The organism is Mesosutterella multiformis (assembly GCF_003402575.1).
Classification (GTDB): Bacteria; Pseudomonadota; Gammaproteobacteria; order Burkholderiales; family Burkholderiaceae_F; genus Mesosutterella; species Mesosutterella multiformis.
The window spans coordinates 230,687-287,701 of record NZ_BGZJ01000001.1 but is presented as its reverse complement, the minus strand read 5'-3'; the positions used below and the strand labels follow the sequence as shown (position 1 = coordinate 287,701).

At 60.6% G+C, this 57,015-nt stretch carries 51 protein-coding genes, 1 tRNA gene and 3 pseudogenes (2 of these 55 only partly in view); 44 read left to right on the top strand and 11 right to left on the bottom strand.

The genetic code is table 11. From position 1 onward, the window contains the following. The 22 genes from rpmF to M4NBBH2_RS01195 form a co-directional block, all read left to right on the top strand. Positions 1-156 carry the 3' portion of a 50S ribosomal protein L32 gene (gene rpmF, locus M4NBBH2_RS01300; RefSeq protein ID WP_022444179.1) on the top strand. Its footprint begins 30 nt before the window's first position, so 156 of the gene's 186 nt are visible here — the last part of the coding sequence; the start codon falls outside the window, past its left edge; it ends in the stop codon at positions 154-156. A gap of 323 nt (positions 157-479) precedes the next feature. After that, positions 480-1,463: a beta-ketoacyl-ACP synthase III gene (locus M4NBBH2_RS01295; protein WP_116269395.1), complete on the top strand. Its 984-nt coding sequence runs from the start codon at positions 480-482 to the stop codon at positions 1,461-1,463. Positions 1,464-1,543: 80 nt separating this feature from the next. After that, positions 1,544-2,482 (top strand): ACP S-malonyltransferase, encoded by a 939-nt coding sequence (fabD, locus tag M4NBBH2_RS01290; RefSeq protein WP_116269394.1) that lies wholly within the window; start codon positions 1,544-1,546, stop codon positions 2,480-2,482. Positions 2,483-2,512: 30 nt separating this feature from the next. Beyond that, on the top strand, positions 2,513-3,277 hold the full coding sequence (fabG, locus tag M4NBBH2_RS01285) for a 3-oxoacyl-ACP reductase FabG (protein ID WP_116269393.1): 765 nt from the start codon (positions 2,513-2,515) through the stop codon (positions 3,275-3,277). A gap of 152 nt (positions 3,278-3,429) precedes the next feature. Then, positions 3,430-3,672: an acyl carrier protein gene (gene acpP / locus M4NBBH2_RS01280; RefSeq protein WP_116269392.1), complete on the top strand. Its 243-nt coding sequence runs from the start codon at positions 3,430-3,432 to the stop codon at positions 3,670-3,672. Positions 3,673-3,816: 144 nt separating this feature from the next. Next, complete coding sequence (fabF, locus tag M4NBBH2_RS01275) at positions 3,817-5,046, top strand: beta-ketoacyl-ACP synthase II (RefSeq protein WP_116269391.1); 1,230 nt, start codon at positions 3,817-3,819, stop codon at positions 5,044-5,046. A 243-nt stretch (positions 5,047-5,289) separates the two neighbouring features. Beyond that, positions 5,290-7,092 carry a translation elongation factor 4 gene (lepA, locus tag M4NBBH2_RS01270; RefSeq protein WP_116269390.1) on the top strand — a complete coding sequence of 601 codons (1,803 nt, stop codon included), beginning with the start codon at positions 5,290-5,292 and terminating at the stop codon, positions 7,090-7,092. A gap of 33 nt (positions 7,093-7,125) precedes the next feature. Continuing rightward, positions 7,126-7,938: a signal peptidase I gene (lepB, locus tag M4NBBH2_RS01265; protein WP_116269389.1), complete on the top strand. Its 813-nt coding sequence runs from the start codon at positions 7,126-7,128 to the stop codon at positions 7,936-7,938. Positions 7,939-8,008: 70 nt separating this feature from the next. Further along, positions 8,009-8,896 (top strand): signal peptidase I, encoded by an 888-nt coding sequence (gene lepB / locus M4NBBH2_RS01260; protein WP_116269388.1) that lies wholly within the window; start codon positions 8,009-8,011, stop codon positions 8,894-8,896. A gap of 25 nt (positions 8,897-8,921) precedes the next feature. Beyond that, positions 8,922-9,626 carry a ribonuclease III gene (rnc, locus tag M4NBBH2_RS01255; RefSeq protein WP_116269387.1) on the top strand — a complete coding sequence of 235 codons (705 nt, stop codon included), beginning with the start codon at positions 8,922-8,924 and terminating at the stop codon, positions 9,624-9,626. A gap of 45 nt (positions 9,627-9,671) precedes the next feature. Continuing rightward, positions 9,672-10,622 (top strand): GTPase Era, encoded by a 951-nt coding sequence (gene era, locus M4NBBH2_RS01250; RefSeq protein WP_116269386.1) that lies wholly within the window; start codon positions 9,672-9,674, stop codon positions 10,620-10,622. 9 nt (positions 10,623-10,631) lie between these two features. Beyond that, the gene (gene recO / locus M4NBBH2_RS01245) at positions 10,632-11,384 is read left to right on the top strand and encodes a DNA repair protein RecO (protein WP_116269385.1); all 753 of its coding nucleotides are present in this window, start codon (positions 10,632-10,634) and stop codon (positions 11,382-11,384) included. Positions 11,385-11,460: 76 nt separating this feature from the next. Then, complete coding sequence (gene nagZ / locus M4NBBH2_RS01240; protein WP_116269384.1) at positions 11,461-12,525, top strand: beta-N-acetylhexosaminidase; 1,065 nt, start codon at positions 11,461-11,463, stop codon at positions 12,523-12,525. Between the two features lie 186 nt (positions 12,526-12,711). After that, on the top strand, positions 12,712-13,914 hold the full coding sequence (gene pncB, locus M4NBBH2_RS01235) for a nicotinate phosphoribosyltransferase (protein ID WP_116269383.1): 1,203 nt from the start codon (positions 12,712-12,714) through the stop codon (positions 13,912-13,914). Positions 13,915-14,187: 273 nt separating this feature from the next. After that, positions 14,188-15,615, top strand: a complete 1,428-nt coding sequence (locus M4NBBH2_RS01230) for a sodium:proton antiporter (RefSeq protein WP_116269382.1) — start codon at positions 14,188-14,190, stop codon at positions 15,613-15,615. 159 nt (positions 15,616-15,774) lie between these two features. Further along, positions 15,775-17,202, top strand: a complete 1,428-nt coding sequence (locus tag M4NBBH2_RS01225; RefSeq protein ID WP_116269381.1) for a sodium:proton antiporter — start codon at positions 15,775-15,777, stop codon at positions 17,200-17,202. Positions 17,203-17,415: 213 nt separating this feature from the next. Beyond that, complete coding sequence (locus tag M4NBBH2_RS01220; protein ID WP_116269380.1) at positions 17,416-18,966, top strand: 2-isopropylmalate synthase; 1,551 nt, start codon at positions 17,416-17,418, stop codon at positions 18,964-18,966. A 159-nt stretch (positions 18,967-19,125) separates the two neighbouring features. Next, positions 19,126-19,389, top strand: a complete 264-nt coding sequence (rpsO, locus tag M4NBBH2_RS01215) for a 30S ribosomal protein S15 (protein WP_116269379.1) — start codon at positions 19,126-19,128, stop codon at positions 19,387-19,389. 275 nt (positions 19,390-19,664) lie between these two features. After that, complete coding sequence (gene pnp / locus M4NBBH2_RS01210) at positions 19,665-21,818, top strand: polyribonucleotide nucleotidyltransferase (protein ID WP_116269378.1); 2,154 nt, start codon at positions 19,665-19,667, stop codon at positions 21,816-21,818. A 219-nt stretch (positions 21,819-22,037) separates the two neighbouring features. Further along, a complete protein-coding gene (gene tpiA / locus M4NBBH2_RS01205; RefSeq protein ID WP_116269377.1) occupies positions 22,038-22,811 on the top strand; it encodes a triose-phosphate isomerase in 774 nt (257 codons plus the stop codon). Positions 22,812-22,834: 23 nt separating this feature from the next. Continuing rightward, entirely contained in the window at positions 22,835-23,299 is a 465-nt protein-coding gene (gene secG, locus M4NBBH2_RS01200; RefSeq protein WP_082164565.1) for a preprotein translocase subunit SecG, read from the top strand. A gap of 59 nt (positions 23,300-23,358) precedes the next feature. Further along, positions 23,359-23,443, top strand: a tRNA-Leu gene (locus M4NBBH2_RS01195). A 421-nt stretch (positions 23,444-23,864) separates the two neighbouring features. Here the strand turns inward: M4NBBH2_RS01195 and M4NBBH2_RS01185 are convergent. The 6 genes and pseudogenes from M4NBBH2_RS01185 to M4NBBH2_RS12310 all read right to left on the bottom strand — a co-directional run. Beyond that, positions 23,865-25,169 carry a TolC family protein gene (locus M4NBBH2_RS01185; RefSeq protein ID WP_116269376.1) on the bottom strand — a complete coding sequence of 435 codons (1,305 nt, stop codon included), beginning with the start codon at positions 25,167-25,169 and terminating at the stop codon, positions 23,865-23,867. Further along, positions 25,159-28,437 carry an efflux RND transporter permease subunit gene (locus M4NBBH2_RS01180; RefSeq protein ID WP_116269375.1) on the bottom strand — a complete coding sequence of 1,093 codons (3,279 nt, stop codon included), beginning with the start codon at positions 28,435-28,437 and terminating at the stop codon, positions 25,159-25,161. The genes M4NBBH2_RS01185 and M4NBBH2_RS01180 overlap by 11 nt, the downstream gene beginning before the upstream one ends. Next, positions 28,434-29,534, bottom strand: a complete 1,101-nt coding sequence (locus M4NBBH2_RS01175) for an efflux RND transporter periplasmic adaptor subunit (protein ID WP_116269374.1) — start codon at positions 29,532-29,534, stop codon at positions 28,434-28,436. The genes M4NBBH2_RS01180 and M4NBBH2_RS01175 overlap by 4 nt, the downstream gene beginning before the upstream one ends. Further along, the gene (locus M4NBBH2_RS01170; protein WP_170135092.1) at positions 29,531-29,881 is read right to left on the bottom strand and encodes a hypothetical protein; all 351 of its coding nucleotides are present in this window, start codon (positions 29,879-29,881) and stop codon (positions 29,531-29,533) included. The genes M4NBBH2_RS01175 and M4NBBH2_RS01170 overlap by 4 nt, the downstream gene beginning before the upstream one ends. A 72-nt stretch (positions 29,882-29,953) precedes the next feature. After that, positions 29,954-30,010: pseudogene (locus M4NBBH2_RS12315) on the bottom strand (TetR family transcriptional regulator); the annotation flags it as partial. A gap of 23 nt (positions 30,011-30,033) precedes the next feature. After that, positions 30,034-30,126, bottom strand: a pseudogene (locus M4NBBH2_RS12310) (hypothetical protein); the annotation flags it as partial. 321 nt (positions 30,127-30,447) lie between these two features. Between M4NBBH2_RS12310 and M4NBBH2_RS01160 the strand changes: the two are divergent. Next, positions 30,448-31,671, top strand: coding sequence for an LL-diaminopimelate aminotransferase (locus M4NBBH2_RS01160; RefSeq protein WP_022444026.1), 1,224 nt, complete (start codon positions 30,448-30,450; stop codon positions 31,669-31,671). A gap of 103 nt (positions 31,672-31,774) precedes the next feature. On the opposite strand, the gene M4NBBH2_RS01155 is transcribed toward M4NBBH2_RS01160, so the two are convergent. The 3 genes from M4NBBH2_RS01155 to earP all read right to left on the bottom strand — a co-directional run bounded on the left by M4NBBH2_RS01155 (position 31,775) and on the right by earP (position 34,425). After that, positions 31,775-32,524, bottom strand: coding sequence for a nitroreductase family protein (locus M4NBBH2_RS01155; RefSeq protein WP_116269372.1), 750 nt, complete (start codon positions 32,522-32,524; stop codon positions 31,775-31,777). 97 nt (positions 32,525-32,621) lie between these two features. Continuing rightward, on the bottom strand, positions 32,622-33,182 hold the full coding sequence (gene efp, locus M4NBBH2_RS01150) for an elongation factor P (RefSeq protein WP_022444028.1): 561 nt from the start codon (positions 33,180-33,182) through the stop codon (positions 32,622-32,624). Between the two features lie 91 nt (positions 33,183-33,273). After that, positions 33,274-34,425 carry an elongation factor P maturation arginine rhamnosyltransferase EarP gene (earP, locus tag M4NBBH2_RS01145; RefSeq protein WP_116269371.1) on the bottom strand — a complete coding sequence of 384 codons (1,152 nt, stop codon included), beginning with the start codon at positions 34,423-34,425 and terminating at the stop codon, positions 33,274-33,276. Positions 34,426-34,530: 105 nt separating this feature from the next. Here earP and uvrC point away from each other — a divergent pair, with 105 nt between their 5' ends. Both uvrC and pgsA read left to right on the top strand, forming a co-directional pair. Next, entirely contained in the window at positions 34,531-36,402 is a 1,872-nt protein-coding gene (gene uvrC / locus M4NBBH2_RS01140; protein ID WP_116270556.1) for an excinuclease ABC subunit UvrC, read from the top strand. A 97-nt stretch (positions 36,403-36,499) separates the two neighbouring features. Continuing rightward, complete coding sequence (gene pgsA, locus M4NBBH2_RS01135; protein WP_116269370.1) at positions 36,500-37,126, top strand: CDP-diacylglycerol--glycerol-3-phosphate 3-phosphatidyltransferase; 627 nt, start codon at positions 36,500-36,502, stop codon at positions 37,124-37,126. A 118-nt stretch (positions 37,127-37,244) separates the two neighbouring features. On the opposite strand, the gene M4NBBH2_RS01130 is transcribed toward pgsA, so the two are convergent. Then, positions 37,245-38,891 (bottom strand): formate--tetrahydrofolate ligase, encoded by a 1,647-nt coding sequence (locus tag M4NBBH2_RS01130; protein ID WP_116269369.1) that lies wholly within the window; start codon positions 38,889-38,891, stop codon positions 37,245-37,247. A gap of 404 nt (positions 38,892-39,295) precedes the next feature. Between M4NBBH2_RS01130 and M4NBBH2_RS01125 the strand changes: the two genes are divergently transcribed. The 16 genes and pseudogenes from M4NBBH2_RS01125 (at position 39,296) to M4NBBH2_RS01050 (ending at position 53,863) form a co-directional block, all read left to right on the top strand. Beyond that, complete coding sequence (locus tag M4NBBH2_RS01125; protein ID WP_116269368.1) at positions 39,296-40,054, top strand: electron transfer flavoprotein subunit beta/FixA family protein; 759 nt, start codon at positions 39,296-39,298, stop codon at positions 40,052-40,054. A gap of 25 nt (positions 40,055-40,079) precedes the next feature. Further along, on the top strand, positions 40,080-41,009 hold the full coding sequence (locus M4NBBH2_RS01120; RefSeq protein ID WP_116269367.1) for an electron transfer flavoprotein subunit alpha/FixB family protein: 930 nt from the start codon (positions 40,080-40,082) through the stop codon (positions 41,007-41,009). 2 nt (positions 41,010-41,011) lie between these two features. After that, positions 41,012-41,410: a PaaI family thioesterase gene (locus M4NBBH2_RS01115; protein WP_160117842.1), complete on the top strand. Its 399-nt coding sequence runs from the start codon at positions 41,012-41,014 to the stop codon at positions 41,408-41,410. 115 nt (positions 41,411-41,525) lie between these two features. Further along, positions 41,526-42,344: a 1,4-dihydroxy-2-naphthoyl-CoA synthase gene (menB, locus tag M4NBBH2_RS01110; RefSeq protein ID WP_022444035.1), complete on the top strand. Its 819-nt coding sequence runs from the start codon at positions 41,526-41,528 to the stop codon at positions 42,342-42,344. Positions 42,345-42,361: 17 nt separating this feature from the next. Next, on the top strand, positions 42,362-43,462 hold the full coding sequence (locus M4NBBH2_RS01105) for an AMP-binding protein (protein ID WP_116269365.1): 1,101 nt from the start codon (positions 42,362-42,364) through the stop codon (positions 43,460-43,462). Positions 43,463-43,664: 202 nt separating this feature from the next. Beyond that, positions 43,665-43,907 (top strand): annotated as a pseudogene (gene rpsP, locus M4NBBH2_RS01100) (30S ribosomal protein S16); the annotation flags it as partial. A gap of 327 nt (positions 43,908-44,234) precedes the next feature. Next, positions 44,235-44,735 (top strand): ribosome maturation factor RimM, encoded by a 501-nt coding sequence (gene rimM / locus M4NBBH2_RS01095; RefSeq protein WP_022443991.1) that lies wholly within the window; start codon positions 44,235-44,237, stop codon positions 44,733-44,735. Positions 44,736-44,759: 24 nt separating this feature from the next. Beyond that, positions 44,760-45,533, top strand: a complete 774-nt coding sequence (gene trmD, locus M4NBBH2_RS01090; RefSeq protein WP_116270555.1) for a tRNA (guanosine(37)-N1)-methyltransferase TrmD — start codon at positions 44,760-44,762, stop codon at positions 45,531-45,533. Positions 45,534-45,615: 82 nt separating this feature from the next. Continuing rightward, positions 45,616-45,999, top strand: coding sequence for a 50S ribosomal protein L19 (gene rplS, locus M4NBBH2_RS01085; RefSeq protein ID WP_049687259.1), 384 nt, complete (start codon positions 45,616-45,618; stop codon positions 45,997-45,999). Between the two features lie 161 nt (positions 46,000-46,160). Continuing rightward, positions 46,161-46,742: an NUDIX domain-containing protein gene (locus M4NBBH2_RS01080; RefSeq protein ID WP_116269363.1), complete on the top strand. Its 582-nt coding sequence runs from the start codon at positions 46,161-46,163 to the stop codon at positions 46,740-46,742. Between the two features lie 164 nt (positions 46,743-46,906). Beyond that, the gene (gene argG / locus M4NBBH2_RS01075) at positions 46,907-48,262 is read left to right on the top strand and encodes an argininosuccinate synthase (RefSeq protein ID WP_116269362.1); all 1,356 of its coding nucleotides are present in this window, start codon (positions 46,907-46,909) and stop codon (positions 48,260-48,262) included. Positions 48,263-48,386: 124 nt separating this feature from the next. After that, positions 48,387-49,340 (top strand): cation diffusion facilitator family transporter, encoded by a 954-nt coding sequence (locus tag M4NBBH2_RS01070; RefSeq protein WP_116269361.1) that lies wholly within the window; start codon positions 48,387-48,389, stop codon positions 49,338-49,340. 128 nt (positions 49,341-49,468) lie between these two features. Next, positions 49,469-51,136: a CTP synthase gene (pyrG, locus tag M4NBBH2_RS01065; RefSeq protein ID WP_116269360.1), complete on the top strand. Its 1,668-nt coding sequence runs from the start codon at positions 49,469-49,471 to the stop codon at positions 51,134-51,136. Further along, positions 51,133-51,990: a 3-deoxy-8-phosphooctulonate synthase gene (gene kdsA, locus M4NBBH2_RS01060; RefSeq protein WP_116269359.1), complete on the top strand. Its 858-nt coding sequence runs from the start codon at positions 51,133-51,135 to the stop codon at positions 51,988-51,990. Before pyrG ends, kdsA begins: the two co-directional genes overlap by 4 nt. Before the next feature lie 72 nt (positions 51,991-52,062). Continuing rightward, positions 52,063-53,346 (top strand): phosphopyruvate hydratase, encoded by a 1,284-nt coding sequence (gene eno / locus M4NBBH2_RS01055; protein ID WP_116269358.1) that lies wholly within the window; start codon positions 52,063-52,065, stop codon positions 53,344-53,346. A gap of 31 nt (positions 53,347-53,377) precedes the next feature. Beyond that, the gene (locus M4NBBH2_RS01050; RefSeq protein WP_116269357.1) at positions 53,378-53,863 is read left to right on the top strand and encodes a septum formation initiator family protein; all 486 of its coding nucleotides are present in this window, start codon (positions 53,378-53,380) and stop codon (positions 53,861-53,863) included. Positions 53,864-53,957: 94 nt separating this feature from the next. Here M4NBBH2_RS01050 and hslO read toward each other — a convergent pair whose 3' ends face one another. Beyond that, on the bottom strand, positions 53,958-54,878 hold the full coding sequence (hslO, locus tag M4NBBH2_RS01045) for an Hsp33 family molecular chaperone HslO (RefSeq protein WP_116269356.1): 921 nt from the start codon (positions 54,876-54,878) through the stop codon (positions 53,958-53,960). A gap of 220 nt (positions 54,879-55,098) precedes the next feature. Between hslO and M4NBBH2_RS01040 the strand changes: the two genes are divergently transcribed. The 3 genes from M4NBBH2_RS01040 to M4NBBH2_RS01030 form a co-directional block, all read left to right on the top strand. Then, positions 55,099-55,950 (top strand): PHP domain-containing protein, encoded by an 852-nt coding sequence (locus M4NBBH2_RS01040; RefSeq protein ID WP_116269355.1) that lies wholly within the window; start codon positions 55,099-55,101, stop codon positions 55,948-55,950. 105 nt (positions 55,951-56,055) lie between these two features. Beyond that, the gene (locus tag M4NBBH2_RS01035; protein ID WP_049687254.1) at positions 56,056-56,709 is read left to right on the top strand and encodes a site-2 protease family protein; all 654 of its coding nucleotides are present in this window, start codon (positions 56,056-56,058) and stop codon (positions 56,707-56,709) included. A 31-nt stretch (positions 56,710-56,740) separates the two neighbouring features. Next, positions 56,741-57,015, top strand: the 5' portion of a protein-coding gene (locus M4NBBH2_RS01030; RefSeq protein ID WP_116269354.1) for a class I SAM-dependent methyltransferase. Its footprint extends 295 nt past the window's final position; the window shows 275 of its 570 coding nt (coding positions 1-275); its start codon is at positions 56,741-56,743; its stop codon lies beyond the right edge, outside the window.

Below are 57,015 nucleotides of genomic sequence, written 5' to 3'. Positions count from 1 at the left end.
GCCCGCCGTGGCAATCGTCGCGCTCATGATTTCCTTTCCAATCCGGCACTCGCCGTCGAACCGACGACTGGTGAAGTGACTCGCCGTCACCACATCAGCCCGAACGGTTTCTACCGCGGCAAGAAAGTGATTGAGACGAAGAAGGACGAAGAGTAATTCATATTCTTCGGGGAAGCCGGTTCCGCCGGTATGGACTTGCGGCCTGACGCAGCGTTAACTGCATGGGCCCCACGGCCAATGCGGAGCAATAAGCCCGTGGCTTAGTCTGCAAAGCATCAGCCTTCTCAATAGCGGGAAGGGCTGCCACAGGGTCCGGGTGTACGTCCGGCAGAAAAGAGCTTCCCTCAGACGCATCACGAAAAGGAGAAAATCGGAATTTACCTTCCGGTCTTCTCCTTTTTTTATTTTCCGAAAAACATCAGGGGATCCCTTCGCCCGAAGTCCCCGTCATACGCCAAACTTGAGGAGGATGCATCAGCATGCCGCTTTCCCAATTTTCCCGCCTGATATCCACGGGGAGCGCGCTTCCGTCGCGCTGTGTCACGAATGATGAGCTCGCGCGCGAGCTCGCGTCGCTCGGAGTGGAAACTTCTGATGAATGGATCCGGTCCCGCACCGGGATCGAGACCCGGTACCTTGTGAGCGGTGAGGAGGGGACGCTGTCGCTTGCTGTCAGCGCCTCACGCGCGGCGCTGGAAGGCGGCGCGATTGACCCCGCGACGATTGACCTCGTGATCGTCGCGACGACGACGCCTGACGAAGTCTTCCCGGCGGTTGCCTGCAGGCTGCAGAGCGCGCTCGGGATTCCGCCCTGCGCGGCGTTTGATATCCAGGCGGTCTGCTCCGGGTTCGCTTACGCGGTCTCGGTCGCGGACTCGATGATCCGTTCAGGCGCGGCCCGCCGGGCTTTGGTGGTCGGAGCTGAATCCTTTTCCCGTCTTCTTGACTGGCGTGACCGCACGACCTGCGTGCTCTTTGGGGACGGGGCGGGAGCCGCGGTGCTTGAGGCGTCCGATAAGCCTGGCATTCTCATGACGCGCCTCACGGCGGACGGCGGGAAGGGTGACTACCTCGCGGTGCCGGGGAGGCTTGAGGGCGGCAAGGCGCTGGGGTCCCCCTTCCTTAAGATGGATGGACGGGCCGTGTTCCGCGAAGCCGTGGAGTCGCTCTCATCCCAGGCAGAAGCCGTGCTCCGGGAAGCCGGGGTCGCGGCCTCTGACATCGATCTCTACGTGCCGCACCAGGCAAACGTCCGCATCATGGACGCCGTGGCTTCACGTATTGGCGTTAATCCGGCCTCTGTCGTGAAGACCGTCTTCCAGCACGGGAACACCTGCGCCGCCTCCGTCCCCTTAGCCCTCGATTATGCTGTAAAAAACGGGATGGCCCGCCGGGGTGACACGGTGCTCCTCCAGGGGGTCGGAGCCGGGATGACCTGCGGCACCGCGCTTCTCATCCTGTAAAGGCGCCCGGTTCAATCCGCGGCGCTACGCTGTTATTATTTCGTCACTGCCCGATAACCGGGCTTAACAGGATTTTTTCCATGCGTTTGGCAATTTTGTTCCCGGGACAGGGTTCGCAGAGCGTCGGCATGCTTTCAGGCTTTGCCGGCAACGACGCCGTCGCCCGGGTGATGGCTCGTTCGAGCGAGGCCCTTGGTGAGGACCTCGAGAAGCTGATTTCTGAAGGTCCCGCGGAGAAGCTGGGGCTGACCGTGAATACCCAGCCCGTGATGCTTGCCTGCTCGGTCGCTTTCTATGAAGCGGCGCGCGAGGCCGGTATCCCGGAACCCGCCGTGATGGCGGGCCACAGCCTCGGCGAATACTCGGCGCTCACTGCGGCCGGCGCTTTCAGGCTTGAAGACGCGGTGCCGCTCGTGCGGTTCCGCGCCCAGGCGATGCAGGAAGCGGTGCCGGTGGGTCTTGGCGGCATGGCCGCGATCATCGGTCTCGCGGACGACGCGGTCGAAGCCGTGTGCCGTGAGGCGTCAGAGGCTGGTGTCGTCGAACCCGTGAATTTCAACAGCCCCGGTCAGGTCGTGATCGCGGGCGTGAAGGCCGCGGTGGAGCGTGCCTGCGAACTCGCCCGCGCGGCTGGCGCGAAGCGCGCGCTGCCGCTCGCCGTGTCCGCTCCGTTCCACAGCTCGCTTCTCGCGCCGGCCCGTGACCGGCTCGCGGCGCGGCTGGCTGAAGTGGCGATCGCTGAACCCCGCGTCCCCGTGATCGCGAATGTGGACGCCGCGCAGCACGGATCCGCGGACTCGATCCGCGACGCGCTCGCCCGTCAGGCCTGCAGCCCCGTGCAGTGGGTGAAGACGATGCATGAGATGGAGAAGCTCGGTGTCACGCATATGATTGAGTGCGGTCCCGGCAAGGTCCTCACGGGTCTCGCCCGCCGCTGCGTGCCCTCGATTCCGTGCTACCCCGTGCACAGCGCTGAGACGCTCGAAGCCGCGCTTCAGAGCCTCAGTGCCGCGGGCTGATCATCGGTAAAAGTTATAAAGGAAGGAAAGATGGAAAATCAGGTTTTTGCTTCGAACGCGCTGGAAGGCCGCATTGCCCTCGTAACGGGCGCGAGCCGCGGTATCGGTGACGCGATCGCGCAGTCGTTCGCGCGCATGGGTGCCTTTGTGATCGGTACGGCGACGAGTGAGTCAGGCGCTGCCGGGATCACGGAGCGCCTCGCCGCTGCCGGAAAGGGGCGCGGTGTCGTGCTGAATGTCACGAACTACGCTGAAGCTGAAGAGCTCGTTTCTTCGATCGTGAAGGAATTCGGTAAGCTCGATATCCTCGTGAATAACGCCGGCATCACGCGCGACGGCCTCCTCATGCGCATGAAGGACGCCGACTGGGATGACGTGATCGCGACCGACCTCACCTCGGTTTTCCACCTCTGCCGCGCGGCCTGCCGCCCGATGCTGAAGGCGCGCTACGGCCGCATCATCAATCTGTCCTCTGTTGTGGCTTCGAGCGGCAACGGCGGCCAGACGAACTACTCCGCCGCGAAGGCTGGCCTGATCGGCTTCACGCGCTCCATCGCCCGCGAGCTTGGCAGCCGCGGCGTGACGGCGAACTGCATCACCCCGGGGTTCATCGATACCGATATGACGAAGAACCTCCCCGAAGAGCACCGCGCCGCCATGACCGCCCAGATTCCGCTTGGCCGACTGGGTCAAACGGATGATGTCGCGAATGCCGCCTGCTTCCTCGCAAGTCCCGCCGCCGCTTATGTTACGGGCGCTGTGCTGCCGGTGAACGGTGGCATGTACATGGGATAGCCGCCTCATCCCCTCTGGAAATTTTTTCCAGAGGTCTTATATAATTCTGCGATAATCAAAATTATTGATCCTGCATGGAACCGGGTATCGATAAGAAATGTTCCGAACCGTTCCACGTCGCAGAAGTTTTTTATTTGATCCCGGAGATTTAAATGGAAGAAAATATCGAAGCCCGTGTCAAGAAGGTTGTTGCTGAACAGCTGAGCATCAATGAAGCCGACATCAAGAATGAGTCCGCCTTCATCGAAGATCTGGGCGCTGACAGCCTTGACACCGTTGAACTCGTGATGGCCCTTGAAGATGCCTTCGGCATCGAGATCCCGGACAGCGAACAGGAAAAGCTGCGCACCGTCCAGCAGGCGATCGATTACATCAAGGAACATCAGAAGGCCTGATGTCCGCTGGCTTTTCGCTTTTCGCTTTCTGTCGGGAACCCCGGCTGAAAGACTATCCGGAGAAGCGGCTGGCCTGAGGAATGGGAAGCCGGGAACGAGCCTGGTTTCCCTTTTTTTTGCGTTGAATTTTTGGAGTTTGTCGTTATGCGTCGTGTGGTCGTGACGGGGCTTGGCATTGTGTGCCCCCTTGGTAACAGCGTTGAAGAAGCCTGGAAGAACGCGCTTGCCGGTAAGTCCGGTGTCCGGAAGATTCAGAGTTTTGATGCTTCTGAGTACTCCTGCCAGATCGCGGGTGAAATCCGTGATTTCGATTCGAGCGCCTACGTTCCCGCGAAGGAAGCCCGCCGCTTCGATAAGTTCGTGCTGTACGGCGCTGTGGCCGGTTCCCAGGCGCTCGAGGACAGCGGTCTCGTGGTGACGGAAGAAAACGCTCACCGTATCGGTGTCGCGATCGGTTCCGGCATCGGCGGCCTCGTGACGATCTGCGAAAACGCGAACACCCTGAAGGAAAAGGGACCGCGCCGCGTGTCTCCGTTCCTGATCCCGGGCTGCATCATCAACATGGCGTCCGGCGAATTCTCGATCCTGAAGGGTCTGAAGGGCCCGAACGTCGCTTACGCCACTGCCTGCTCCACCGGTCTTCACGCGATCGGCGAGGCGGCCTGCATCATTGCCCGCGGTGACGCGGACGCGATGGTGGCGGGCGGCGCTGAAGCCCCGATCTGCCCGGTCGGCATTTCCGGTTTCGATAACATGCACGCCCTGTCCCGCCGCAACGACGAGCCCGAGAAGGCCTCCCGTCCGTTCGACAAGGACCGCAACGGTTTTGTGATGGGCGAAGGCAGCGGCATCGTGGTGCTTGAGGAGTACGAGCACGCGAAGGCCCGCGGCGCCCACATCTACTGTGAAGTGAAGGGTTACGGCCTTTCCGGCGACGCCTACAACATCACGACCCCGTCCGTTGACGGTCCGACCCGCTGCATGCAGATGGCGCTCGACCACGCCGGTCTCAAGCCCTCTGACATTCAGTACCTGAATGCCCACGGCACGTCGACCTCGATCGGCGACGCGAACGAAAGCAAGGCCGTGATGCAGGTGTTCGGTGACGACGTGAAGAATCTCGTCATGAGCTCCACGAAGTCGATGACGGGGCATCTCCTCGGCGGTGCCGGCGGCATCGAGTCCGTCTTCACGATCCTCGCGCTCCGCGATCAGATTGTTCCTCCGACGATCAACGTCGAGAACCAGGACCCGGCCTGCCCGGTTGACTGCTGCCCGAACACCGCGCGCAAGATGCCGGTGAAGAACGCGATGAAGAATTCGTTTGGCTTCGGCGGCACGAATTCCACGATCATTTACGGTCTCGTGGACTGATTCGCGTAACGACGGAAGGGCGCCCGCGGAGTTTTCTCAGGGAGGCCCTTTCCGCGAGCAATAAAGGCGCCTCTCGCGGCGCCTTTATTTTTCAGGGCCTTGCGCCCCTCATGTTAGAATCACGCATTCACCCTACACGAGCGGCAGGGCGGCCTCTGAGACCCGGATCCGGGTCCGCTGCCGCGCGGCCGGATGAAGCTGGATGCGGCTTCCCGACCCTTGAGGGCGGTTTACGATACACACATGCAGAATATCCGTAATTTTTCCATTATTGCCCACATCGACCACGGCAAATCGACGCTGGCCGACCGTCTGATCGAACGCTGCGGCGGCCTCTCGAACCGTGAGATGGAGAGCCAGGTGCTCGACTCGATGGATCTCGAGCGTGAGCGCGGCATCACGATCAAAGCCCAGACGGCGTCGCTGCGCTACAAGGCGCAGGACGGACAGGTCTATGAACTGAACCTGATCGATACTCCCGGGCACGTCGACTTTTCGTATGAAGTTTCGCGTTCGCTTTCCGCCTGCGAAGGAGCGCTGCTCGTCGTTGACGCGACGCAGGGCGTTGAGGCGCAGACTGTCGCGAACTGCTACACCGCGATTGACCTCGGGGTCACCGTGGTACCGGTGCTGAATAAGATGGACCTGCCGTCCGCGCAGCCGGATGCCGCGCGTGAGGAAATCGAGGACGTGATCGGTATTGAGGCCGATGACGCGGTCCTCTGCTCCGCGAAGACCGGCATGGGCGTGGACGACATTCTGGAAGCCGTCGTGAAGCGGATTCCGCCTCCCACGGGTGACCGCAACGGGAAACTGAAGGCCCTCGTGATCGACTCCTGGTACGACAGCTATGTGGGCGTTGTGATGCTGGTCCGCGTGAAGGAAGGAACGCTTCACGTGAAGGATAAGATCCAGCTGATGGCGACCGGCGCGACGCATCTCGTGGAGCAGCTCGGTGTCTTTTCGCCGCGATCCACGCCGCGCGAGATGCTTCAGGCGGGCGAAGTGGGCTTCATCATCGCGGGCATCAAGGAAATCCGTGACGCCCGTGTCGGTGACACGGTGACGCTCGCGCAGAACCCGGCGACCGATCCGCTCCCCGGCTTCAAGCAGGTGAAGCCTCAGGTGTTCGCGGGTCTCTACCCGGTTGAAGCCTCTGAATACGATTCGCTCCGCGACGCGCTGGAGAAGCTCCAGCTGAATGACGCGTCGCTGCACTTTGAGCCTGAAGTCTCCCAGGCGCTCGGCTTCGGTTTCCGCGCCGGGTTCCTTGGCCTCCTTCACATGGATATCGTGCAGGAGCGCCTGGAGCGTGAATACAACCAGGACCTCATCACGACGGCACCGTCCGTGGTGTATGAAGTGAAGCTCACCGATGGCTCCGTCGTCCAGATCGAGAACCCGTCGAAACTCCCGCCGGTTGACCGCATTGAGGAAATCCGTGAGCCGATCGACACGGTGACGATCTTCGTGCCGCCGGAATTTGTCGGCACGGTGATCAAGCTCTGCCAGGAGAAGCGCGGTATCCAGAAGAACCTCGCTTATCACGGCCGTCAGGTGGTATTGACGTACGAGCTGCCGCTCGCCGAAATCGTGCTCGACTTCTTCGACACGCTGAAGTCGCTTACCCGCGGCTACGCCTCGATGGATTACGACTTCCTCGAGTTCCGCGCGAGTGACGTGGTGAAGGTCGACATGCTGATCAACGGCGACAAGGTTGATCCGCTCTCCTCGATCATTCACCGCTCAAGCGCCCGACGCCGCGGCCGCGAGATCGCGGCGAAGCTCCGCGAACTGATTCCGCGTCAGATGTATGACGTCGCGATTCAGGCCGCGATCGGCGCTGAGATCATCGCGCGAGAGAACGTGAAGGCGCTCCGTAAGAACGTGCTCGCGAAGTGCTACGGCGGCGATATCACGCGTAAGCGGAAGCTGCTCGAAAAGCAGAAGGCCGGTAAGAAGCGCATGAAGCAGGTGGGTCACGTGACGATTCCGCAGGAAGCGTTCCTCGCCGTGCTGCAGATGGGGACGGATAAGAACGGCTGATCAAGCCGCGACGCGAAACCGGAAGCCATCGCCATGGACTACACGCTGCCAATCGCTCTGATCACCGCGGTGTCAGGCATCCTCTGGGTGCTTGACCGCTGGGTGTGGGCGCCCGCGCGCCATCTTTCATCCGGCGGCACGGCGCGGCAGCCGAAGTGGCTTGAGTACTCGGCGGGGCTTTTTCCGATCCTCTTCGTGATCTTTATCTTCCGGAGCTTTGTCGTGGAACCCTTCCGGATCCCCTCAGGCTCCATGGAGCCGACGCTGATCCCGGGGGACTTCGTCCTCGTGAATAAGTTCTCGTACGGGATCCGGCTTCCGCTCTCGCACCTCAAAGTGATCGACGCATCGTCGCCTGAACGCGGCGACGTGATCGTGTTCCGCTATCCGCCGAACCCGAAACTCGACTACATTAAGCGCGTGGTGGGGCTCCCGGGGGATGAGGTGGTGTATCTCGATAAGAAGCTCGTGGTGAACGGAGAACCCGCGCCGCTCACGCGTCCGCCCCGGAAAGCGGTTGAGGCCGCGAAGGGCTATAAACACAACTGGCAGATTCTCCGGATCGAGAAGCTCGGCGGGAAAAAGCACGCGATCGTGCTAAATCCCAATATCTCGTCCGAAGTGCAGCCCGTCGCCGGCATGAGCCCAACTGACAGCTGCCGCTACAGCCGCCGGGGCGTGGTCTGCCGGATTCCCGAAGGCCAGTACTTCGTGATGGGCGATAATCGGGACAATTCCGAAGACAGCCGCTACTGGGGGTTCGTCCCGGAAAAGAATATTATTGGCCGGGCGTTTTTCATCTGGGCCAATTTCCACAATATGAGACGGTTCGGCCGCATTCACTGAGAAATGTGCGGCTGCGGGCTTTCCGCCCGGCTCATCGAAGCAAGAATAAGAAAACTCTTAGGAGCAAGGAATGGATTTTCCTCTGATACTGCTGATCCTCACGGTCGTGACGGGCGTCTTCTGGTTCGGCGACATTTTCGTCTGGAAGAAGAAGCGCGCGGAAGCCGCGCGAGCTGCGGTGGCGGAGTTTGATGCCGCGCACCCCGGGATGGATCCGGCGGATCCGGTGCTCTCCGACGAACGGAAGGTGGTGGAGTACAAAGCGAAGCGTCAGCCGGTGTGGCTCGAGTGGACAGCGGGTCTCTTCCCCGTGATTCTGCTTGTCTTCGTGGTGCGCAGTTTCGTTGTGGAGCCGTTCCGGATTCCGTCCGGCTCAATGCTCCCGACGCTTCAGTCCGGTGACTTCATCGCCGTAAATAAGTACGAGTACGGTATCCGGTTCCCGGTGCTCAATACCAAGCTCACCGAAGGGACGAAGCCGAAGGCGGGCGACGTGATCGTGTTTGATCACCCGATGCAGCCGGGCACCGACCTCATCAAGCGTATCGTCGGGGTCCCGGGCGACAAGGTGGTGTACCGCGACAAGATCCTCTATATCAATGGCGTTGAGCAGCCGCAGAAACCGATCGGCGACTACGTGGATCAGGAATTCATGGTGACGCTTAACGAACGCCAGGAAACGCTTCAGGGCCACGTCCACCGCATGCTAGTGGATCCGCGGGCTCCGGACGCGACAACGCCGATGGAAGCGCAGACCCACCCGGGCCGTATTCACTATACGGATGCCGGTTTTGAGACCACGGTGCCTGCCGGCCACTACTTCGTGATGGGCGACAACCGCGACAACTCCGACGACAGCCGTTACTGGGGCTTTGTTCCGGAAGAAAATATTGTCGGCCGGGCGTTCTTCATCTGGCTGAACATCTTCCACATGTCCCGCGTCGGACACTTTGAATAAGCAGGAATACGAGGCAACAAAGACTATGCTAGAACTGCAGGAGCTGGAGAAACGGATCGGCTATCAGTTTAAAAACAGAGCTTTGCTGCGGCGCGCGACGACGCACCGCAGCTTCAGCGCGGATCATAACGAGCGGCTCGAGTTCCTCGGGGACTCGGTGCTCGGCTGCACGATCGGCTACGAGCTCTTCAAACTCGATTCGCACTTCAGCGAAGGGCGCCTGTCGCGCGTCCGGAGCAATCTCGTCTGCGAAAAGGCGCTCGACGAAATCGCGGCCGATGTCGGTATCAGCGATTTCCTCCTGATGGGCGAGGGTGAGGTGAAGTCAGGCGGCCGCACCCGCCCCTCGATCCTCGCGGACGCCATGGAAGCGGTCTTCGGCGCGGTGTTTCTGGACGGCGGTTTTGAGCAGGCTCAGACCGTCATCCTGAGGCTCTACGCGAAGATCCTCGCGGACCTCCCCGAACGCATGGGAAAAGACCCGAAGACGAAGCTGCAGGAGGTCCTTCAGGGGAATCACCTGCCGCTGCCGGCCTATCGGGTTGTGAGCTGCACGGGGCAGGCCAATTCGCAGACCTTTGTCTGCGAATGCGCGGTGGAGCATTTCGGCATTCGGACCGAAGGCACCGGCACGAACCGGCGTGACGCGGAGCAGCATGCCGCGGCGGCCGCTCTGAAGGCCCTTCAGGAGAAGCCTGAAGCGGCGAAACTGAAGCCGGCGTCTGCCTGATGGCGGAGCTCCGAGCCCTGAACCGTATTTCTGGAGAATATTGAGATGGCGAATGAAGAAAAGCAGGAAGACGCGGCACCGTCTGTCGTGATTCCTGAGGAAAGGCCTTACCCGAAGGGGTTCCGCTGCGGCTACATCGCCGTCGTGGGGCGCCCGAATGTGGGGAAGAGCACTCTGATCAACTACCTCGTGGGCGAGAAAGTCTCGATCACGAGCCACAAGCCGCAGACGACGCGTGACCGCGTGCTCGGCGTCCTGACGCGCGACAACGCGCAGTTCGTGTTTGTCGATACCCCGGGCTTTCAGAGCAAATATAAGGGCGGCCTGATTCACCACATGAATAATGTGGTGCGCGGCGTGCTCTCTGAAGTGGACGTCGTGTTCTTCGTGATCGACGCGATCGGCTGGAAGAAGGCGGATGAGGAAGTGCTCCGACTGATCCCGCGCGAAAGCACGGTGATCCTGGTGCTGAATAAGACCGACGAACTGAAGAACCGCGAGGCGCTCCTCCCGCTCATGGCGGAATCGATGCAGAAGTTCCCGTTCGCCGCGATCATTCCGACGTCGGCCAAGAAGGGCAAGCAGTGCGAAGAGCTTCTCGAAGAAGCGAAGAAGTATCTGCCGGAAGACGCTCCGTATTACGACCCCGATCTCTACACCGATAAGAGCCCGCGGTTCCTCGTCGCGGAAACGGTGCGCGAAAAGGCGTTCCGTCTTCTTGGCGACGAGCTCCCGTACGGGATCGCCGTGACGATCGATAAGTGGGATGAAACGGATAAGTCCGCGGAAATCATCGCGACGCTTCTCGTCGATAACGAACGGCACCGCCCGATCGTGATCGGCGAAAAGGGCGCGAAGCTTCGCGAAATCTCGCGTCTCGCGCGCGCCGACGTTGAAAAGATGCTCGGCAAACCCGTTCACCTCGAAGTCTGGGTCCGCGTCCGCCGCGGCTGGAGCGACGATATCCGCGCTCTGAAGACCCTGGGGTACGAGTAAACCGGAATCATGGCGGGAAACACGAATCCCCAGACGCTGCTAGGCGGGTACATCAACCGGAGGGGCGGTGACCGGGTAACCGGTGAACCCGCCTTTGTCCTCCGGATGGAGCCCTGGTCCGAAACGAGTCTTCTCGTCGACTTCTATACGCGGCACCATGGGCGGATCCTCGCCCGGGCCCGCGGGGCGAAACGTCCGACAAGCCCCATGCGGGGAATCCTCTCGGAATTTTCCCCGCTCCTCATCAGCTGGAACGGGAGCGGCGCGACAAAGACTCTCATGAAGGTGGAATGGATGGGAGGCTTTGCCCCGGTAGAGGGGGACTCACTTCTCTCCGCTTTCTACCTGAATGAGCTCCTTCTTCGGCTCACCCCGCGTGAGGATCCCGAGGAACGGCTTTTTGTCGCGTATTGGGACGCGCTTAAGGTGCTTGCGACCGAATCCGCGCCCCCCGCGATTGAAGCCGCGCTCCGCACGTTTGAGTTCCGGCTCCTTCGCTACGCGGGGTACGGTTTCCCTGCGGAGTTCCGCGACGGCTTCTATGTACTCCGGGGCGAAGAGCTCGTGTACGCCGGAGCGTCGGCGCCGGAGAGCGGTCCTTATTACGCGTCGGACACGCTGAAGTCCGTCGTAAAATTGGATTTCTCGAACCCCCTCTCGGCCTGGGCCGCGAAAAGCCTCTTCCGGGGCGTGATCGCGAGCCTCCTCGGAGACCGGCCGCTGAATACCCGCCGCATTCTCTCGGAACTGAAGAGACTCTGAGAGCCTGAGGGGACTCTCCCCGACGCGCGCCATCCGGAGGCGCGCATAGGGATTTAAAAACCGACTCATTGATTGACTGACTGAAAAGAATAGGAATAAAGGAATGCTGGGACCCGTAGTGATGGATGTGAGCGGCACGACGCTCACGGAAGACGACCGCCGCAGAATCGCGTCGCCGCTCGTTGGCATGGTGATTCTCTTCACGCGGAATTTTGAGAACCCGGAGCAGCTCCGGGCGCTCTGCCGCGAGATTCATGAGGCGAAACCCGGCGTTCTGATTTCGGTGGACCACGAAGGGGGCCGCGTGCAGCGGTTCCGCGACGGGTTCACGCGTCTTCCGGCGCTCGCCCAGTACGGCAGGATGTATGAGCATGACGCGGGGGAAGCGATCCGCGCCTCCTGGTCTCACGGCTACGTGCTCGCGGCGGAGCTCCTCGCGCACGGCGTTGATTTCTCCTTCGCACCGGACCTCGACCTCGACTGGGGTCACTCCTGCGTGATCGGTCACCGCTCTTTCTCCCGCAGCCCCAAAGTGGTCGCGGAACTCGCGCTCGCGATGATTGACGGTATGCACGCGGCCGGCATGGCGACCTGCGGGAAACACTTCCCGGGGCACGGCTGGGCGAACGCTGACAGCCATAAGGAGCTGCCGGAAGATACCCGGTTCCAGGCGGAAATCATTGGCCAGGACGCGAAGCCTTACGCGTGGCTTGGCTCTGCGCTCGACTCCGTGATGACCGCTCACGTGATGTATCCGGACGTGGATGCGATTCCGGCGACTTTCTCCAGCCGCTGGCTTCAGGATGTGCTCCGCGAAAAGTGCGGTTTCCAGGGCGTGATTTTCTCGGACGACCTCGCGATGGGCGGGGCGCTTGGGCTCGGCGGCATTGTGCAGCGGGCTGAGGCCGCGCTGCGCGCCGGGTGCGACGCGCTGATCCTCTGTAACGACGCTGCGCAGACAGACGACCTCCTCTCGGGGCTCGAGTGGAAGGCGACGCCGCAGTTCGCGGCCCGCGCTTCCCGCCTCTCGCCGCGGCGCGCGATCGAGTCGATGGAGTCGCTTCAGAGTGACCCGGTTTACGTTGACGCGAAAAAGCGGGTTCCCGCGACCGACGCGGATCTCGTCGACTGGGAAGAATAAATCCGGCCCCCGGCGCTAGGCAGAATGCCGGACGCCGGAATGGGGGACGGGGTCCGTCCTCCCCGGTCCCGCCCGCTGTGCGACAATGCGTAGGAAAGATAGAAACGCTCCGGAAGTGTCTTCAGCGCGCTGAACTCTTCCGGAGGCTGCCGGATTAATAGCCCCCAGAGCGGGGGAGGAGAAAGGATGATTATCGAGTCGCTCCTTGATACGGACCTCTATAAGTTCACGATGATGCAGTGCGTGCTGCATCAGTTCCCCGGCGCCATTGTGCGCTATCGGTTCAAGTGCCGGAACCACGGAGTGGATCTCCGGCCTTACCTCCGCGAAATCAATGAAGAGATCGATCATCTCTGCAGCCTCAAGTTCCCTGAGAGTGAGCTTGAGTATCTCGCGGGCCTTCGCTATATCCGGCGCGACTTTGTCGATTTTCTGAGCCTCTTCCACCTGAAGCGGAAGTACATCACGGTCACCGCGAGCGATGACTATGAGTGCGGCATCGATATTTCGATCGAGGGCCCCTGGCTCCACACGATTCTCTTTGAGATCCCGGTGCTCGCGATTGTGAGCGAAGTCTATTTCCGGCATCACGACCCGATGGATGGGTTCGCGGAAGGCCGCCGGAGGCTCGAGGAAAAGTGCCGCATGGTGCTTGAGGAACCGGATAACGACGGGCTCTTTATTTCAGACTTCGGGGCCCGGCGCCGCTTCTCCCGCGCGTGGCAGGAGTATGTGATCCGCTACATGTCGGATACGCTCGGTAGCCACTTCGCCGGGACGAGTGATGTGTTCTTCGCGAAGAAGTTCGGCCTCACGCCGATGGGAACGATGGCGCACGAATACCTTCAGGCCTGCCAGGCGCTCGGCCCCCGACTCCGCGACAGCCAGACGTTCGGTTTCGATATGTGGGCGAAGGAGTACCGGGGAGACCTCGGGATCGCGCTGTCGGATGTCTACGGTCTGAAGCCGTTCCTGAAAGACTTCGACATGTATTTCTGCAAGCTTTTCGATGGCGCGAGGAACGATTCCGGCGATCCGTTTGTCTGGGGCGAAGCGATGATCAAGCATTACGCCGCGAATAAGTGCGACCCGAAGAGCAAGACGCTGATCTTCTCAGATTCCCTCAATATCCCGAAGACGCTCGATCTCTACCGTCACTTCAAGCACCGTATCCGCCTTTCCTTTGGGATCGGGACAAACCTCATGAATGACGTGGGTCCGCAGCCGCTCAACATCGTGATCAAGATGATTGAGGCGAACGGTCAGCCTGTCGCGAAGATCTCGGATACGCCTGAAAAGGGCATGTGCGAGGATCCGACGTATCTCGCTTACCTCCGTCAGGTTTTCGGGCTGGATCCGAGAGAACCGGCGTCTCCCGCGTCGAAGTAAGACGCCTGTGGTTTCCGACCAGAAACAGAAGGACCGGCTTTTCAGCCGGTCCTTTTTTGTAGACCCAAAAAACTGGAAAGGTCCTGAATTTCTTTTGCATGAGCCGGAAATTTCATGTAAAACATACTTTCAGTGCGAAAAACTTTCGTTACAATCGAAATGCTGTCTCGCCACTGAAAGTCGCCCGGAGAGGCGTCTGCAAACTGTCCCGGTCACACCCCTGACAGCGCGTGTGGCCCGAGAGAGTTTCAGAACTCACCTGAGGAGCGATTGATGTTGTTACAAAGACTGGCTCGATACGCGCTGCCCCTGATGGCCGCGATCATGCCGGCAGTCTCCCACGCATCTGAGATGCAGGGATCCGATCTGTCCATCGTGTGGGCGATTCCGTTCGCCGGCATTCTTCTTTCCATCGCGCTCGTGCCGCTGATCTTCCCGGATTTCTGGCACAACCACTTCGGCAAGGTCTCGCTTGCCTGGGCCGCAGTGACGATTATTCCGCTCTCGCTCGCTTTCGGGCTTCATAACGGTATCGTCGCCCTGAATGAAGCGCTGGTGGGTGACTTCATTCCGTTTATTCTTTTCGTCGGCACGCTCTTTGTCGTGGCCGGCGGCATTCATATCAGCGGGAACTTCACCGGCCGCCCGGTCGGAAACCTCGCGTTCCTTATCACGGGCGCGGCGCTCGCGAACATCATGGGAACGACGGGTGCCGCGATGCTGATGATCCGTCCGCTTCTCAAGGCGACGGAGCATCGCAAGTATCGGATGCACACGTTCATCTTCTTCATCTTCATGGTGGCGAATATCGGCGGCTCGCTTACGCCGCTGGGCGACCCGCCGCTCTTCATGGGGTTCCTGCGCGGCGTGAGTTTCTTCTGGACAGCGCAGCATACGCTGATCCCGATGCTTACCGCGATCGGCATTCTCTCCGTTGTTTACCTCGTGATCGACAGCATCTGCTGGAAGAAAGAGCATCCGAACGGCGCTCCGATCGTGGATACGAAGCGCGGTGAAAAGGCCGCGATTCAGATCCGCGGCGGCATCAACTTCATGATCCTCGCAGTGGTGATCGGCGCGGTGCTGCTTTCCGGTGTCTGGAAGTCCGGTTTCTCCATCACGTTCTTCGGCGTGACGCTCACCGGTCAGGGGATGGCCCGCGACGCGCTTTTCGTCCTCTGCATCATCGCCTCTCTCATCCTGACCCCGAAAGAGGTCCGCGAGAAGAACCAGTTCTCCTGGGATCCGATTTTTGAAGTGGCGAAGCTTTTCGCCGGCATCTTCGTCTGCATGGGGCCGGTGCTCGCCATGCTGAAGGCAGGGTCCTCGGGCGCTTTCGCGCCGCTCGTCGCGCTCGTCTCGAACTCGGACGGAACGCTTAACAATTCCGCCTTCTTCTGGCTCTCCGGCGCTCTCTCCTCGTTCCTTGACAACACGCCGACCTACCTCGCGTTCTTTAACCTCGCGGGCGGTGATCCGACTGTGCTGATGGGAGCGGACGCGGTGACGCTGCTCGCCATTTCGCTCGGCTCTGTTTTCATGGGCGCGAACACCTATATCGGCAACGCGCCGAACTTCATGGTGCTCTCGATTGCCCAGAGCCGCGGCGTGAAGATGCCGTCGTTCTTTGGCTACATGGCCTGGAGCGTTGGGATCCTGATCCCGACTTTCCTCCTGATCGACTGGCTATACCTCATGTAAAAGTCTGCATGAGGGCTGCATAAACCTGTAGGATACTGAGAAGGCAGCTCAGGCGGTAACCCCGCCAGCCGCCTTCTCATTTTTTTTACCTGTTGGAGTTAATTTTTAGCTTCACTCCCCTAGAAGAAACCCAAATCAGAACCTCTGAGGAGCGATTGAATGACTTACAAGAACTGGACGGGAATTCTCGTCACCCTGGCCTCGGCCCTCGCGCCGGCAGCGGCTTACGCCTCTGAAGGCCATGGCACGGAGTTTTCGCTGATCTGGGCAGTGCCCTTCGCGGGCATTCTGCTCTCGATCGCGATTTTTCCGCTGCTGCTTCCGAATTTCTGGCATCACCACTACGGCAAGGTGTCGCTCGCCTGGGCGGCTCTCGCCATGGTGCCGCTCGCTGCGGTGTTCGGCGTGCATGAAAGCGCGGTGCTTCTGAATGAAGCGATCGTGGGCGACTTTATCCCGTTCATTCTTTTTGTCGGCGTGCTCTTCGTGGTCGCGGGCGGCATTCATATCAAGGGAAGCTTCTCGGGCCGCCCGGTCGGAAACCTCGCGTTCTTTATCGTGGGCGCGGCGCTCGCGAACATCATGGGAACGACGGGCGCCGCGATGCTCCTGATCCGTCCGCTTCTCAAGGCGACCGAGCACCGGAAGTACCGCGTGCATACGTTTGTGTTCTTCATCTTTATCGTCGCGAATATCGGCGGTTCCCTCACGCCGCTCGGCGACCCGCCGCTCTTCATGGGGTTCCTGAGAGGCGTTGATTTCTTCTGGACCGCGGAGCATACGCTCCTCCCGATGGTGACTACGGTCGGGATCCTTTCCGTCCTTTACCTCATCATCGATACGGTCTTCTGGAAGAAAGAGCATCCGAACGGCGCTCCGGCACTGGACACCGTGCACGGCGAAAAAGCATCGATCCAGATCCGGGGCGGCGTGAACTTCATGCTGCTTGCGATTGTGATTCTCGCGGTGCTGATGTCGGGCGTCTGGAAGTCGGGGATTGAAGTGTCGTTCCTCGGCGTGACGCTCACCGGCCAAAGCATTGCGCGCGACACGATCTTCCTTCTCTGCGGGATCGCCTCCATCGTCCTCACGCCGAAAGAAGTGCGGAAGATGAATCAGTTCTCGTGGGAACCGATTTTTGAAGTGGCCAAGCTCTTTGCAGGGATCTTCGTCTGCATGGGGCCGGTGCTCGCGATGCTGAAGGCGGGGGCCGCGGGTCCCTTCGCACCGCTCGTCGCGATGGTGACGAACGCGGACGGCACGATGAATAACTCGGTCTTCTTCTGGATTACCGGCGCGCTCTCGTCCTTCCTCGATAACACGCCGACCTACCTCGCGTTCTTCAACCTCGCGGGGGGTGATGCCGGAGCCCTCATGACGCAGGGCGCTGCGACGCTTCTCGCGATTTCGCTTGGCTCCGTCTTCATGGGCGCGAACACCTATATCGGCAACGCCCCGAACTTCATGGTGGTGTCGATCGCGAAGGACCGCGGTGTCGCAATGCCGTCGTTCTTCGGCTACATGGCCTGGAGCGTGGGAATCCTCGTTCCTACCTTCATCTTTATCGACTGGCTATTCCTAATGTAAGGAGAGGCTCTGCGTCAGTATCGGACGCGGGCGCAGTGTCACACGCCCGCATCCCTCACGAGAAGAGAGCCTCTCACATACGCCTGATTCCCAACCCGGAATTGGGCGTTTTTCATATGTGCGTGATATTGTTATTTTCAATAACCAAACGGAGACGGATCCGGAGCGGGTTCCCGGAGAAAGCTCCTGAAAACACCTGATTGGAGGTTCTGAATGGACCAGCTTGTAATTTTTGACACGACCCTTCGCGACGGCGAGCAGAGCCCTGGCGCAACGATGACCGGGGACGAAAAAGTCCGCATCGCGCAGCAGCTGGAGCGTCTCGGGGTCGACGTGATTGAGGCGGGTTTCGCTGCGGCGTCGGTCGGCGATTTCCTCGCGATCCAGCGGATCAGCTCGCTCGTGAAGGAGTCGACCGTCTGCTCACTCTCCCGCGCGGTTGAGCGCGATATTGAGCGCGCCGGCGAAGCGATCAAGGGCGCTGCGCGGAAGCGTATCCACACGTTCATCGCGACGAGCCCGATTCATATGGAGATGAAGCTTCATATGACGCCGGATCAGGTGGTGGAGCGTGCCGTGAAGGCCGTGAAGCTCGCCCGTGAATACACGGATGATGTGGAGTTCTCGGCTGAGGACGCGTCCCGTAGCGATCCGGCGTTCCTCGCCCGGATCTGCGAAGAGGCGATCAAGGCCGGCGCCACAACGATCAACCTCCCGGACACGGTGGGTTACGCGATCCCTGAGCTCTTCGGGCAGTTCATCCTCGATATCCGCACTCGCGTCCCGAATTCAGATAAGGCGATCTGGTCCGTGCACTGCCACGATGACCTCGGCATGGCGACCGCGAATTCGCTTTCAGGCGTCCTGGTCGGCGGTGCGCGGCAGCTCGAGTGCACGATTAACGGCCTTGGAGAGCGCGCCGGCAACTGCGCGCTTGAGGAAGTCGTGATGGCGGTGAAGACGCGTCCCGATTACTTTAAGCTCGAAACCCGGATCAACACGAAGGAACTCGTGCCGACCTCGAAACTCGTCTCTTCTGTCACCGGTTTCCCGGTGCAGCCGAATAAGGCGATCGTCGGCGCGAACGCTTTCGCCCACGCGTCCGGTATCCATCAGGACGGCGTCATCAAGGCCCGCCAGACGTACGAAATCATGCGGGCTGAAGATGTGGGCTGGTCGAAGGACCGCATCGTGCTCGGGAAGCTCTCCGGCCGCAACGCCTTTAAGCAGCGTATCCAGGAGCTCGGCATTCCGGTGACGAGCGAAGTGGAAATCAATGAGGCGTTCCTCCGCTTCAAGGACCTCGCGGATAAGAAGAGCGAGATTTTTGATGAGGACATCCAGTCGCTCTTCGCGCCGTCAGGCTCCCACCCGATGAATAACTACTACGGCTTTGTGAGCCTCGATCAGAAGTCCGAGACGGGCGAGCGGCCGCACGCGAAAGTGGTGATGACGGAAGGGGGCGGCGAGATCACGACCGAAGCCTACGGCAACGGTCCGATCGACGCGGTCTTCAAGGCGATTGAGGCGCACGTGAAGTCAGGCGCCCGGCTTGATCTCTACTCCGTCAACGCGATCACGGGGACGAGTGAAGCGATCGGCGACGTCGTCGTGCGTCTTTCCTGCGACGGCCGTGTCGTGAACGGTGTCGGAGCCGATCCTGATATTATTGCGGCGAGTGCCAAGGCCTATATCGCGGCGCTCAACAAACTGAAGAAGGCGGATCCGGTGAACGCGCAGATCGGCGCGGTTCCGACTCCGTAAGAGAAGAAGGGTTTCCGCGTCAGCGAGCGGGGAGGGAAGAAGGAGAGAGCCGCCCCGCCGCTCTCTGCGGAAACTTTCTTTTTGCGCTACAATCAGCGCTTTCCACGATGCAGGTTCTAACACCTGTAATCGCTCGTTTTATTTTTTAAGGTTAGACAAATGTCTGAAATCAACAAGCAGGAAATCATCAAGCAGTATCAGCGCGCTGAAGGCGACAGCGGTTCTCCCGAGGTTCAGGTTGCTCTTCTCACGGCCCGTATCAATGGCCTGACCGAGCACTTCAAGACCCACTCGAAGGACTTCCACTCCCGCCGCGGCCTGCTCATGATGGTGTCCCGCCGCCGCAAGCTGCTCGATTACCTGAAGCGTACCAACGTTGAGAGCTATCGCAAGCTGATCGACTCTCTGGGTCTGCGCAAGTAATTTTGCATCTGCAGTATGGTTCGATGGCTGCGGTTCTGCTCAAGTTTTTACCTGAGCGGGCCGCAGTTTTCTTTTAATAAAAGTGTTTTTCTTATCCGGCAGGCGCTGATGGCTTCGCGCGTTGCGACATGGATCCCTTCAGAAAGCGTCTGAAGGACATCCGGGCAGAGGGCCCCGGACCTCTGGCGAAGAGGGAATCCATGCCGCAGCGTGCCGTCACGACATAGGCTGACCTGTCAGGCGAAAGGAAAACTTCTCTAAGGAATACAGTCAATATGACAATGTTCAATAAGGTCTCCCGGACTTTCCGTTTCGGCGACAACGACGTTACGCTCACGACCGGTGAAGTGGCCCGCCAGGCCTCCGGCGCCTGCGTCGTGCAGATGGGCGACACCGTGGTGCTCGCCACTGTTGTCGCGAAGAAGGAAGCGAAGGAAGGCCAGGACTTCTTCCCGCTCACCGTTGACTATGTTGAGAAGGCTTACGCGGCCGGCCGTTTCCCCGGCGGCTTCTTCAAGCGTGAAGGCCGTCCGTCTGAACACGAGACGCTGACCTCGCGCCTCATCGACCGCCCGATCCGCCCGCTTTTCCCGGATGGCTTCTATAACGAAGTGCAGGTGATCTGCACGGTCGTGTCCGCTGACCCCGAAGTGGATCCGGACATCCCCGCCATGCTCGGCGCTTCCGCCGCTCTGCAGATTTCCGGCATCCCCTTCAAGGGCCCGATCGCCGGCTGCCGCGTTGGTTACATCAACGGCCAGTATGTCTGCAACCCGCACGTCTCCCAGATGGCGGATTCCAAGCTCGACCTCGTCGTTGCCGGTACGTCCCGCGCCGTGCTGATGGTGGAGTCTGAAGCCGACCGTCTGCCGGAAGATGTGATGCTCGGCGCTGTGAGCTTTGGCCACCAGCAGATGCAGGTCGCGATCGAAGCGATCAACAGCCTCGTTGAAGAAGCCGGCAAGCCCGCCTGGGATTGGCAGCCGCCCGCGAAGAACGAGGCTCTCATTGCCCGTATCCGCGAACTCGCTTTCGACGGTCTCAAGGCCGCCTACGATATCCGCCAGAAGCAGCCCCGTTCCGAGAAGATCCGCGCCGTGTACGAACTCGTGCATGAGACGCTGAAGAAGGACGCTGAGGCCGCCGGCGCCGAACCCACGTTCGATCAGAACGAAGTGGACGGCATTCTGTTTGAAATGGAAGCGCACCTTGTGCGTGACCGTATTCTCCGCGGCGAGCCCCGTATTGACGGCCGCGACACCCGTACGGTGCGTCCGATCGAAATCCGCATGGGCGTCCTTCCGCGCACCCACGGTTCCGCGCTCTTCACCCGCGGCGAAACGCAGTCTCTCGCCCTCACGACGCTCGGCACGAAGCAGGATGAGCAGATCATCGACGGCCTCACCGCTGAGAGCCGCGACCGCTTCATCTTCCATTACAACATGCCCCCGTTCGCGACCGGCGAAACCGGCCGTATCGGCTCCCCGAAGCGCCGCGAAATCGGCCACGGCCGTCTCGCGAAGCGCGCGCTCGCCGCTGTGCTTCCGGATTACGACGATTTCCAGTACACGATCCGTGTCGTGTCTGAAATCTGCGAATCGAACGGCTCCTCCTCCCAGGCTTCGGTCTGCGGCGGCTGCCTCTCGATGATCGACGCCGGCGTTCCGCTGAAGGGCCTCGTTGCCGGTGTGGCCATGGGCCTCATCAAGGAAGACAACAAGTTCGCCATTCTCACCGACATTCTCGGTGACGAAGACCACCTCGGCGACATGGACTTCAAGGTTGCCGGTACGGAAGACGGCGTGACCGCCCTCCAGATGGATATCAAGATCGACGGCATCACTGAGGACATCATGAAGCTCGCGCTCGCGCAGGCTCACGACGGCCGTATGCACATCCTCGGCCTCATGAAGGAAGCGGTCGGCAGCGAAAAGCGTGAGCTTTCCACCTACGCTCCCCGCATGATCACCGTGAAGATCAATCCGGAGAAGATCCGTGACGTGATCGGCAAGGGCGGCTCCGTGATCCGCGGTCTCGTTGAGGAAACGGGCTGCAAGATCGACGTCGAGGAAGACGGCACCGTGACGATTTCGTCCGCGGATACCGCGAAGGCTGAAGAAGCGAAGCGCCGTATTGAGGAAATCGCGGCGGAAGTCGAAGTGGGCCAGATCTACGAAGGCACGGTCACCCGCATTCTCGACTTCGGCGCTATCGTCCAGCTCCTCCCGGGCAAGGACGGTCTGCTCCACATCTCGCAGATCGCGAATGTCCACGTTGACAAGGTCACCGATTACCTGAAGGAAGGCCAGAAGGTCCGCGTGAAGGTGATCGAGGCTGACGAAAAGGGCCGTGTGCGTCTGTCCATGAAGGCGCTCATCAATGATGAGAAGCGCGCCGCTCAGGAAGGCTCTGACATTCAGCAGGCCTGATGCCCCTGATGTCTGACATCTGACGCCTGAAGAGGAGGGGGCTGAAAAGCCGCCTTCCTCTCCGCTCAGGATCGAAGCCGGTCCGTTATTCCAGAAATGGCGGCAAACGCCCTTCGGAGTGACGGCCGGCTTTTCTCAGCACTTGATCTGCGTCAGTTGTTCGAAAGAACTTTCTTCAAGTAAAATATTTAGTCTTTTCTGAAACAGGATCGGGAGACCATGAGCCGTATTCCGCTCGTTGTTGGAAACTGGAAAATGAACGGCTCCCTCGCGTCGTCAGACGCCTGGCTGAGGGAGTTCCGGGAGCTCTGCCGCAAGGACGCGGTCCGCTGTGAAAGCGGGCTCTGTGTTCCGTCGGCGTACCTTCTCGCGTTCACGCCGAAGCTCGACTCGGAGCCCGTCGCGGGTGAATTCCATGTCGGAGCCGAGGATGTGAGCGACCGGGTTGGCACGGGTGCCTTCACAGGCGAGGTGAGCGGCGATATGCTGCGTGACCTCGGGGCCTGGTGGTGCATTGTCGGGCATTCGGAGCGCCGGACGCTTTACGGCGAAACGGACGAACGCGTGGCAGAGAAAGTGAAGGCGGCGTATGACGCCGGGCTTCATCCGATTCTCTGCGTGGGCGAAACGCTCGAGGAACGGAACGCGGGCCGCACCCGTGAAGTCGTTCTGAGACAGATCGCCGCAGTCCTTTCTGTTGCAGGAATTGAAGCGCTCGAAGCGGGCGCCGTGGCCTATGAGCCCCTCTGGGCGATCGGGACCGGCGTCGCGGCGGGCACTGACCAGATTGAACCCGTGCATGCCGTGATCCGCGGCGCGCTCGAGGAAGCAGACCCTGTGAAGGGCGGAGCGATCCGCATTCTTTACGGCGGGAGCGTGAAGCCCCAAAACGCTGCAGAGATCATCGCTCTGCCTGATGTGGACGGCGCCCTGGTAGGCGGGGCGTCGCTCGACGCAGGGAACTTTTATCGGATTTGCGCCGCAGTGCGGTGATATCGGTTTATAGAGGAAAAAGAATGTCCTTATTAATGAGCATTGGCCTGGTCGTACAGGTGCTTTCCGCCATTGCCCTGATCGTTCTCGTGCTGCTGCAGCACGGCAAGGGCGCTGATCTCGGCGCCGCCTTCGGTTCCGGCGCTTCGGGCTCGATCTTCGGCGCCGCCGGTTCCGGCAGCTTCCTGTCGAAGATGACCTGGATCATCGGCGCGGTGTTCTTCCTGTCCACGATCGCGATCACGATCGGTTCCGGTGCCTTCGCGCATCACAATGCCCGCCAGGCGAGCGATAACGGCGGTGTGCTCGGCACGCTGTCCTCCGTTCCGGCTGACGTGTCTGCTCCGGCCGCGGCTCCGTCTGCCCCCGCTGCTGCCCCGTCCGCTCCGGCGGCTTCGGGCGCTGCTGCCCCGGCTCCGGCTGCCTCCAATACGGCTGATACTAGGAATAACCCTACCACCCCTTCCCAAAACGAAATTCCTAGGTAAAATAACAATCCTACGTGACGCGCAAAACAAAACAGCGCAAAACGTATTAACAATCTAATGCGGTCGTGGCGAAATTGGTAGACGCACCACTTTGAGGGGGTGGCGGAGAAATCCATATGAGTTCGACTCTCATCGACCGCACCAGTTTTAACTGAGTGTTCCGCAAGGAACGCCGGTTAGGGAGTGTCGGAAGCGCGAGCGACCGGTGCTTAAAAAGACAGGGGTGTCGCCAAGTTGGTTAAGGCATCGGATTCTGAATCCGATATCCGTAGGTTCGAGTCCTACCACCCCCGCCAACTGAATACTGCACGGAAACGTGGGAAAGGCCAGAAGATCTGATGATTTTCTGGCTTTTTTGCTGTCCGGAAGAAAAATATCAACCCCTGTCAAGGCTGATCGCCCTGGCAGGGATTTTTTTCGTCTTGACAGCCGGGGATGCCGCTGACCAATGAAAATCAAGCCGGCCATTGCTTTTTCTGCTGACGGGGACAAAAAAACGCCGGGGAAGAACCTCGGCGTTGGTGAGAATAGGCGGATACGGGCTTTAAACGGCCCCAGGAGGCGATCAGACCGAGTGGGTGAGCTTCCTGATGCGAAGCCACGCCCGGACGCGTTCTGAGGCCGCGTGAACGACCCGCGCTTCTGCGGCGGACCGCATGGATTCGGCATCCAGCACTTCGGTGTGCGGCGCGAGCCCCGCGCCATAGCGTTCGGATGTCACACGGAGATTCTCTTCCGCGAACCGGAGAGAGGATTTGGCGGCATTAAGACGCGACTCTGTCTCTTCCCAGGCGAGCCACGCGGTTCTCATGTCAAGTCTTAAGACTGACTCCGCCTCAGCCCTGGCGTCAGTCAGCGCTCCCGCGGTCTTTTCGCTTGCTGCGGCGCGTGATGACCCGATGCCGCCATCGAATATGGTCCAGGAAACCACCACGCCGGCGATCCACCCGGAGCTTCGTTCTTCGGTGAGATAGTGCCCGTTCTGCTTCCCGTAGCCCGCGACAAGCGCGGCCTGCGGGAGATTGCGGGCCCGCGCGGCCCCGGCCGCGGCGTCCGCTGCTTTGACCTGTTCGGAGAGTGAGGCGAGCTCCGTGCTGGAGCGCACAGCGTCGTCTGTCAGTTCCGGAAGCGTTTCAGAGATCAGCGGCTCCGGAATAGGGTCGAGCGTCACGGATTCATCGAGCTCGCGCCCGAGAAGCCGGTTATAGGACGCCTCTGCGGTGGAGAGGGCGGTCTTCGCCGCGATCACCGCGTCATGCGCTGTCGCGAGCGCGGATTCGGCGGCATAGAGTTCGTTCTTCACCGCCATCCCTTTTTTAAGCCTCGCCTCGGTCTGCTTCTTATGCGAAGCCACCGCGGCTTCGTGCTTCTCCGCGGCGCGCAGCAGAGCTTCCGCCTCAGCGACCGCCACATAGTGGAGGGAGGCCTGATAGCGGACTTCGTTTTCTGTCGTCTTTTCGACGTAGGACGCGGAGTCCGCTGCCGCCTCACCCGCTTCAATCAGTTTTGAGATCCGGCCTCCGGTGTAAAGCGGAAGGGCCGCGGAAACCGCATACCCCGTCGTGTGATTCTCGCTCACCGGGACCGACGCCGAGAACCCGAAGAGGTTCACGTTCATTCCGAGACCGCTCTCAAACCGGAAGTGGTTCGCGGAGAGCGTGACGGATGGCATCCGCTCCGCCTTTGCGGCATCGAGATTCTCGCGCGCCGCGGCGCTGAGGCTTCCCGCGGCTTTAAGCGGGCGGGACGCGGCAACAGCGGCGTCTGCCGCGGCGGACATCGATTCCGCGGCCGCAGGGGCGGGCGATAGGGCGGCGAAGACCGCCGCCGCGAGCGGGAGGACGAGTGATACGGTTCTTTTACTCTTCATCCTTCGCCTCCTTATAGGGCCAGCGCGTGTAGTACCAGTAAAGCATCACCGGAGTGAGCGCCATCGTGAACACCGTGGACGCGATCGTTCCGAAGATGAAGGAGCAGCCAAGGCCGCCGAAAATCGGGTCAATCAGCATGATGATGGAACCGAAAATAATGGAGAGCGACGTGAGAAGAATCGGGCGGAGACGGACGGCACCGGCAAGCAGCACCGCTTCCCGCACCGAAATCCCTTCCCGCATGTATTCCGTCACGAAGTCCGCGATAAGAAGCGAATTGCGGACAAGAACGCCCGTCAGTGTCACAAGGCCAATCAGCGATGTGGCGGAGAAGATCTGTCCCGTGAGCCAGTGCCCCGGGAAGAGCCCGATAAAGCAGACCGGAATCGCGGACATCACGGCGGCCGGCAGAATAAACGACCGGTAGTACGCGACGAGAATGAAGAAGATCAGCATGACGGCGGCCGAGAGCGCGATAAAGAGATCGTGGTAGCAGTCAAGCGTCATCCGGATCTCACCATCCCAGAGGAGCTGCACCGGGGCTCGGGAAAGGTCGGCGCGGACCGGCGTCAGGCCGAGGTTTCCGGTCGCGAGACGGTCGCCGTTTCCGACCGGCATCCCGTTAAGCCGGTGGTTCAGATCGAGCACCGCGTAGGCCGGGACCGAGTTTCCGAGTTCACCGCCGACCAGCACCACCCGAGTGCCGTCTTTATTCAGAATCGGACGGGGAGCCGTGGTGTGTGTCACGCGGACGAGTTCTGAGAGCGGTACATCGAGTCCCAGTTTATTCTTCACGGTGAGACCGCCAAGCTCCGCCGGATCCACCTTGTTCCCGTAGTCCGCGCGGAGAATCACGGGCTGCGCAGTCCGTTCGCCCGGCGCGTGGCCGTAGCCCACCGTTTCCCCTGCCGTATAGCGGCGGAGCGCGAGAGCGGCTTCCGCGGGGAAGACACCGGCAAGCGACGCTTTCTCCTGATCCACTTCGAAGCGCGCCTCAGGAATATCGGTCGGTTCCGTTGTCGTCGTCTCCACCATGTCGTACGTGGAGCGGAAGGCGTTTCTCACCTTTTCGCTTGCGGCTCGAAGCTGCTCACCGTCGTTCCCATAGATTTCGGCAAGCACAGTGGCCCTCATCGGGGGTCCCGGCGGATCCTCTACCACCTGGATCGTGGATTCCGGGTACCGGGCGGAGACTTCCTTCAGGTCCTTTCGGAGCTTCGCCGCGATTTCGATCGATGTCCGGTGGCGTTCGCCCTTATCAACGAGATTCACGCGCACCGCGCCGATGTTGCTCCCGGGCTGAGTGCTGCCTCGGAACATGGCGGTGAAGTCGGGGACACCAGGCATCCCGGACCAGGAGAGAACGTCCGTTACCTCCGGAATCTGCTTCACAATCGCCTCAGTATCCCGCACCGCGCGGTCCGTCACTTCAAGCGGCGTGCCGTCCGCGAGTTTGAGAGAAACGTTAAAGGTGTTCTTGTCGTCCTTCGGAAGGAACCCGGTCTCAACGCCAAAGAGTGACACCGGTCCCGAGATCCCCTGCGGCCGGATGAACTGCCAGGCGGGCATCAGGAACGAGAGGATGAGAAGGAGCGTGAGCGCCGCGAGGAAGATTTTGGTTCGCTTCGGGTTTCCGACGAGCCACCCGGCGGTCCGATAGTAGAAGTGACCGAGTTTCCCGAGTTTTGGGCGGCCGTCCGGGCTCGGCTCTTCCTTATGATCCGGAACCTTCAGGATCCGCTTCGCGGTCCACGGGGCGACGGAATACGCGATGATGAGGGAACTGAACACCGCGGTCGGCACCATGAAGCCGATCGGGAAGAAGTACTGCTTCGGCATCCCGGAGAGCGACGGAATCAGCGTGTAGAAAACGAGCATCACAGTGAAGGTCGCAAGGATCGTCGGATAACCGATTTCAGACACCGCGCGGGCGGCGAGTGTCGCCCGGTCCGCGGTGGGATCCGCCGCGTAATGCCGGTCGATATTCTCGATCACCACGATCGAGTCATCGACGAGAAGCCCGAGCGCGATCACAAAGCCGAAAAGCGACACCCGGTTGATCGTGAGTCCCGCCGCTTCGTTGATGAAAAGCGTAAGCGACAGAATGAGCGGGATCGTGATCCCGGTGATGCAGGCCGCGCGGAACCCGAGGAAGATCCAGGTGATCGCGAAGACTGCGGCGATCGACACCGCGATATGACCGATCACAGAGTTCACGGCTTCGTTTGCCTTCGCTCCGTCGTTACGCGTGATGATGAGGTGAACGTCTTTCGGGAGGAACTGCTCCTGCATCCGGTGGATGCGTCCGAGCATCGCTTCGGTCGCCACAACGGCGTTTGTGCCCTTTTTCTTCGCCGCCACAAAGGTGACAGAAGGGGCTTCGCCCGCGGCAGACTTCGCGAGTTTCGACGCCGGCCCCGGGGCCCAGCGGCTGAGTGCGGTGCGTTCGGATGACGGTCCGTCTGTGACGTCTGCCACATCCTGCAGCAGCACTGGCCGCCCCGCGGGAGACGCGATCACGAGGCGCTTCAGGTCAGCGGCCGATGTCACAAAGCCGTCGTAGCGAAGCGTGCGGCCGGTATCCGCGGCGGCTTCTGATCCAAGCGGCGCCGCGATATTCGTGGTTTTGAGGGCGAGCCGCACGGCTTCAGCGGGGATCCCGAAGGACGCGAGTTTCTTCGGATCCATTGTGACCTCAAACTCCCGCGTCCGGCCGTCATAGACGTAAGACGTCGAGACATCCTTGAGGCTCGTCAGCCCCTCCACAAACCGCTCGGCGATCCGCCGCAGCGCGTAGTCGTCGTAGCCGCCACCTGTGAGTGTCACGGCAAGAATCGGCACGTCATCCGCATCCGCGCTGATGATCCGGGCGTCTGACGCCTCTTTCGGGAACTCGTTTCTCGCGCTCCGGAAGCGGTCGTAAAGCTTCACGAGACTCGCTTCCTTGTTTTCGTTTACCTTGTACTGCACGCTGATCACGGCAGCCGAATCCATCGCGGTCGAAAACACGTGATCAACCCCTGGAATCTGGTTGATCACGCGTTCCGCGGGCTTCACGATGAGGTCCTCGATTTCGGCGGGCTTCGCGCCGGGAAGCGTGATGATCACTTCGGCTGCCGGCATCGAGATCTGCGGGTTCTCTTCGCGGGGCGTGGTTAGTACGGCGATGATGCCGGCGGCAAGTGACGCGATGATGATGAGGATCGTGAGTTTTGAGTCCACGAACCATCGCGCGAAGCGCCCCGGGAGATTCAGCGGCTTACTCACGGCGCGGCTCCGGCTGCGGCGGCAGGATCAGGTATCGCTTTCACCGGTGCGCCGTCCGTAAGCGATGAAGGCGGAGACTTCACGAGAATTTCATCCCCTTTCAGCCCGGCATCGGCTTCACGCGATCCGTCGGGGAGCGTGGTGCCAAGCCTCAGCCAGTGGAATTCCGCGTGACCGTCCCGGATTACGAAGCAGCCATCCAGCCCCCCTCGGTTCGTGATCGCGGATTTCGGGATAAAAATGCCTTTTTCAGACGCGTTCCCGGCGATCGCTGCGCGGCCGAAGGTCCCGGTGAGAATCCGGTCTCCCTTCGGGAGCGCGATTTTCACCACCCCAGTGCGGGTCACGGGATCCGCGGAATGTACGGCCTGCGTGACGGTCCCTTTGATGGGATCAGTCCGGCCGTCCAGCGTCACAGCCGCGGGGTCGCCCGGTTTCACAGAGCCGAGAAGCTCGGCCGGCAGATGGATTTCAAACACCTGGCCGTCCAGCGACTCAAGTGTCACGATAGGAAGCCCCGGGACCGCAAGCGTTCCGGGCTGCAGCTGAATCGAAAGGACGCGCGCCGGTTCCGGAGCCCGGATCACGGCGTCGCCGAGCCGCTCATTTGCCTGCGTGAGGCGGGCGCGTGCGGCGCGAAGCGTTTCAGCCGTCTGATCCCGGAGGAGCTTGACCTTCCGGAGCTCGATTTCGCTCGCCGCTTCGTCGCGATACAGCCCCTCAAACTTCTGCACATCGGTTTCCGCGTCGCGGAGCCGGATCGAGGCGGCCTTCACGTCCGCGTAGGCCTGCTCGCGGATCGAGCGGACATCAGAGTCATCGAGCACCGCGACCACATCGCCTCGCTTCACGAGATCCCCTTCCTGATGCGGAACGGATCGGATATAAGCGGGAAGGCGGGACGCCATCGGGAGGAGGCGGGACGCGGCAACGGATCCCGGAAACTCTCTCGGAGCGCTTGTTTCCATCACGGGGCGGATCGTTTCCACCTGGAGCGGCTCAGCCTTTTTATCCGCCGCGGGGCTTCCCGGCTGATCGGAGCATCCGGTGAGGATGAGCGGTATCGCGAGAAGCGCAGCGAGAAAAGCGGATTTCATGACGCGTCCCCAATCTTCAGCACCCGGATGAGGTGATCGGCGTAGTCTTCGGGCGACGGCGTTTCCTTCGCGATCCCCGGAAGGTGAAGCCGCATATCGGAAAGCGTATAGGCATAGGAACAGGAAGCGATGAGAGAGAGCGCGATTTCCCCCGAGTCAAGATCGGGCCAGATCTTTGCGGCCTCCGATTGGAAGAGCCTGAAGCCTTCGCCGAACACCCCTTCACCGAGCACCTTGCCCCGCTCCTTATCCTCATCGATCAGCGACCGGAGAAGGAGGCGGCCTCGGTCCTGATCCTCGTAAAGCGCCTGGCAGAGTTCCGTCAGCAGGGCGCGAAGCCGCGCCACCGGTTTTCGGTGCGATTTCACCGCGGCTTTGAGGTTCGCGATGGTGCCTTCCGCCGTGCGTTCGAGTACTGCGAGATACAGCTCGTCCTTACTCGTGAAGTGGTAATAGAGCGCGGCCTGCGTGAGTCCGAGAGCGTCCGGAGAGCGTCCGCGATGTTTCGCATCGTGACGCCATCAAACCCCCGTGAGGCAAAGAGGCTCTTTGCGGCTGCGATGAAGTCGTCCCGATTTCTGGATCCCGGCATGTCTGCTCCCTTGTTATGCTTATGGTTATGCGCTGAGCCCTTTCGTGTCCCATTCGGACGGAAGGGCTTTTTTACTGATTGATTAGCAAGTAAATTATAGAACAGCTGGAGTTTTCAGGCCGTTATCCCGCGGGACACGAGATATGGCGGAGGATATTGCGGAAAATTCCCGTATTTCGGGGTCCGTTTTGCGCTTCAAGGCACCTCAATTCCGTTAAACTCGAAATTCACCAGAAAAACTTTTATCCCCTGCTCGTCTGAGCACGGTCTTCAATACCGAAGGCGCTGCTCCGGGCTCAAAAAAACAGATAAAGAAACATCATGACAACTGTTAACGGCAATTTTCTCAAGTTCCCTGGCGTCTATCTCTTCCAGGAAATCGCTCATCAGGTCGCGGCCTTTAAGAAGACGGCTCCCGAGAAGCGTGTGATCAGCCTTGGCATCGGCGACGTGACGCAGCCGCTCGCCCCCGCGGTGATCCGCGCGCTGCACTCTGCCGTGGACGAGATGGGGAACGCAGCGACCTTCCGCGGCTACGGTCCCGAGCAGGGCTACGCGTTCCTTCGCGAAGCGATCGCGAAGAATGACTATCAGGACCGCGGGATCAAGGTGGACGCGTCTGAAATCTTTGTGAGCGACGGCGCGAAGTCGGATGTCGGCAGCATCCAGGAGCTCTTCTCAAACGACGCCGTGATTGCCGTGACCGATCCGGTGTACCCGGTTTACGTGGACTCGAACGTGATCGCCGGCCGCGCCGGTGACTACGTGAACGGCAAGTGGTCGAACATCGTTTACCTCCCCTGCACGAAGGCGAACGGTTTTGTGCCGGAGTTCCCGAAGGTCCGTCCGGATGTGATCTACCTCTGCTACCCGAATAACCCGACCGGCACGGTGCTTACGCGCGACGCGCTGAAGGCTTGGGTCGACTATGCCCGCCGCGAAGGCAGCGTGATTCTGTACGACTCCGCCTACGAAGCCTACATCACGGAACCGGGCGTTCCGCACAGCATCTATGAAATCGAGGGTGCCCGCGAAGTGGCGATCGAATTCCGCAGCTTCTCGAAGACCGCCGGTTTCACGGGTCTCCGCTGCGCCTACGTGGTGGTGCCGGAAGAACTGAAGATCTCGGACGGCAAGGGCGGCCAGGTCGCTCTGAAGCCCCTCTGGAGCCGCAGAAACGGTACGAAGTACAACGGCTGCCCCTATATCGTGCAGCGCGCTGCCGAAGCGGTGTATTCCGAAGAAGGCAAGCAGGAAATCCGCCAGACGATCGGGATCTATCAGAAGAACGCCGCGGTGATGCATGAAGGCCTTACCCGCATGGGTCTTGAAGTGATCGGCGGCAAGAACGCTCCGTACCTCTGGGTCGCGACGCCGGAAGGCACGGACTCCTGGGGCTTCTTCCATAAGGTCCTTGAGAACGCAGCCGTGGTCTGCACGCCGGGTGTCGGTTTCGGCGCCGCCGGTGAAGGCTATGTCCGTATGACCGCGTTCGGCTCTCCCGCGGACACCGTTGAAGCGCTGGAGCGTCTCGCGAAGATCTGATGATCTGACGCGGACCGCGCAGGAAATAAAAGCCGCAGGTTTGACGCCTGCGGCTTTTTTGATGCCTGGGGACAGCCAGCAGCTGCTCCGGAGTCTTGGATTTTCAGAGCGTGTGTCCGACGGACTGCGATGCAATCACGATCTGACGGGGTTTAAGCGAAAGCGCCTCGCGCGCCGCGCCCCGGTCAAGCGTAATGCGGCAGACGGTGCCAAGCCCCATCGCGGCGCAGGCGAGGTAACAGGCCTGCACTTTCGCGCCGACATCGATCATCACGGCGTTCCGGACCGAGGTCTGGGTCCAGGTGCCGATACGCTTGAAGCGGTCGCTCCGGATAAAGGAGAGGAATTCACTCGCGGATTCCGTCGCGCGGATCTTCGTACTCTCGAGATTCGCGACATAGACGAGGTGCACCGGGGCGCGGGAGACGAGCGGATCTACAGGGGCGACGGCGGTCCTGAGATCGCCTCCCTTGATGAAGCGGAGACTCGTCCGCTCGGGTTCCCAGAGCCAGACGCCGTTTGACTTCACGACATAGATCTCAATCCCCTGCCAGTTGAAGGGAGAGGGGGTCGTGCGGCGGCCGTCCTTCCGGTTGATGCCGTCTGTCGCCCAGAGGAGGTTTGAGAGCATCTGATCGGAAATCGTCTGCTCGGCGAACTGCCGGTCAGTGTGCCGGTTCATGAGCGCCTCGGTGAGAGACACCGTCATCGGATCCGGAATCGGAAGCGGGCGGAAAATGCCAAGGTCTGCCGCGTTTCGCTTCCGGAGAGGATCCGTTACCGCTTCCGTGAGCTTGATCTGCAGCGCGCGGCTCTTATAGCCAAGCTTCTTCAGTTGTTTCTTGAGCGACATCGCGAAAAATGTCCTGAGGTTAAGAAAAGGGCCTGAAGCGGAACTTCAGGCCCTGTGCAGCAAAGCGGCGCCGGTTTTTCTCCGGCCCGGCGCGGAATTACTTCACGCGGTTGCTGTACTCACCCGTACGGGTGTCGATTTCAATCTTGTCGCCGACGTTGATGAAGGCGGGAACCTGCAGTTCGTAGCCGGTGTCCTTCAGCTTGGCGGGCTTCATCACCTTGCCGGAGGTATCACCCTTGACGGCGGGCTCGGTGTAACCGATTTCACGGACAAGCTTCGTCGGGAGTTCGACGGAGATCGGCTGGCCGTTGTAGAAGGTGAGTTCGCCAGGCATTTCTTCCTGGAGATACTTCTTCGCTTCTTCCATGGCATCCTCGCCGACTTCGTACTGGTTGTAGTCAGCGTCCATCCAGACGTAGGACGGATCAGCGTAGTAGGAGTAGGTCACTTCCTTGCGCTCGAGAACGAGGTCTTCGAACTTGTCGTCAGCGCGGTACACGGTTTCCGTGTTGGCGCCGGTGAGAAGATTGCGCATCTTCATCTTGACGGTAGAGGCGCCACGGCCACCCTTGGAATAGACAGCCTTAACAACGACCATCGGTTCTTTACCGACCATGAAGACGTTGCCGGCGCGGAGTTCCTGTGCGGTTTTCATAGATGTACTTTTACCTTTAATAATGCCTGGCACATGAGGGTTGCATCGAGATCGGCAAACGAAAGCCCGGCATGAAAGAATTTCAAGCTGATTATTTTAGCCCTTTTTTGGCAGCTGTTGCGACCGCGCGGGTGAGGGATCCCAGAGACGCGAGATGGCGTGACCAGAGAAGGCTGCCGCGCGTGAGTTCCGGCGTGAGATCCCGGAACCGGGACCAGAGACCGGGAGTGAGCGATGCCTGATTCCATCCGAGACTCGTTTCCCGCCAGACGCGGGCCGCGTCTTCCCCATACTCCACCGCCATCCGGTCGAGGAACGCGTTCAGTTTCACGATATGCGTGTCCTCTTCCTGCGGGTAGATGGTCCAGAGGAAAGGTTTCCCCGCGAGCTGCGCGCGGACAAACGAATCCTCGCCCCGGATGATCAGCGCGTCGCACGCCCAGAGCACCCGGTCGAACGACTCCTGCGGAACCGCGGGGACGGGAGAAAAGGTGACCTGAGGGGGATTAAGTCGGCCCAGCGCTTCGCCCAGCATCTCTCCCGCGCGGCCTGGTGCCGCGATTACCTGAACGGGGCGGGGGTCAGAAGCGAGCGCCTCGGCGAGCTGCGCGATCGGAGCCGTGGGGTACGAGAAAAAGAAGAGATTAAACGGGGCGTCGGGTTCCCTCGCGCCGAGAGCCTCAAGAAGCGCACGCCGGTCAGAGACGGAAAACCGGTCCCGCGCGTCGAGAAGCCCGTTCTCAATCATCACGCCCCCCGTACGGCGGGTGAATCCCGGGAAGAGGAAGGTCTTCGTGACGGGGAGTCTCGGGTGAGGGGAGGGCAGTCCGTGACACTCTTCCACCCAGTCTTCGGCGGAGAGGTATTCGAGATTCAGCCACGCGACTTTGTGACCGTGGAGCGTTTCCCTCGCGATCGCTTCTTCAAAACTGTCAGGGAGCCGGCAGCCGAAGGTTTCAATCACGACGTCAGAGGGCACCGCGGTTTCCGAGTCTTCCCAGCGTCGGACGAGGATGCCGAGCGATTCAGCGCCGGAGGGCGGGAGTTCTGCCGGGACGCCGGATGTGATTTTGGAAAGTGTCACCGCGTCATCGATATAAAGGGTCACACGGAACCCTTCTTCTTCCGAGAGTCCGCGCGCCAGCCGCCAGCAGACTCCGGCGTCTCCGAAGTTATCGATCACGTGGCAGAATATGTCGCACGTCACCCGGGGCTCAATTGTTTTTCCTGCAGCCTCTATCATTCGTTACCGTCCGGTTGTCTCTTAAGTTTCATGCCGGCCGCGGAGCAAGGCGAAGCGCAAGGCTTCCCGGCCGTTTCCGCGGCCTTCGATCAGGTTAAATACGTCATGCCAAAGGGAACCCCTCCAGCTGATTTTGATTATCAGGCGATCCTGAAGAATCTGCCGCCGCTTCCCGGCGTGTACCGCTATTTTGATGCGGATGACAACTGTCTGTATGTCGGAAAGGCGCGCGATCTGAAGCGCCGGGTCTCAAGCTACTTTCAGAAGAGCGACCTCTCGCCCCGCATCGCGCTGATGGTGTCGCAGATTCATCGGCTGCAGACGACGGTGACGCGGTCGGAGGCCGAGGCGCTGCTTCTCGAGCATAATCTCATCAAGTCGCTTGACCCGAAGTACAACATCGTTTTCCGGGACGACAAAACCTATCCCTACCTGAAGATCGGGAATGAAGAATACCCGAGGATCAGTTTTTACCGCGGCGGCGTCGATAAGAAGAGCTCGTTTTTCGGCCCCTTCCCGAATAGTGCCGCGGTCCGGAATTCCATCTCGATCCTGCAGAAGGTGTTTCTTCTCAGAACCTGCGAGGAGGGCGTCTTCCAGAACCGGTCGCGTCCGTGCCTCCTCGGTCAGATCGGGCGCTGTTCCGCGCCCTGCGTCGGGAATATTTCAGCGGAAGACTACGCGCGGGACGTGAAGCGCGCGAAGCGGTTCCTTGAGGGGAACAGCTCTGAAATTCTGAATGAGCTGCAGAGCCAGATGGCGAAGGAAGCCTCTGAGCTGCGGTTCGAGGCGGCCGCGGCGACGCGGGACAAGATCGCGTCGCTTTCCACGGTCCTTGAGGGGCAGACCGTTGAGACGACAGGAGGCGACACGGACGCCGATATTCTCGCGGTTTATATCAAGTCGGGCGCTGCCTGCGTGAATCTCGCGATGGTGCGGGGTGGCCGGCACCTCGGTGACCGGGCGTTCTTCCCGACACTCGCGCGCGGCACCGCGGCGGAGGACCCGGGAGAAGTGCTCGAAGCCTTTGTGTCGCATCACTATGAGAATCTGCCCGTGCCGACGCTTGTGATTACAGCGGACGCCCGGAATCCGGAAGAGATGTCTTCTCTCCTCACCGAAATCGCCGGACGCCGGGTCCCGGTGATCCATGATCCGCAGGGACCGAGAAAGCGGTGGCTCGAGATGGCGCAGGCGAATGCCCGCATCGCGCTTGAGAGCCGCCTCGCGATCGAGCAGAACGAAACCGCGCGCCTGAAGCAGCTTTCGGACGCCCTCGGCATGATGCCTGAGAGCGGCGATCTCAGGGACTTCCGGATGGAGTGCTTCGATATCAGCCACACGTCAGGCGAAGCAACGATCGCGTCCTGCGTCGTCTTCCGGAATTTCAAAATGGATAGCTCGGAGTACCGGCGATTCAATATCGATGACGTGAAAGCAGGGGACGACTACGCGGCCATGAAGGAAGTGGTGACGCGGCGCTACCTCCCCGTGTCCCGGGGCGAAGCGGTGCTCCCGACCGTGGTGCTGATTGACGGCGGACGCGGTCAGGTCGAGATGGCGCGAGAAGTGTTTGAGGACCTGGGGCTCGATACCTCGCATATCGTCGGCGTCGCTAAGGGTGAAGGCCGCAAGGTGGGGCTTGAAACGCTTGTCTTCCCGAAGGACAGCGGCCGTGCGCCGCTCGTACTCGGAGAGCATTCAGCCGCGCTGATGCTCGTCGCCGAAGTGCGTGACGAAGCCCACCGCTTCGCGATCACCGGGATGCGCGCCCGCCGCGCGAAGACCCGGAACCGGAGCCAGCTCGAGGATATCGAAGGGATCGGCGCGAAGCGCCGCTCGAGGCTTCTCGCCCGTTTCGGCGGCATGAAGGGGCTTAAGAACGCGTCTGTAGAGGAAATCGAAACGGTTGACGGCATTTCGAAAAAGCTCGCCGAGAAGATCTATCTCAGCCTTCACGGCGAGGCGTCCGCCTGACGATCCGCGTGAAAAGGAGAAGTTTCACGTCCTTAAAGCGCTAGAATGTTCCCGCGTGTTGTTATTCAGCTCTTTCGCAAAGGCTCTTGTCGTACCAATGGATTCAAATTCCCCCACCGCTTCCGTCACGAAGGAAAGAAAACGCTTTAACGTGCCCATGGCGCTCACCTGGACCCGTGTCGCGCTCATCCCCTTCGTTGTCGGCGTTTTTTATATTCCGTTCCTCAGCCAGCATGCCCAGAACGTGATCGCGTGCGTGATTTTCTGCGTGGCGGCCATCACTGACGCGCTCGATGGCTATATCGCGCGGAAATACGATCTCACCACGCCGATGGGGGCGTTTCTGGATTCGGTCGCCGATAAGCTCCTTGTCTGCGCGGCGATCATCGCGCTGCTCGCGCTCGACCGCGTCGGGATGCTTGTCGCGCTCATCATTGTCGGTCGCGAAATCGCGGTGACAGGGCTCCGTGAATGGATGGCAAAGATCGGCGCTTCCTCCCACACCAAGGTGAACTGGTACGGGAAAGTGAAGGCGATCGCTCAGATGGTGTCGATTCCGCTGCTCCTCTGGTACGACCCGCTCGGTCCTATCAATATCGGGGAAATCGGCTCCTGGCTGATCTGGATCGCCGTGATCCTGACGCTCTATTCGCTCGTGATCTACACGAAGGCCGCTATTCCCTTCCTTTATCCGGATGAGAAGCTGAAGAATCAGGATCGCTGAGAAAAAGTTTCCGGATACAAAAAACGGACCGCAGTTCAAAAGCTGCGGTCCGTTTTTTTATAGGGTTTTCAGTCCGCCCGGCCTTCCGAAGGCGGGGCGGTCTGAAACGGTTTGACGCTTAGGAAAGGCCCGTGATCTGGCCGTTCTTCACGTCGATCTTGAAGGCGTTCGGAGCCTTCGGGAGGCCCGGCATGCGGAGGATGGAGCCCGTTGTCACGACGACGAACCCAGCGCCCGCGTTGAGGATCAGACGCTCAACCGGAATGCGGAAGCCCTTCGGTGCGCCAAGGCGCTTCGCGTCATGCGTGAGGGAGAGCGGGGTCTTCGCGATGCAGACCGGAAGACGGCCGAAACCCCACTCCTCAATCTGCTTCAGATCCTTCTTCGCCTTTTCGGAGAGATCAAAGCCATCCGCGCCGTAGCAGCGGGTGACGACTGACTGGATCTTGTCGAGAATCGGAGCGTCCGCTTCGTACGCGAAGTTGATCGGCTTCGGGTCACCCTCGCACGCAGCAACCACTTCGCGCGCGAGATCCATCGAGCCTTCGCCGCCCTTCGCGAAACCGTCCGAAATCGCGAACCGCGCGCCGAATTCCTTCACGCGGCTGCGGACGATTTCGACTTCCGCCTCGTCGTCGTTTGCGAAGTGATTCAGGGCGACCACGACGTTCGGGCCGAAGGCCTGCATGTTGCGGATGTGGTGATCGAGGTTGCAGAGGCCCTTCTTCAGCGCCTCGGGATTCGTTTCGCCGATCTCAGCAAGCGGCACGCCGCCGTGCCAGTGGAGAGCGCGGAGGCTCGTGACGAGCACCGTGGCGCTCGGGTGAAGGTCAGCGGAGCGGCACTTGATATCGAAGAACTTCTCAGCACCGAGTTCAGAACCGAAGCCTGCCTCCGTGATCGCGTAGTCGCCGACCGTCAGAGCGGCTTCCGTCGCGGCAACCGAGTTGCAGCCGTGGGCGATGTTCGCGAACGGACCGCCGTGAATGAAAGCGGGGCCGCCTTCGATCGTCTGAACGAGGTTCGGCTTCGTCGCTTCGAGGAGCAGCGCCATCAGAGCGCCCGTGCAGCCCACTTCACCGCAGGTGAGCGGCGTGCCGTCCTTCTTCGTCGCCACGACGAGCTTATTGATGCGGGCGCGGAGGTCGTCCTCATTCTTCGCGAGGCAGAGCACGGCCATCAGTTCAGAGGCCACCGTGATATCGAAACCGGTTTCCGCCGGAATGCCGTTCGCGGAGCCGCCGAGGCCCGTCACGATGAAGCGGAGGTGACGGTCATTCATGTCGAGCACGCGCTTCCAGGTGATTTCCTTGATGTTCAGCTGATCGCGGTAGCGGCAGTTATCAAGGACCGCGGCGAGGAGGTTGTTCGCCGAGGTGATCGCGTGGAAGTCACCCGTGAAGTGGAGGTTGATCGACTCCATCGGGAGAACCTGGGAGTAGCCGCCGCCAGCCGCGCCGCCCTTCATGCCGAAGCACGGGCCGAGAGACGGTTCGCGGAGCGCGAGGCAGGAATTCTTCCCGATCTTGCGGAGGCCCTGGGCGAGGGCGATCGAGGTCGTGGTCTTTCCGGAGCCGGCCGGCATGCCGGAGGTCGCCGTCACGAGGATCAGTTTCCCGTGGGGCTTACGCTCCGGGTTCAGGTGAACCTTTGCCTTGTCGCGGCCGTAGGGTTCGAATTCGGCATCAGTCAGACCGATTTCGTGAGCGAGCTGCTCAATCGGTTTCAGTTTGACGGAATGCGCGATTTCAATATCAGAAAGCATGGATATCTCCTCAAGAGATTACTTGGATAACAAAAAGAGAAAAACACGAATCTGACACGGCCGGCGGCGAGGACCAGCATCCGGAAGGAGGTAAACGCACTCAGAAAAACTTCCGGGAGGAACAGGCAGCGGGCGGGCCGCGGATAGCCGGGAAAGCGCGGAACTTCCGCTCACATCCGGATCACGGCAACATCTTTTTATTTTGACAGATTAAAAAGGCTCTGTGGGCGCGGAACCCTGATATTTGGGACGCCCTGTTACGGATGGTTCTACGCCGAAAGTCGCATTTTTTAATCCGGATCCCGGATTTCTGTCCCTTTATAATTCCTGCCATCTCTTAAACAGAAGGCGCTTCGCGCGGGAACTCCCCGAAGCGCCCTGAAAGCGCAAGGAGTTTTTTCATAATGAAGGTGCTGGTCGCAGTAAAGCGAGTTGTTGACTACAACGTGAAGGTCCACGCTCTGCCTGACGGCAGCGGGCTTGATATTGATAAGAAGCCCATGGTCAAGCGTTCGATGAACCCCTTTGATGAAATCGCGGTTGAGGCGTCCGTGCAGCTGAAGGAAGCCGGCAAGGCGGACGAAGTGGTTGCCGTGACGATCGGTGACGCGAAGGCGGTCGATACGCTTCGCGTCGCGCTTGCGATGGGCGCTGACCGCGGCATTCATGTGAAGACGGACGCGGCGCTTGAGCCGCTCGCCGTGGCCCGCATCCTCGCGGCCGTGATCGGGAAAGAGAATCCGGATGTGATCGCGTTCGGCAAGCAGGCGATCGATGATGACGCCGCGCAGACCGGCGCGATGACGACCGCGCTCCTTGATCTGCCGTTCGGACCGAACGCCGATAAGATCGCGCTTGAAGACGGCGCACTCGTCGTGAGCTCCCAGACGGGTGACGGCACCGAAGTCCGCGCTCTCACGCTTCCGGCCGCGTTCGCGGCAGATCTTCGTCTTGCCGAGCCCCGCTATGTGACGCTTCCGAGCATGATGAAGGCGAGAAAGAAGCCTGTTGAAACGATTGAAGCCGCGTCGCTTGGCACCGATACCGCGCCGAAGCTCACGGTCACCGCGTATGAAGCCCCCGCCGCCCGCAAGGCCGGCGTCAAGGTTTCCAGCGTCGCGGAACTCGTTGACAAGCTCCGCAACGAAGCGAAGGTCCTCTAACCCCATTCGGAACTATTGAATAGAAATGTCGATTCTTGTTGTCAGTGATTTTTCTGAGGGAAGCTTCCGCGCTTCTTCGACCCGTGCCGCCGTCGCGGCGGCAAACCGTATCGACGGAAACGTCGATCTTCTGATTGCCGGAAAGGGAGCCCGCGCGGCTTCTGACGCAGCAGCCAAACTCCACGGCGTTACCCGCGTTCTTGCGGCGGATTCGGATTCGCTCGACCATCTGTCCCCTGAGACCCTTGCCTCCCAGGTGCTCGCGGTCGCGTCCAATTACACCCATATCTTCTTCGCACTCGGGTTCCTGAACCGCGCCGCGATGCCGCGCGTCGCGGCGAAGCTCGGCGTTTCGCCGCTTACCGAAATCTCGGACGTGATCGATGCCTCGACCTTCAAGCGCGCGATCTACGCGGGCGGTGTGATCACCACGGTGAAGACCTCCGGCGCCCCGGTTGTCGCCTCGGTCCGTACGACGTCCTTTGAAGCCGCGGCGGATGACGGCGCGGCCTCTGTCGAAGACCTCGCTCCGGTTGAAGCGTTTGCGAAGAACACGTTCCGTTCCGCTGAGATCATGAAGAGTGACCATCCTGACCTCCTCACCGCGAAGCGCGTGGTGGCGGGCGGCCAGGGTCTTGACGGTGAAGCCGGTTTCAAGGCGCTTGAGGCGCTCGCCGATAAGCTCGGCGCCGCGATCGGCGCGACCCGTGTCGTGGTTGATAACGGCCTCTGCCCGAACGAGTGGCAGGTGGGTCAGACCGGAAAGATCGTGGCTCCGGATCTCTACATCGCTTTCGGTATCTCGGGCGCTCTGCAGCACCTCGCCGGCATGATGGGGTCGAAAGTCATCGTCGCGGTGAATAAGGATCCTGAGGCTCCGATTTTCGACGTAGCGGATTACGGTCTCGTCGCGGATGCCGCCTCGGCCGTTGAAGAACTCACGAAGGCGCTCTGAGCGTGGCAGCCGTGGGACTTCAGAAGACGCTCGGGTTTGAGATCCTGCCGGAAGTGAAGCCGGGTGAGGTTGAGGCCCGCTTCACGGTGACGGAAGCGGTGGCGCAGCCTTACGGCTACTGCTCCGGCGGCACGATGCTCGCGCTTGAGGAAACGATGGCTGGCGCGGGCTCCCGCCGTATCGCGGGAGAGGACGCGATGCCGCTCGGCATCAATGTGAGCGCGAACCACGTGAAGGCGGTGCCGGTCGGAGGGCTTGTGACCGCCCGGGCGACAGCGCTCCGCACGGGGTACCGGCTGCATGTCTGGAACGTGGATCTCTTCGATGAAGCGGGAGACCTCGTTTCCACAGCCCGTGTGACGAACGTTATCAAGCGGCGGAAAACCGCTGAGGAACACTAGCGCGCCGCCTGGTTTTTCCCGGACGGCGCGGAAAGGGGAGTGCTGAGCTTATTTTTTACCTGAGCTCAGCCTCCCCTTCCGATTTTTTGCATGACATTTTTTTGAGGAACTGAAGATGACTTTTGCCTGGAAACCGATCAAGGAATATTCCGACATCCGGTTCGAACTCTTTGAAGGCATCGCGAAGATCACGATTAACCGCCCTGAAGTGCGTAACGCCTTCTCGCCCGTGACGGTCGCCCAGATGGGAGAGGCGTTCGCGATCTGCCGCGAGCGTGAGGATATTTCAGTCGTGGTGCTGACCGGTGAAGGCGACAAGGCTTTCTGCTCGGGCGGCGACATGCATTTCAAGGGCCGCGGCGGCTATGTGGGCCCGGACGGCGTGCCGCGTCTCAACGTGCTCGATGTTCAGAAGCAGATCCGGTCGCTTCCGAAGCCCGTGATCGCGATGGTGAATGGCTACGCGATCGGAGGAGGCAACGTCCTCGCCACGGTCTGCGACCTCACGATTGCGTCTGAAAACGCGATTTTCGGTCAGACCGGCCCCAAGGTCGGAAGCTTTGATGCGGGGCTCGGCGCGTCCTACCTCGCCCGCATCGTGGGTCAGAAGAAGGCGCGCGAAATCTGGTTCCTCTGCCGTCAGTACAGCGCGAAGGAAGCGCTCGAAATGGGGCTCGCGAACACCGTGGTGCCGTTCGATAAGCTTGAGGAAACGACTGTCGAATGGGCAAAGCAGATGCAGCAGTACAGCCCGCTCGCGCTCCGGTTCCTGAAGTTCGGCCTCAACGCGGAGCTTGACGGTGAACTCGGTCTCCAGCAGTTCGCGGGCGACATGACGATGCTTTACTACATGACGGACGAAGCCCAGGAGGGCGGAAAGGCGTTCCTCGAGAAGCGTAAGCCTGACTTCTCCAAGTCTCCCCGCCTTCCGTAAGCGGATCGGAGGTGAAGATGCTTCCTCAGTCAATCGATATCAACGGCCGCGTGATTTCCGGTGAGGAGGGGTTCCGCGAGGCGCTCCGCACGGAAACGAACGACGAAATCCGTAAGGTCCTCGAGTTCTGCCTTCACTGGTGCGGGCCGGACCCTGAAGTGGTGCTTCATACGTCAGGATCCACCGGCGTACCGAAGGAAATTCACGCGAAGAAGACCGCGATGCTCGCGAGTGCCCGGATGACGGTAGAGCGTCTCGGGCTCAAAGCGGGTGACACCGCGCTCCTCTGCCTTCCGATGGATTACATCGCGGGGCAGATGGTGGTGGTCCGGGCGCTTCTCGCGGGGCTCCGCGTGATCGTTCAGGATCCGTCGCGGCACCCCTTTGAGGGGCTCACGGAATCCCCGGTTTTCGCGGCGCTCGTCCCGCTTCAGGTCAAGGCGTCGCTCGAGACCCCGAAGGAAGAAGCTCTGATGCGCGGTGTCCGGGAACTCATCATCGGAGGCGCGGCGACGGACGACACGCTCGCCGCCATTCTGAAGACCTTCCCGCATCACGTCTGGTCCACCTACGGGATGACGGAGACGCTCTCGCACGTCGCGCTGCGGCCGCTCTCGGGCCCAAAGGCCGGCCCCTGGTACGAGCCGCTCCCCGGCGTGACGCTTTCCGAATCCTCCCGCGGGACACTCGTGATCAGCGCTCCGGCGATCGACGTCCCGAGAATCGAGACGAACGATATCGTGAAGTTTGCTGAAGGGAGCAAGGAGTTCCGGGTGCTCGGCCGCGTCGATAACGTGATCGATACGGGCGGAATCAAGGTGCCGGCTGAGGCGCTTGAGGACGCGATCCGGTCTGAAATGCCGGTCCCCTTCGCGGTCACGTGGCTTCCGGACGAGGATCTCGGAAGCGCGGTGACCGTGGAAGTGGAGTCCGATCACCCGATCGCGCTCCCTGACTTCCGTGCCATTCTGAAGCGTGAGGGGCTTTCTCCCTACTGGAAGCCCCGTCACGCGGTGTTTGTTCCGAAGATTTCCCAGACCCGGTCCGGAAAGCCAGACCGCAAGGGGATTCAGCGCGCGGCAGCTGAAGCGAAAGGGGACCTGAAGCAGGATCTCTGAAAGAGACGCATCTCTTTGTCCCAATGGGTTTATCCCGGAGGGGCAGAGAGTTGCAGTGTTTCTCCTTTTCGCATAAAATGCCAAGTTCCTGACTCGTGCGCATACACGCGCCGGGTCGATTTATTTTTGTCAGCCGGGTCCATACCCAAGAAGGAACCGGCTGATTTTCAACTGACTTTTGATAAGTTACGAGGTAATTAGCATGGTTGTTATCCGTCTGGCTCGCGGCGGCTCCAAGAAGCGTCCTTTCTACAACGTTGTTGTGACCGACTCCCGTATGCGTCGCGACAGCCACTCCATCGAGCGTCTTGGTTACTACAATCCTGTTGCCGCCGGTGCCGACGTCCGTCTTCACTTTGAAGAAGACCGCGTGAACTACTGGCTCTCCAAGGGCGCTCAGATGAGCGACACCGTGGCCCGCCTGTTCAAGAACCGCGTCGCTCTCGCCGCTCCGGAAAGCGCCGAAGCGAAGGCCGCCACCGCCGCCAAGAACGCTGCCAAGAAGGCCGCTGCTCAGGCTGCTGCTGACGCCAAGAACGCTGAAGAAGCCGCTGCCTAATTTAAGGCTCAGAGCTTCAGATTCAGAACCGCGCGGAGCGGCTGTCTGATTGCCTTCCGGCATCTGCTCCTGGTTCTGATCGACCCTTTTTCTCCTGACGTCCGGGTTTTGCGGCGTGTTACGTGTCTCGCCGCTGCGAGTGCTTAACCCGGTATCTAGGCGTTGGGAGAAGAGGGTCTATTTTTTTGTCTGGAATTTTCAGGGGACGCTTGAATGGCTGATCTGATTGAAGTCGCGCGGTCGCTGTCGCCTTACGGCGTTAAGGGCTGGATCCGTGTCGCGCCGGAAACCGATGAAGAGCTGCTGCTGGAATGCACGAAGTGGTGGTTCAGGGGCCCGCGGGACGCGGAACCCCGGCCGCTTGAAGTGGAAGGCGTGAAGCCCCACGGAAAGGGCCTGATCGCGAAGTGGAAGGGCTGTGAGTCGCCTGAAGAGGCTCAGAACTGGAAGGGCACGATCCTGATCGACCGTGAGGACTTCCCGCCGCTGCCGGAAGGCGAATTCTGGGACGAGGATCTGATCGGCTGCCGCGTCGTGAATAAGGAAGGCGAAGAGCTCGGGACGGTAGAAACGCTTGAAACGAACGGCGTGCAGAGCCTCCTCGCCGTGAAGGGAGCGAAGCGTCACCTCATTCCGCTGATCCCTGAGTATGTTCTCGATATCGACCTCGACTCGGAACTGATCCAGGTCGAGTGGCACGCGGACTGGTCATAAAAAAGGGAGGAAGGCGGCAGCATGATGCGATTCGATGTAGTGAGTCTCTTCCCCGAGATGTTCCGAGCCGTGACGGAGTCCGGGATCACCGCCCGCGCGATGAAGCGCGGCCTCTGGTCGCTGAACCTCTGGAACCCGCGGGACGAAACGCATGACCCGCACCGCACGGTCGATGACCGGCCGTTTGGCGGCGGCCCCGGCATGATCCTCATGGCCGATCCCCTCGCGAAGACGATTGACCGGATCCGCGTGAGCGGAAACCGCGGCCGCGTGATCGCTTTCGCGCCGGGCGGAAAGAAGCTCGAAGACGCGGATATTGCCCGCATGGTGGCATCGTCCGACCCCCTGACACTCGTCTGCGGCCGCTACGAAGGGATCGATGAGCGGTTCCTTGAGGACTACGTGGATGAGCAGTACTGCATCGGGGACTTTGTGCTTTCGGGGGGAGAACTTCCCGCGCTCTGCCTGATCGACGCGGTGGTGCGCCGGATCCCGGGCGCGATCAAGGAGCTTTCGACTGAGGACGAGTCCTTTTCGACCGGGCTCCTGGACTATCCGCACTACACGCGGCCCGAAGTCTGGCGCGGAAAACCGGTGCCGGAGGTGCTGCTTTCGGGGAACCACGCCGTGGTGGATCGGTGGAATCGCGATAAGGCGCTCGAAGCGACTTGCAAGAACCGCCCTGATTTGATTAAAATTGCACGTTCCTGCGGATCGCTTTCAAAGGACGACCTCAAGTCGCTTCGCGAGATTGTCCGCCGGATGAAGGAAAGCGCGGAAAAGGGCGATGCCGCCTGACGCGCTTTAATTATTTACCCATCCTACTTCGTCAACCAACAAATTACCCAAATGACGAAGTGATGGTTCTGGAGATTTAGAAGTGGCACAGAATATTATTGAAGTCCTCGAGCAGGAAGAAATCGCCCGCCTCAACAAGCAGATTCCGGCTTTCGGCCCCGGCGACACGGTGGCTGTTTCCGTCACGATCCGCGACGGCGACCACACCCGCGTTCAGGTCTATGAAGGTGTCGTGATTGCCAAGCGCAACCGCGGCCTCAACTCCTCCTTCACCGTCCGCAAGATCTCTTCCGGCGAAGGCGTGGAACGTACGTTCCAGACCTACTCCCCGCTCGTGAGCGCTGTGGAAGTGAAGCGCCGCGGTGCTGTTCGCCGCGCGAAGCTCTACTACCTGCGTGACCGCGCCGGCAAGACCGCCCGCATCCGCGAGCGTCTCGTCCGCAAGAACGTCGAGAAGGCTGAGTAATCAGTTTTGTCGGCTGTTCTCTGATGCCGGGCGCTTCGGTGCCCGCATCGGAAAAGAAATAGAATTAGCCCGCAGGGAATCTTTCCTGCGGGCTTTTTTCTTTCGAGCCCGCGGGGGATGCGTTCCCGCAGGCTTTTGTCTTTTTAAGAGGAGAACGCGGTATGGATCGCAGCCGGCTGAAGGAAGAGGATGAAAAACTCCGGGAGTCACGACTCTCGGGAGAAGCGGTGTTTGAGGGACGGCTGCTCCACGTGTACCGCGATCGGGTGAAACTTCCGGATGGGAGGGAGTCGACCCGCGAATACCTTCGTCACCCGGGAGCCGCCGCGGTGGTGCTCCTGAAGGAGGGGAAGATCCTGCTCGAGCGTCAGTGGCGGTATCCGCTCGGACGCGCCTTCTGGGAAGTGCCCGCCGGGAAGCTTGAGGCGGGGGAGGATCCCGCGCTCTGCGCCGCGCGTGAGCTCGAGGAAGAGACGGGGTACGCCTCGGATACGTGGACGCCGCTTGGCACGATCTGCCCCGGGATCGGGTACTCGAACGAAGTGATTTCGCTCTACCTCGCCGAGAACCCGCGGAAAGGGAGCCGGCATCTCGACCCGGGTGAGTTCCTAGACCTTGCCTGGATCCCGTTTGAGGAAGCGGTCCGGATGGCGGAAACCGGCGAAATCGACGACGCGAAAACGATTGGGGCTCTCTTCCGTGCGGAAAAGTGCCTAGAAAAACGGACCGGGATCAAGCGCTAGCGTTCCGGCTCATCCCGGGATCCCAAAAAAATGACGGCTCCGTTAACACTCGGCTGGGGATTCCGGTGATAATGAAAAGGTTAAGCATATGACGGAGATCGCCGTCTCCGTTTCCTGTCCATGTCCGGCTCACGGCTGAGCCGGAAACAATTTCTGATACGTCAATGTCACAAACTATTCTCCAAAGCGTTCCGGTCGGCCAGAAGGTCGGCATTGCGTTCTCCGGCGGTCTCGACACCAGCTGCGCCCTGCACTGGATGAAGAAGAAGGGAGCTCTTCCCTACGCCTACACGGCCAATCTTGGCCAGCCTGACGAAAACGACTACGAGTCCATTCCGAAGCGCGCGATGGAGTATGGTGCCGAGAAGGCCCGCCTGATCGACTGCCGTCCGCAGCTTGTTGCCGAAGGCATTGCGGCGATCCAGGCGAACGCCTTCCACATCACCACCGCAGGTCAGACCTACTACAACACGACCCCTCTCGGCCGCGCTGTGACGGGCACGATGCTCGTGAACGCGATGCGTGAGGATGGCGTGAACATCTGGGGCGACGGTTCGACCTATAAGGGCAACGATATCGAGCGCTTCTACCGCTACGGTCTCCTCGCGAACCCGAATCTGAAGATCTACAAGCCCTGGCTTGACACGACGTTCATCTCTGAACTCGGCGGCCGCGCTGAAATGAGCGCGTTCCTGCAGGCCGAAGGCTTCAGCTACCGCATGTCCGCTGAGAAGGCCTATTCGACCGACTCCAACATGCTCGGCGCGACGCACGAAGCGAAGGACCTCGAGCACCTCAACTCCTCCATGAAGATTGTCGACCCGATCATGGGCGTCGCCTTCTGGGATGAGTCGGTTGAGATCAAGCCGGAAACGGTGACGGTGCGCTTTGAAGAAGGCCGCCCGGTCGCCCTGAATGGCGTTGAGTTCACGGATCTCGTGAAGCTGATGTACGAAGCGAACCGCATCGGCGGCCGCCACGGTCTCGGCATGTCCGATCAGATCGAGAACCGCATCATCGAAGCGAAGTCCCGCGGTATTTACGAAGCCCCCGGCATGGCGCTGCTCCACATCGCCTACGAGCGCCTCGTCACCGGCATCCATAACGAAGACACGATCGAGCAGTACCGCGTGAACGGCATCCGCCTCGGCCGCCTGCTGTATCAGGGCCGCTGGTTCGACAGCCAGGCGATCATGCTGCGCGAATCCGCTCAGCGCTGGGTTGCCCGCGCGATCACGGGCGAAGTGACGCTTGAACTCCGCCGCGGCAACGACTACACGATCCTCAACACCGAAAGCCCGAACCTCACCTACGAACCCGAACGTCTCACGATGGAGAAGGGTGACTCGATGTTCACGGCTGTGGACCGTATCGGCCAGCTCACGATGCGTAATCTCGACATCGTCGACACCCGCGCGAAGCTCGGCATCTACGCGAAGCAGGGTCTGCTCGCGGGCGGCGCGGGCTCCATGGCCCCGATGCTGACTGGCGGCAAGGCGGACGAGAAGTCTTCCAAGTAATCCCGGATCAGTTACCGGCCGGGGCTTTTCCCCTGCCGGTCGCTTGATTCTTCAGCGCCCCTTGAGGAGAATGCTCCCCAAGGGGCGTTTCTCTGATTTTTGAACTACGGAAAAGGAGGTCACCATGGCTGCTGTCTTTCACCGCCAGACGGAACCTTACTCGTCGCACGAAGCGGGCGACTCGATTTACGACCACAGCGGGGAAAAGGTAAAGACCTCGGTTCTCGGGTTCGCGATCGCGCTGACGCTCGGGTTCTCCGCGATTGAACTCGTCGCGGGGTGGCTCGGAAACTCACTCGCCCTGGTGGGGGATGCGGGTCACATGGTGACAGACTCCATGTCACTCCTCTTCGCGCTCGTCGCGAATATCTTTTCGCGTCACGGAGCGGACGAGGATCACTCGTTCGGCCACGGGCGGCTTGAGGCGCTTGCGGCGTTCGTGAACGGCATCGTGATGTCAGGCGTGATCGTCTGGATCGTGATTGAAGCCGGAAAACGCATGATGAATCCGGAGCCGGTCTCAGGCGGCTCCGTCATGATGGTGGCGACGATCGGCCTCATCGTGAATGTCGGCGTTGCCTGGTCGCTTTCCCGCGATAAGAAGAACGTGAATACGCGCGCGGCGCTCGTTCACGTGATGGGCGACCTCCTCGGCTCCGTCTCCGCGATTCTCGCGGGCTTCATCGTCTGGATGGGCGGCCCCACGATCGTGGACCCGCTGCTCTCCATCATTGTGGCCTGCCTCCTCATCCGCGCGACGATCGGGATCTTCAAAGAGTCGACCCGGGTGCTGCTCGACGCCGTGCCGGAAGGCGTGGAGTATGAAGCGGTGGGTGACGCGATCGCCGCGGTCCCAGGTGTCATGCGGGTGCACGATCTTCACGTCTGGACGATGGCTCCGGGACACTCCGCGATCCAGGCTCATGTCCACATTCCGGACCCCGATCACTGGCCCACGGTGCTCGACGCGATCCGGCATCAGATGGCCGAGAAATTCGGGATTGACCACGTGTCGATACAGCCCGAATGGGATGCCTGCGAGATCCACCCGGATCCCCGCATTCGCTTTGATCGTTGAATTGCGTATAATTTCCTGTTTTTTCCTGACTCAATCCGCAAATTCGTGATGGGGGCGAGCTCCAAATGGGAGATCGCCTCCTTTATAATTTGACGGGTTAAAGTTCTTCATCTTTTCGTGAGAGCACGATGACCAAATTCGTTTTTGTGACTGGCGGTGTTGTTTCTTCTCTCGGCAAGGGAATCGCTGCGGCTTCCCTCGCTGCCATCCTGGAATCCCGTGGACTCAAGGTGACGATGATCAAGCTTGATCCGTACATCAACGTGGATCCGGGTACGATGTCCCCGTTCCAGCACGGCGAAGTTTTTGTGACGGAAGACGGCGCGGAAACCGACCTTGACCTCGGCCACTACGAGCGCTTCATCTCCACGAAGATGCATAAGACGAATAACTTCACGACCGGCCAGATCTACGAGTCCGTGCTCCACAAGGAACGCCACGGCGAGTACCTCGGCAAGACCGTGCAGGTGATTCCGCATATCACGAACGAGATCCAGGAGTTCATCCTCCGCGGCGTCCGTAATTCGCTTGACGGCCACCCCGATGTGGCGGTGATCGAAATCGGCGGCACGGTGGGCGATATCGAGAGCCTGCCGTTCGTTGAAGCGATCCGTCAGCTCTCCTTCCGCGTCGGCCGCAATAACACCTGCTTCATGCATCTCACGCTCTGCCCCTACATCGCGAGCGCCGGCGAACTGAAGACGAAGCCGACCCAGCACTCGGTGCAGAAGCTGCGTGAAGAGGGCGTGTATCCTGACGTGCTCCTCTGCCGCGCGGACCGCCCGATTCCTGAAAACGAGCGCGCGAAGATTTCCCTCTTCTCCAATGTCCCGATGGATCACGTGATCTCGGTGTACGACGCGAAGACGATTTACGAAGTGCCGCTGATTCTGCATGAGCAGCACCTCGACGATATCGTCTGCGAGAAGCTCGGCATCAAGGCGAAGGAAGCTGATCTCAGCCAGTGGAAGAACATCGTTCACCGCTATATGGAGCCGCAGAACGGCTCTGTCACGATCGCGATGGTCGGGAAGTATGTCGACTACGCTGACTCCTACAAGTCGCTGAATGAAGCCCTGATCCACGCCGGCATCACGACGGACACCCACGTGAAGGTGAAGTACGTCGACTCGACTGACATCGAAGAGAACGGCACCGGGTGCCTCAAAGGCGTTGACGCCATCCTCGTTCCGGGCGGCTTCGGCAAGCGCGGCGTTGAAGGTATGATCAAGGCGATCGAATACGCCCGCACCCACAAGATCCCGTTCCTCGGTATCTGCCTCGGCATGCAGTGCGCGGTGATTGAGTTCGCCCGTCACGTCTGCGGTCTCGGCAGCGCGAATTCGACCGAGTTCGATGTCGATACGCCGCATCCGGTTGTCGCCCTCATCACCGAGTGGCATGACCGCACCGGCAAGGTTGAGCACCGCGACGAAGACTCCGACCTCGGCGGCACGATGCGCCTTGGCCGTCAGGAGTGCCCGGTGGAAGCCGACACCCTCGCTCATTCGATCTATGGTGACCACGTGGCCGAACGCCATCGTCACCGCTATGAAGTGAACAACTCCTACGTCTCCCAGTTCGAGGAGAAGGGCATGGTGATCGCGGCCCGTACGCCGAAGGATCATCTCCCCGAGATCATGGAGATCCACAATCACCCGTTCTTCATCGGTGTGCAGTTCCATCCGGAATTCACGTCGAACCCGCGTGAAGGACACCCGCTCTTCACGGCTTACGTGAAGGCCGCCATCGCTGAGCGTGACCGCAAGGCGACGGCTGAGGAGAAGGCTGAATGAAGCTCTGCGGATTTGAAGTCGGCGTTGACCGCCCGTTCTTCCTGATCGCAGGTCCCTGCGTGATTGAGAGCGAAGCGCTCTGCCTCGATATCGCGTTCCGCATGAAGGAGATCACGGAGAAACTCGGGATCCCTTACATCTTCAAGGCGAGTTTCGATAAGGCGAACCGTACGTCCGCCACGAGCTTCCGCGGGATCGGGGTCGAAAAGGGCCTCGCCGTCCTCGAGAAGGTCCGTGAGACGGTCGGCGTTCCGGTGCTGACAGACGTCCACACCGAGGCGGAAGTCCCCGAAGTGGCCTGTGTCGTGGATGTCCTCCAGACGCCCGCGTTCCTCTGCCGCCAGACCGACTTCATCCGCGCGGTGGCCCAGTCCGGGAAGCCCGTGAATATCAAGAAGGGGCAGTTCCTTGCCCCGCACGATATGGCTCGCGTGGTTGAAAAGGCGAAGCTTGCCGCGGCGGAAGCCGGTCTCTCGGAAGACCGCTTCATGGTGTGCGAGCGCGGCGCGTCGTTCGGTTACGGGAACCTCGTTTCCGACATGCGGTCGCTCGCGATCATGCGTGAAACGCGCTGCCCCGTGGTGTTTGACGCCACGCACTCCGTGCAGCTCCCGGGCGGCCAGGGGTCGAGCTCAGGCGGCGAACGCCAGTTCGTTCCGGTGCTTGCCCGCGCGGCTGTGGCCGTGGGTGTCGCCGGCATCTTCATGGAAACGCATCCGAACCCTGAAAAGGCGCTTTCCGACGGCCCGAACTCCGTGCCGCTCGGACGGATGCCGGAGCTTCTCGCGACGCTTACCGCGATTGACCGCGTCGTGAAGCAGCCGGGCATGTACCTCGAAGAGCAGTTCTCATAAAAAAAAGAGGCCGGGCGAAGCGCCCGGCTTTAGTTTGTCTTTGGCATTTCTGCAGAAAAGGAAGGAAAGAACATGAGTTCAATCGTTGATGTTGTCGGCCGTGAGATTCTCGATTCCCGCGGCAACCCTACCGTTGAATGCGATGTGTGGCTTGAGTCCGGCGTGATGGGCCGCGCGGCGGTTCCGTCCGGCGCGTCGACCGGCATCCGCGAAGCGATCGAGCTCCGCGACAAGGATCCGAAGCGTTTCGGCGGCAAGGGGGTGCTTGAGGCCGTCCGTCACGTGAACGAAGACATCGCGAACGCGGTGCTCGGGATTGAGGCGTCGGATCAGAGCTACATCGACCGCACGATGATTGAGCTCGATGGCACGGAGAACAAGGGCCGTCTCGGCGCGAACGCGATTCTCGCCGTTTCCATGGCGGTTGCCCGCGCCGCTGCTGAAGAGTCCGGCCTTCCGCTCTACCGCTACTTCGGCGGCACGAGCGCTGTGACGCTCCCCGTCCCGATGATGAACGTGATCAACGGCGGCGCTCACGCGAATAACAACCTCGATCTGCAGGAATTCATGATCATTCCGCTCGGCGCTCCGACCTTCCGCGAAGCGGTCCGCTACGGCGCTGAGACGTTCCACGCCCTGAAGTCGATCCTGAACAGCCGCGGCATGAGCACGGCGGTCGGTGACGAAGGCGGTTTCGCTCCGGCTCTTTCGAGCCACGAGGAAGCGATTGAGCTGATCGTTGAGGCGATTGAGAAGGCCGGCTTCCGTCCGGGCGACGATATCGCGATCGGTCTCGACTGCGCGAGCTCCGAGTTCTATGACGCGGAAAAGAACCTCTACACCCTCACGAAGCAGGGCAAGACCTTCACCGCTGAAGAGTGGATCGCGGTGCTTGAGGGCTGGGTCCAGAAGTACCCCGTGATCTCGATCGAAGACGGCATGGCGGAAGGCGACTGGGAAGGCTGGGCGAAGCTCACGCAGGCGCTCGGTAAGAAGGTTCAGCTCGTGGGCGATGACCTCTTCGTCACGAACCCGAAGATCCTCGCTGAAGGTATTGAAAAGGGGGTCGCGAACTCGATCCTCATCAAGGTGAATCAGATCGGCACGCTTTCCGAAACGTTTGAAGCGATCCGCATGGCTCACCGCGCGGGCTACACCGCAGTGGTGTCGCACCGTTCCGGCGAAACCGAGGACTCCACGATCGCCGACATCGCGGTCGGCCTCAATGCCGGCCAGATCAAGACCGGTTCGATGTCGCGCTCTGACCGCATGGCGAAATATAACCAGCTCCTCCGTATCGAAGAACGCCTCGGTGAAGCCGCCGTGTATCCGGGCCGCAAGGCTTTCTCGATCTAAAACGGAAAGCGTTTTCTGAGGCAATCGCAGCATGCGTAAGTGGCGCATCTGGCTCGCCGTCGCTGTCTGGGCTCTCGCGATCCTGATTCAGAAACCGCTCTGGTTCGGCCAGGGCGGGTGGTTTCACGTCGGGGAGCTCGAGCATAAGCTCGTCGAGGCGAAGCAGGATATCGAGCACGAGAAGACTGAGAACGAGGCGCTGGTCGCCGAAGTCCGGTCTCTTAAGGAAGGCACGACCGCTATCGAGGAGCGGGCGCGTCGTGAGCTCTATATGGTCCGGAACGGCGAAGTGCTTTTCCGCGTGAAGGCGTCGCCTGAAGAGCAGGCGAAGCAGGCAGCGGAAGAGGCGGCGCGTGCGGCTGAGGCCGTGAAGGCGGAAAGCCGGGCGCTTGAGAAAGCGAATCCGACGGAAACGGACGACGCGCCTGCTGTGGAGCCTGAGGCGTTCGCGGCGCATGATCCCCTCGACTCGAAGGGCGGTGCGGCGAAGACTCAGAAGAAGCCGGAGAAGAAGTAGCTTTCCGCTTCGCTTCAGACCGGACGCAGGAAAAGAAATGGGCAGGAATTCCTTTTGGAATTCCTGCCCATTGTTTTAGTCAGAGAGACAGAACTCAGTGACGGGTTTCGGTGCCCTTTGCCGCGTGCTCATCGAAAAGCTGATGAACGTCGATCGGGTCAAACGCGTAGGTCTTCCCGCAGAATTCGCAGGTGACTTCAATCTTTCCCTGCTCTTCAACGAGCGCGAGAGCATCTTCTTCCCCAAGCGCCCGGATCATGCCGCCCACGCGGTCACGTGAGCAGCCGCACTCAAATTTCGGCGCTTTCGGCGTTCCCATCTGCGGATTCTCCTGCCAGAAGAGGCGCTTCAGGACTTCACGCGGTTCAAGCTTCAGCTGCTCATCCGGGGTCACCGTTTCGGCGAGCTTCTGCACCCGGTTCCAGTCTTCCGGATCAAAGTCCGGGTCCGTGCCCTTGCCGCCTTCCGCCGCGACCTTCTGAAGCATCAGGCCGGAGGCCGCAGTGGCGTCAGACGACAGCCACATCCGGGTCTCCACCTGCTCAGACTGCGTCATATAAGCGGAAAGCGCCTCAGCCACGGTCTTTGACCCCGCGAGGTCGACGATCCCCTGGTAGCTCTGGCTTCTGAGTGAGGGGTCCGGCTGCACAAGCGTCAGCGCGCAGCGGCCCTTGCCGTGAGCGTTGACGAGCGAGTTGAGGTCAGAATCCGGGCGGATCTTATCCGCTTCAGATTCATTCAGCCGCACCACGGCGCGGATCCCGAGATCTGGCTTCACTTCCACCATCGCGAGACGCACCGGGCCGTCACCCGCGATCTCGAGCAGCACCGGGCCGTTAAACGTAATGGAGCCCGCGAGCATCGCGGCTCCCGCCGTCATTTCGCCGAGCAGACGCTGCACGGGTTCTGGGTACGCGCGACGTTCCAGAATCGTCTGCCAGGTCTCCTGCAGACGGATCGCGCTGCCACGTGCATTGGCCTTAGGAAAGTAGAAGTGCTCGAGCGTGTCAAACATACGTTGCCGTGTCCTTTTCCCTTATGAAAAGAAGAGAAATCAATGAGTCTTAAAAACCTTATATGGGGGCGGAGAGGGGGAATTTCAAGCGACGCGGGAGAAGATGAAAACCGTACCTAATCACTTTCCCCAAAATCCAAAAAGGGGATAGCGCTTCTCTCCCCGATTTCTGCCGATGTCCTAAGATAAACGAGTCACACGCACTACGTAAGGCTTTTAAATGAAAACCGATCTTCACACGCATTCCACGGCGTCCGACGGAACGCTGAAGCCCGCGGAGCTCGTTACGCTCGCGGACTCGTGCGGGGTGAAGCTCCTCGCGCTGACAGACCACGATACGGTGGATGGACTCCCGGAGGCGAAGAGCGAGGCCGTGAAGCATGGCATCACGTTTGTTCCTGGAATTGAGGTCTCAACACTCTGGAACGAGCGCTCGATCCACGTGGTGGGGCTGGGGATCCGGTATGAGGACGGGAAGCTCGCGCGCGTTTTCGCCGATGTGGCGGAGAAGCGTGTGAACCGCGGGAAAGATATCGGGAAGCGCCTCGGGGAACTCGGGTTCCCGGACGCCTACGAAGGCGCGCTCCGGTTCGCGGCGAAGAAGGGGACGCTATCGCGCGCCCACTTCGCCCGCTGGATGAAGATGAATGGCTACGTGAAGACCGTTCAGGAAGCGTTTGATGTCTATCTCGGGGACGGCTGCCCCGCGTTCATCAAAACGGTGTGGCCGTCGCTTGAAGAAGGCATTTCGATCATCCTGAACGCGGGCGGCATCCCGGTGCTTGCGCACCCGGGCCGCTATAAGCTTCCGGAAGCAACGCCGCTCAGTCAGCTTATGAAGGAATTCTACGAAGCGGGGGGCCTCGGAATTGAGGTCTGCTCGGGGAGCCAGCGTTCCGAAACCGAAGCGATGCTCGCTGATTTCGCACGCCAGTATGGGTTCTACGCGAGCCTCGGGTCCGACTTCCATACGATCGGGGGCGGAAGGCCGCGCCCCGGTGAAATTCACACTCTCCCCGCGGATCTGGATCCCGTCTGGAAGCATCTTCCGGCACTTGCGGGTATTCTCTAGGAGACGGGGGCACGCGCTGCCCTCATTCCTGCAACAAACTGCAATCAATTTTACGCAGACAGCGGAGCCGGATTTTCCTGCCCCGCTGTTAGACTTCTCTGTACCATGAATTCGATCATTCAACTCATAGCGGTCTGCGCGATTCCGCTGATTTTCTCGATCACGATGCATGAAGCCGCGCATGGCTACGCCGCCCGGAAGTTCGGCGACAACACGGCGTGGATGATGGGGCGCGTGACGCTGAATCCTGCGAAGCACATTGACCCCTTCGGCACGATCATTCTGCCGCTCATCATGCTCGCGGGCTCTGCCGCGGCGGGCGGTGTCGGCTTCATCTTCGGCTGGGCGAAGCCCGTGCCGGTGAATTTCGGTGCACTCCGCAATCCGAAGCGCGACATGATCTGGGTCGCGCTCGCGGGCCCGGGCTGCAATCTCCTGCAGGCCGTGATCTGGGGCATCATTCTGAAGCTTCTCGTGATTGCCGGAGTCCAGGAGCAGTTCTTCCTTCAGATGGCGGTCTACGGCATCAGCATCAATATCTTCCTCATGGCCTTCAACCTGATCCCGATCCCGCCGCTCGATGGCGGGCGCGTCGCGGTCGGCATTCTCCCCTGGAGCGTCGGGAAGTATCTCGATCGGATTGAGCCCTATGGAATGTGGATTGTCCTCGCACTCTGCCTTGTGGGCGGCGCAGGATTCTTCACGGGGCCGCTTGTGGCGTTCGGCCGCGCGGTCGTGAATTTCTTCATCGGTCTCTGATGACGCGGTTCGGTAAGGAGCATTTCGCAGCATGACGACGGCAAAAAACGGATCACTCCCTTCGGTTTCTTCCTGGGTTACCCGCTTTCTTCCCGCGATTCCGCGGGACGGCGGCCGGGTGCTTGATGCCGCGTGCGGTCTGGGGCGGCACTCGGTGCTCGCGGCGCTCTACGGCTACCCGGTGCTCGCAGTGGACCGGGATGATGACTTCGCGCTCCGCGCGTCCGGGTTCCCTGAGATTGAGTTCCGGAAGACGGATCTTGAGACGGGATCGTGGCCCCTCGGGGACGAGCTCTTCTCCGGCAT

Coding starts and splice junctions, on each gene's coding strand:
- M4NBBH2_RS01295 (WP_116269395.1), top strand. CDS start 480: ATGCCGCTTTCCCAATTTTCCCGCCTGATATCCACGGGGAGCGCGCTT.
- fabD (WP_116269394.1), top strand. CDS start 1,544: ATGCGTTTGGCAATTTTGTTCCCGGGACAGGGTTCGCAGAGCGTCGGC.
- fabG (WP_116269393.1), top strand. CDS start 2,513: ATGGAAAATCAGGTTTTTGCTTCGAACGCGCTGGAAGGCCGCATTGCC.
- acpP (WP_116269392.1), top strand. CDS start 3,430: ATGGAAGAAAATATCGAAGCCCGTGTCAAGAAGGTTGTTGCTGAACAG.
- fabF (WP_116269391.1), top strand. CDS start 3,817: ATGCGTCGTGTGGTCGTGACGGGGCTTGGCATTGTGTGCCCCCTTGGT.
- lepA (WP_116269390.1), top strand. CDS start 5,290: ATGCAGAATATCCGTAATTTTTCCATTATTGCCCACATCGACCACGGC.
- lepB (WP_116269389.1), top strand. CDS start 7,126: ATGGACTACACGCTGCCAATCGCTCTGATCACCGCGGTGTCAGGCATC.
- lepB (WP_116269388.1), top strand. CDS start 8,009: ATGGATTTTCCTCTGATACTGCTGATCCTCACGGTCGTGACGGGCGTC.
- rnc (WP_116269387.1), top strand. CDS start 8,922: ATGCTAGAACTGCAGGAGCTGGAGAAACGGATCGGCTATCAGTTTAAA.
- era (WP_116269386.1), top strand. CDS start 9,672: ATGGCGAATGAAGAAAAGCAGGAAGACGCGGCACCGTCTGTCGTGATT.
- recO (WP_116269385.1), top strand. CDS start 10,632: ATGGCGGGAAACACGAATCCCCAGACGCTGCTAGGCGGGTACATCAAC.
- pncB (WP_116269383.1), top strand. CDS start 12,712: ATGATTATCGAGTCGCTCCTTGATACGGACCTCTATAAGTTCACGATG.
- M4NBBH2_RS01230 (WP_116269382.1), top strand. CDS start 14,188: ATGTTGTTACAAAGACTGGCTCGATACGCGCTGCCCCTGATGGCCGCG.
- M4NBBH2_RS01225 (WP_116269381.1), top strand. CDS start 15,775: ATGACTTACAAGAACTGGACGGGAATTCTCGTCACCCTGGCCTCGGCC.
- M4NBBH2_RS01220 (WP_116269380.1), top strand. CDS start 17,416: ATGGACCAGCTTGTAATTTTTGACACGACCCTTCGCGACGGCGAGCAG.
- rpsO (WP_116269379.1), top strand. CDS start 19,126: ATGTCTGAAATCAACAAGCAGGAAATCATCAAGCAGTATCAGCGCGCT.
- pnp (WP_116269378.1), top strand. CDS start 19,665: ATGACAATGTTCAATAAGGTCTCCCGGACTTTCCGTTTCGGCGACAAC.
- tpiA (WP_116269377.1), top strand. CDS start 22,038: ATGAGCCGTATTCCGCTCGTTGTTGGAAACTGGAAAATGAACGGCTCC.
- secG (WP_082164565.1), top strand. CDS start 22,835: ATGTCCTTATTAATGAGCATTGGCCTGGTCGTACAGGTGCTTTCCGCC.
- M4NBBH2_RS01185 (WP_116269376.1), bottom strand. CDS start 25,169: ATGAAGAGTAAAAGAACCGTATCACTCGTCCTCCCGCTCGCGGCGGCG.
- M4NBBH2_RS01175 (WP_116269374.1), bottom strand. CDS start 29,534: ATGAAATCCGCTTTTCTCGCTGCGCTTCTCGCGATACCGCTCATCCTC.
- M4NBBH2_RS01160 (WP_022444026.1), top strand. CDS start 30,448: ATGACAACTGTTAACGGCAATTTTCTCAAGTTCCCTGGCGTCTATCTC.
- M4NBBH2_RS01155 (WP_116269372.1), bottom strand. CDS start 32,524: ATGTCGCTCAAGAAACAACTGAAGAAGCTTGGCTATAAGAGCCGCGCG.
- efp (WP_022444028.1), bottom strand. CDS start 33,182: ATGAAAACCGCACAGGAACTCCGCGCCGGCAACGTCTTCATGGTCGGT.
- earP (WP_116269371.1), bottom strand. CDS start 34,425: ATGATAGAGGCTGCAGGAAAAACAATTGAGCCCCGGGTGACGTGCGAC.
- uvrC (WP_116270556.1), top strand. CDS start 34,531: ATGCCAAAGGGAACCCCTCCAGCTGATTTTGATTATCAGGCGATCCTG.
- pgsA (WP_116269370.1), top strand. CDS start 36,500: ATGGATTCAAATTCCCCCACCGCTTCCGTCACGAAGGAAAGAAAACGC.
- M4NBBH2_RS01130 (WP_116269369.1), bottom strand. CDS start 38,891: ATGCTTTCTGATATTGAAATCGCGCATTCCGTCAAACTGAAACCGATT.
- M4NBBH2_RS01125 (WP_116269368.1), top strand. CDS start 39,296: ATGAAGGTGCTGGTCGCAGTAAAGCGAGTTGTTGACTACAACGTGAAG.
- M4NBBH2_RS01120 (WP_116269367.1), top strand. CDS start 40,080: ATGTCGATTCTTGTTGTCAGTGATTTTTCTGAGGGAAGCTTCCGCGCT.
- menB (WP_022444035.1), top strand. CDS start 41,526: ATGACTTTTGCCTGGAAACCGATCAAGGAATATTCCGACATCCGGTTC.
- M4NBBH2_RS01105 (WP_116269365.1), top strand. CDS start 42,362: ATGCTTCCTCAGTCAATCGATATCAACGGCCGCGTGATTTCCGGTGAG.
- rimM (WP_022443991.1), top strand. CDS start 44,235: ATGGCTGATCTGATTGAAGTCGCGCGGTCGCTGTCGCCTTACGGCGTT.
- trmD (WP_116270555.1), top strand. CDS start 44,760: ATGCGATTCGATGTAGTGAGTCTCTTCCCCGAGATGTTCCGAGCCGTG.
- M4NBBH2_RS01080 (WP_116269363.1), top strand. CDS start 46,161: ATGGATCGCAGCCGGCTGAAGGAAGAGGATGAAAAACTCCGGGAGTCA.
- argG (WP_116269362.1), top strand. CDS start 46,907: ATGTCACAAACTATTCTCCAAAGCGTTCCGGTCGGCCAGAAGGTCGGC.
- M4NBBH2_RS01070 (WP_116269361.1), top strand. CDS start 48,387: ATGGCTGCTGTCTTTCACCGCCAGACGGAACCTTACTCGTCGCACGAA.
- pyrG (WP_116269360.1), top strand. CDS start 49,469: ATGACCAAATTCGTTTTTGTGACTGGCGGTGTTGTTTCTTCTCTCGGC.
- kdsA (WP_116269359.1), top strand. CDS start 51,133: ATGAAGCTCTGCGGATTTGAAGTCGGCGTTGACCGCCCGTTCTTCCTG.
- eno (WP_116269358.1), top strand. CDS start 52,063: ATGAGTTCAATCGTTGATGTTGTCGGCCGTGAGATTCTCGATTCCCGC.
- M4NBBH2_RS01050 (WP_116269357.1), top strand. CDS start 53,378: ATGCGTAAGTGGCGCATCTGGCTCGCCGTCGCTGTCTGGGCTCTCGCG.
- hslO (WP_116269356.1), bottom strand. CDS start 54,878: ATGTTTGACACGCTCGAGCACTTCTACTTTCCTAAGGCCAATGCACGT.
- M4NBBH2_RS01040 (WP_116269355.1), top strand. CDS start 55,099: ATGAAAACCGATCTTCACACGCATTCCACGGCGTCCGACGGAACGCTG.
- M4NBBH2_RS01035 (WP_049687254.1), top strand. CDS start 56,056: ATGAATTCGATCATTCAACTCATAGCGGTCTGCGCGATTCCGCTGATT.